Below are 57,671 nucleotides of genomic sequence, written 5' to 3'. Positions count from 1 at the left end.
GCTGCGGCGCACGTCGAGGTTGCGCGACACCACCAGCACCACGCGCCGATTGCGCGCACGGCCTTCGGCGGTGGCATTGTTGGCCACGGGCTGGAACTCACCATAGCCCACCGACGCCAGGCGACCGGGGTTCACGCCCTGCATGGCGAGCATGCGCACGATGCTCGCCGAGCGGGCCGAGGACAGTTCCCAGTTGGTCGGGTACTGCGCGGTACGGATCGGCTGGTCGTCCGTGAAGCCTTCAACGTGGATCGGGTTGTCGAACGGCTTCAGGACCGCCGCCACTTTATCGATGATGTTGAACGCCATGTCGCTGGGCATTGCGTCGCCGCTGCCGAACAACAGGCTGGAATTGAGCTCGATCTCGACCCACAACTCATTGCCGCGCACGGTCATCTGGTTGGAGCTGATCAGGTCGCCGAACGCCGCGCTGATGTCGTCGGCAATGCTTTTCAACGGATCGCTGCCGCCAGCGATACCGGCATCGACCTGCTCGGAATCCTTGACCAACGGCTTGGCCGGGGTCGTGGTCTGGGGGCGTTCATCGCCAATGGGGATGGGCTTGAGGGCGCGATCCGAGTCGGTAAAGACCCCGATCAACGCCTCGGAAATGACTTTGTACTTGCCCTCGTTGACCGACGAGATCGAATACATGACCACGAAAAAGGCGAACAGCAGCGTGATGAAGTCGGCATAGGAGACGAGCCAGCGTTCGTGGTTGACGTGTTCTTCACGATGCCTGCGACGTGCCATGATCTCTGCCCCCTAGTCCATGAAGCCCTGAAGCTTCAACTCAATGGAACGCGGATTTTCACCTTCGGCGATCGACAGGATCCCTTCCAGCAACATTTCGCGATAACGCGACTGACGCAACGCGATGGACTTGAGCTTGGCGGAGATCGGCAGAAGCACCAGGTTGGCACTCGCTACGCCATAAATAGTGGCGACAAAGGCCACGGCGATACCGCTGCCCAGTTGCGACGGATCGGCCAGGTTGCCCATGACATGGATCAGGCCCATCACCGCACCGATGATGCCGATGGTCGGCGCATAGCCGCCCATGCTTTCGAAAACCTTGGCTGCTTCAACGTCGCGGCTTTCCTGGGTGTAGAAATCCACTTCCAGGATGCTGCGAATGGCTTCCGGCTCAGCGCCGTCCACCAGCAATTGCAGGCCCTTGCGCGAGTAGCTGTCGGGTTCGGCATCGGCCACCCCTTCCAGCCCCAGCAGACCTTCCTTGCGAGCGGTCAGGCTCCAGCTCACCACGCGATCAATACCGCCGGCCAGGTCGACCCGAGGCGGGAACAGAATCCAGATCAGCACCTGCATGGCACGCTTGAAGGCGCTCATGGGCGACTGCAACAGCGCAGCGCCGATGGTGCCACCCAGCACGATCAACGCGGCCGGGCCGTTGGCCAATGCCCCCAGGTGACCGCCTTCCAGGTAATTGCCGCCAATGATGGCGACAAATGCCATGACGATGCCGATCAGGCTGAGTACATCCATTACAGGCACGCCTCGACCAGGTGTCTACCGATGTCGTCCAACCCGTACACCGCGTCGGCGAGGTCCGCCTTCACGATGGCCATCGGCATGCCGTAGATCACGCAACTGGCTTCGTCCTGGGCCCAGATCGCACTGCCGCCCTGCTTGAGCAGACGTGCGCCTTCGCGACCGTCGGCGCCCATGCCAGTGAGTACCACCGCCAGAACTTTGTCGCCGTAGGACTTGGCCGCAGAACCGAACGTGATGTCCACGCAAGGTTTGTAGTTCAAACGCTCATCGCCCGGCAGGATTTTCACCGCGCCACGGCCATCGATCATCATTTGCTTGCCACCCGGCGCCAACAGCGCAAGGCCCGGACGCAGGATGTCGCCATCCTCGGCTTCCTTGACGCTGATGTTGCACAGCTTGTCCAAGCGCTCGGCGAAGGCCTTGGTGAAGGCCGCGGGCATATGCTGGATCAGCACGATGGGAGCAGGGAAATTGGCCGGCAACTGGGTCAGGACCCGTTGCAGCGCCACCGGACCACCCGTGGACGTACCAATGGCCACCAGCTTGTAGGCTTTGCGCTTGGGTGCCGGCGACGACGCACTGACTGGCGCCGGGCGAGCTGGAGCACTGCGCACCGGTGCCGGATTGAAGCTGCTCGACGATGAAGCCGGTGCTGGCGTGGGGCTTGGCGCGGCAACAGGTGCCGGCGCGCTGTAGGCACCGACACGCCGGTTGCTGCGGGAAATACTGTGGACCTTCTCGCACAGCAACTGCCGAACCTTGTCGGGGTTGCGCGAGATGTCTTCGAAGTTTTTCGGCAGGAAATCCACCGCCCCGGCGTCCAGCGCATCGAGGGTAACCCGGGCGCCTTCATGGGTCAGGGACGAGAACATCAAAACGGGGGTCGGGCAGCGCTGCATGATATGCCGCACGGCCGTGATGCCATCCATCATTGGCATCTCATAGTCCATGGTGATCACGTCTGGCTTGAGTGCCAGCGCCTGATCGATTGCCTCTTTGCCGTTGGTCGCCGTACCGACGACTTGAATACTCGAGTCCGCCGAAAGAATTTCCGAGACGCGGCGGCGGAAAAACCCCGAATCGTCCACCACCAGGACTTTAACTACCATAAACACTCCGTTAGACGAGGCGCGGCTCCGGGCCACGCCCCTCCAGAATCAAATACGCCGTGCGGCGTAACGCTTGAGCATGCTTGGCACATCGAGAATCAGCGCGATGCGGCCGTCGCCGGTGATGGTGGCGCCGGACATACCCGGGGTGCCCTGGAGCATCTTGCCCAGCGGCTTGATGACCACTTCTTCCTGGCCCACAAGCTGGTCGACGACGAAGCCGATCCGCTGGGTGCCCACCGAAAGGATCACCACATGGCCTTCGCCCTGCTCCACATGAGCCGCAGAGCTGACCAGCCAGCGCTTGAGGTAGAACAGCGGCAGTGCCTTGTCCCGTACGATCACCACTTCCTGGCCGTCCACCACGTTGGTGCGCGACAGGTCGAGGTGGAAGATCTCGTTGACGTTGACCAGCGGGAAGGCGAACGCCTGGTTGCCCAGCATCACCATCAGGGTCGGCATGATCGCCAGGGTCAACGGGACCTTGATGACGATCTTCGAGCCCTGGCCCTTGGTCGAGTAAATGTTGATCGAACCGTTGAGCTGGGAAATCTTGGTTTTCACCACGTCCATGCCGACGCCACGGCCCGACACGTCGGAAATCTCGGTCTTGGTCGAGAAGCCCGGGGCGAAGATCAGGTTGTAGCACTCGGTGTCGCTCAGGCGGTCGGCGGCATCCTTGTCCATCACACCGCGTTTCACCGCGATGGAACGCAGCACATTCGGGTCCATGCCTTTGCCGTCATCGGAGATCGACAGCAGGATGTGGTCGCCCTCCTGCTCGGCGGCCAGCACGACCTTACCGCTACGGACCTTGCCCGATTCTTCACGTTCTTGCGGCGACTCGATACCGTGGTCGACCGCGTTGCGCACCAAGTGGACCAGCGGGTCGGCCAGAGCCTCGACAAGGTTCTTGTCCAGGTCGGTCTCTTCGCCCATCAGTTCCAGGTTGATTTCTTTCTTGAGCTGGCGAGCCAGGTCACGAACCAGACGCGGGAAGCGCCCGAAGACTTTCTTGATCGGCTGCATGCGGGTCTTCATGACCGCCGTCTGCAGATCGGCCGTAACCACGTCGAGGTTCGACACGGCCTTGGACATGGCTTCGTCCTGGCTGTTGAGGCCCAAGCGCACCAGACGGTTACGCACCAGCACCAGTTCGCCGACCATGTTCATGATCTCGTCCAGGCGTGCGGTGTCGACTCGAACGGTGGTCTCGGCTTCGCTGGCCGGTTTTTCGGCGGGCGCGGCAGCCGGTGCACGGGCTGGCGCCGGGGCAGCCGCTGCGGCAGGCTTGGGTGTCTCGGCTTTCGGTTCCGGTGCCTTGGCAGCGGGTTTAGGCGCAGCTTTGGCCGCCGGCGCAGCGGCCGTTGCGGCAGCAGGAACAGCAGAAGCTGTACCGACTTCGCTGAACTTGCCCTTGCCGTGCAGTTCGTCGAGCAGCGATTCGAATTCGTGGTCGCTGATCAGGTCGCCGCCAGCCGCAGCAGCTGCTGCTGCAGGCTTGGCCGGAGCCGCTGCGGAAACCGTGGCCGGTTCCAGCGCGTCAACGGCAAAGGTGCCCTTGCCGTGCAACTGATCGAGCAAGGCTTCGAATTCATCGTCGGTGATGTCAGAGCTGTCGCCCGCCGCTTTCGCGGCAACCGGGGTCGCCTCAGGGACGACGGCATCAGGAGCGAACTGGCCCTTGCCGTGGAGTTGATCAAGCAGCGACTCAAACTCGTCGTCGGTGATTTCATCGCTGGCAGCGGCATTGCCCGCCGGTGCGGCCGGTGCAGCGGTCGCCGCCGGAGCCTGGGCTTGGGCCTTGACGGCGTTCAGCGAGTCCAGCAATTGTTCAAATTCGTTATCGGTAATGTCGCCCGCTTCCTCGGCGACCGGCTCCTCGACTACATGTTCGGCAACGGGCGCAACCTCGTCGGCCGATTGCGGCTCGGCCAGGCGCGCCAGTGCGGCGAGCAGCTCAGGCGTAGCCGCCGTGACCGGCGAGCGCTCGCGCACTTCGCTGAACATGCTGTTGACCGCATCGAGCGCTTCGAGCACTACGTCCATCAATTCCGAGTCAACGCGACGCTCACCCTTGCGCAGGATGTCGAACACGTTTTCGGCAATGTGGCAGCACTCCACCAGCTCGTTGAGCTGGAGGAAGCCGGCGCCTCCTTTTACAGTGTGGAAACCGCGAAAAATTGCATTGAGCAGATCCGCATCATCAGGTCGGCTTTCCAGCTCGACCAGTTGCTCGGACAGTTGCTCTAGAATCTCGCCGGCCTCAACCAGGAAATCCTGAAGGATCTCTTCATCGGCGCCGAAGCTCATTAATGGCTGCTCCTAAAACAGGGCTAAAACTCAGAATCCAAGGCTGGACAGCAAATCGTCCACATCGTCCTGACCGGACATAACGTCTTCTCTTTTATCGGCATGAATTTGCGGACCTTCACCCTGAGAGAGATGTTTTTGTGGATCTTTTTCAGCAAGCATCGCTTCACGGTCGTGTTCGATGCCTGCAAAGCGGTCAACCTGGCTGGCCATCAACACCAGTTTGAGCAGATTGCTTTCTACTTCGGTGACCAATTGGGTCACGCGCTTGATCACCTGGCCGGTCAGGTCTTGATAGTCCTGAGCCAGCAGAATGTCGTTGAGGTTGCTTGCCACCGCGCGGTTTTCAGTGCTGCTGCGCGTCAGGAAACCGTCGACCCGACGGGCCAGCTCCCGAAACTCTTCAGCGCCGACTTCGCGCCGCATGAACCGGCCCCAGTCGGTGCTCAAGGCCTGGGCTTCGTCACTCAGGCCATTGACCAGAGGCGTGGCGCTTTCCACCAGGTCCATGGTGCGGTTGGCCGCAGCCTCGGTCAGCTTGACCACATAGCCCAGACGCTCAGTGGCGTCGGTGATCTGTGAGACTTCCTCAGCCTGCGGCATATGCGGGTCGATCTGGAAATTGACAATCGCGCTGTGCAATTCACGCGTGAGCTTGCCCACTTCCTGATACAGACCGCGGTCACGGGTCTGGTTGAGCTCATGGATCATTTGAACCGCATCGCCAAAGCGGCCTTTTTCAAGGCTGTCGACCAGTTCGCGGGCATGTTTTTTCAGGGTCGATTCAAAATCACCCATTGAAGATTCGTTATCCATAGCTCCCCCGTGGCGCCGTTAACCGATGCGTTCGAAGATTTTTTCGATCTTCTCTTTCAACGCCTGGGCCGTGAAGGGTTTGACCACATAGCCGTTCACACCGGCTTGAGCCGCTTCGATGATCTGCTCGCGCTTGGCTTCAGCAGTCACCATCAGCACCGGAAGGTGCTTGAGTTTTTCGTCGGCGCGCACATGGCGCAGCAAGTCGATACCGGTCATGCCAGGCATGTTCCAGTCTGTCACCAGAAAGTCGATGCTCCCGCTGTTGAGAACCGGAATGGCAGTGGTGCCATCGTCGGCCTCAACCGTGTTGGTGAACCCAAGGTCACGCAACAGGTTTTTTATGATCCGCCTCATCGTTGAGAAGTCATCAACGATGAGGATTTTCATGTTCTTGTCCAATTCGACCTCCAAACAGTCTTAAACGCGCCCAGCACCTGAACACGCCATTTCAATCAATCCGGCACAACACTCGACAACGGCCTGGAGCACCCGGATGGAGACTGGCGCAGTGCATGCCAGGCCAATCTCGTTCGCAGTGTCCCCACACTGCCTGTCAGCGCGCTCGCCACTCCCCCAAACGCCCCCGCAAACGGGCCGCGCACTGGCTGTGTAACTGACTGACCCGCGATTCGCTGACCCCCAGGACCTCACCGATTTCCTTGAGGTTCAGCTCTTCGTCGTAGTACAGCGCCAAGACCAGTCGCTCACGCTCCGGCAAATTGGCAATCGCCTCCGCCAGCGCGCTTTGGAAACGTTCATCTTCCAAGTCGCGCGACGGCTCCATGTAAGCACTCGCGCCGTCCTCATGCAGCCCTTCGTGTTCGCCGTCCTGCAGCAGGTCGTCGAAACTGAACAGGCGACTGCCCAAGGTATCGTTCAAAATCCCGTAATAATCATCGAGACTCAATTGGAGTTCGGCCGCAACCTCGTGATCTTTAGCGTCACGCCCGGTTTTAGCTTCAATAGAGCGGATTGCATCACTGACCATCCGGGTATTGCGGTGCACCGAACGCGGCGCCCAATCGCCCTTGCGGACCTCATCGAGCATCGCCCCGCGAATGCGAATACCGGCATACGTTTCGAAACTGGCACCCTTGCTCGCGTCGTATTTGTTCGACACTTCGAGCAAACCGATCATGCCCGCCTGGATCAAGTCCTCGACCTGGACACTGGCCGGCAACCGCGCCAGCAAGTGATAGGCAATACGCTTGACCAGCGGTGCGTAACGCTCGATCAGTTCGTATTGAGCGTCCCGTGCTGATTTTTTATAGAGATGGTTGTAACCGCTGGCTGTCATAGCACGGGCCCTGCTGTTTGTTGCACAAGACGCTCGACGAAAAACTCCAGATGCCCGCGCGGGTTGGCCGGCAGTGGCCAGGTATCGACCTTCTGGGCGATTGCCTTGAACGCCAGCGCGCATTTGGAACGAGGAAAGGCTTCATAAACGGCACGTTGCTTCTGGACTGCCTTGCGTACGCTTTCGTCGTAGGGCACTGCGCCGACGTATTGTAGGGCGACGTCCAGGAAGCGATCCGTGACCTTCGTCAACTTGGCGAACAGGTTGCGTCCTTCCTGCGGGCTCTGGGCCATGTTGGCCAGGACGCGGAAGCGGTTCATGCCGTAGTCGCGGTTCAGTAATTTTATCAGGGCATAGGCGTCGGTGATGGACGTCGGTTCGTCGCAGACCACCAGCAGCACTTCCTGGGCTGCGCGGACGAAACTGACCACCGAGTCGCCGATACCGGCAGCGGTATCGATCACCAGCACATCGAGGTTGTCACCGATGTCGCTGAATGCCTGAATCAGGCCCGCGTGCTGGGCCGGGGTCAGATGAACCATGCTCTGGGTGCCGGAGGCAGCCGGCACGATGCGAATCCCGCCGGGCCCCTGCAGCAGCACGTCGCGTAGTTCGCAGCGGCCTTCGATCACGTCCGCCAGCGTGCGTTTGGGTGTGAGCCCCAGTAACACGTCGACGTTCGCCAGGCCCAGGTCGGCGTCCAGAAGCATGACCCGTCGGCCAAGCTCTGCCAGAGCCAGGGACAAGTTCACTGACACGTTAGTCTTCCCGACGCCACCTTTGCCGCCGGTCACCGCGATCACCTGTACGGGATGCATGCTGCCCATGTTCGTTTTTTACCTTGTCTTACTTAGACGGAGGCCACATTACTGGCTGCGCGTTCACATACGGAACAATGCATGGCAGACCATCGATGTAGGTACAAAAAATATTCATGATTACCTCAGCCGACCTGCTTGGTCGGACTGTGGTAGATATCAGCGAACATATCAGCCATGGCTTCTTCGCTGGGTTCTTCCTGCATTTGCACACTTACGGCACGACTGACCAATTGATGACGGCGCGGCAGATGTAAATCATCCGGGATCCGCGGCCCGTCAGTCAGGTAGGCGATCGGCAGTTCATGACCGATCGCCAGGCTCAACACCTCGCCCAGGCTTGCCGTTTCGTCCAGCTTAGTCAGGATACAACCGGCCAGCCCGCAGCGTTTGTAGCTGTGGTAGGCGGCGGTTAGAACCTGTTTCTGGCTGGTGGTTGCCAACACGAGATAATTTTTTGACCGGATACCGCGCCCGGCCAGGCTTTCGAGCTGCAGACGCAAGGCCGGATCGCTGGCTTGCAGGCCGGCGGTATCGATCAGCACGACGCGCTTGCGCAGCAATGGCTCCAGCGCCTGGGCCAGGGACTGGCCCGGATCCACGTGGGTCACCGACACATTGAGGATCCGACCCAGGGTCTTGAGTTGCTCCTGGGCGCCGATGCGGTAACTGTCCATGCTCACCAGCGCAATGCTCTGGGCGCCATACTTGAGTACATAACGGGCAGCGAGCTTGGCCAGGGTGGTGGTCTTGCCCATGCCGGCAGGGCCGACCATGGCAATCACCCCGCCCTCTTCCAGCGGCTCGACTTCCGGTGTAGCGATCATTCGCGCCAGGTGCGCCAGCAACATGCGCCAGGCCTGACGAGGCTCTTCGATACCGTTGATCAGCGCCAACAGGTCCCGGGACAACGGGCCGGACAGACCGATGCGTTGCAGGCGACGCCACAGATTGGCCTGGGCCGGACGGCTGCCTTGCAGCTGGTTCCAGGCCAGGGAGCCGAGCTGAACTTCCATCAGTTCACGCAGGCTATTGAGTTCGAAGCGCATCGAGTCCAGGGCACGCGAGTCGACACCCTTGGCTGGCGCTGCCTGCGCCGGTGCCGGACGACGCGGCTCGGCCTGGGCCTGCTCGATCAGCGGTTCGGCAGCGGTCAAGGGCAGGCCGGCGGTCAGTGGCTGACCGGCGAACAATTGACGATTGCTGCCCGCGACAGCCTCGCCTTCGGTGCTGCGCAGGCTCAATTCGGCCTGGGCGCTGGCGATGCGGGACTGGGTCTTGCGCAGCTCATCCTCGAGCTCCATGTTGGGAACCCGCGGGGCCAGCGCCGATAATTTGTAATCCAGAGCCGCCGTCAGCTCGACACCGCCGGCGATCCGACGGTTACCGATAATGGCGGCTTCAGCGCCCAGCTCGTCACGAACCAGCTTCATGGCCTGACGCATATCGGCGGCGAAAAAACGCTTCACTTGCATAAACCACTACCTCAGCCGTTGGGCCCTACTGTCGCAACGATGGTCACTTGCTTGTTGTCCGGTATTTCCTGGTACGCCAGCACATGCAGCCCCGGGACCGCGAGGCGTCCGAATCGCGAGAGCATCGCGCGAACCGGACCGGCCACCAGCAGGATCACCGGTTGGCCTTGCATCTCTTGCCGCTGGGCTGCTTCGATCAACGAACGCTGCAGCTTCTCGGCCATGCTTGGCTCCAGCAGAACACCCTCTTCCGAGCCTTGTCCTGCCTTCTGCAGACTATTGAGCAATATCTGTTCCAACCTGGGCTCCAGAGTGATCACAGGCAGCTCAGCCTCAGTGCCTACAATGCTTTGGACGATTGCGCGGGATACGCCGACCCGCACCGCGGCCACCAGGGCGGCGGTATCTTGACTCTTGGAAGCGTTGTTGGCTATGGCCTCGGCAATACTGCGAATATCGCGCACCGGCACTTGTTCAGCCAACAGCGCCTGCAACACCTTGAGCAACTGCGACAGCGAAACCACACCTGGCACCAACTCTTCGGCCAGCTTCGGCGAGCCTTTGGCCAGTACTTGCAGGAGTTGCTGGACTTCTTCGTGGCCAATCAGCTCGCTGGAGTGCTTGTACAGAATCTGGTTCAAGTGGGTCGCCACCACGGTACTGGCGTCCACCACGGTGTAGCCGAGGGACTGGGCCTGGGCCCGCTGGCTGATTTCGATCCACACCGCTTCCAGGCCGAAAGCCGGATCCTTGGCGGTGATGCCGTTGAGCGAGCCATAGACCTGCCCCGGGTTGATCGCCAGCTCGCGGTCCGGGTAGATCTCGGCTTCAGCCAGGATCACGCCCATCAGCGTCAGGCGATAGGCGCTGGGCGCCAGGTCGAGGTTGTCACGAATATGCACGGTGGGCATCAGGAAACCCAGGTCCTGGGACAGCTTCTTGCGCACGCCTTTAATTCGCGCCAGCAACTGGCCACCCTGGTTGCGGTCGACCAATGGAATCAGGCGATAACCGACTTCCAGGCCAATCATGTCGATGGGCGTCACGTCGTCCCAACCCAGTTCCTTGGTTTCCATGGCCCGGGCCGGCGATGGCAGCATTTCCTGCTGACGCTTGACCTCTTGCAGCGCCTGGACTTGCTGCACGCTCTGCTTCTTCCAGAACAGGTAGGCACCACCCGCCGCCAGGGCCGCCATGCTCAGGAACGAGAAGTGTGGCATCCCGGGCACCAGGCCCATCACCGCCATCAGGCCGGCGGCCACGGCCAGAGCCTTGGGCGAGGCGAACATTTGCCGGCCGATCTGCTTGCCCATGTCTTCGGAGCCCGAAGCGCGGGTCACCATGATCGCGGCGGCTGTGGATAACAACAGTGATGGCAATTGCGCCACCAAACCGTCACCGATGGTCAACAGGGCGTAAACCTTGCCGGCGTCGCCGAAGGACATGCCGTGCTGGAAGATACCGACGGCCATGCCGCCGATCAGGTTGATGAACAGAATCAGCAGGCCGGCGACGGCGTCACCGCGCACAAACTTACTGGCACCGTCCATGGAACCGTAGAACTCGGCTTCCTGGGCCACTTCCAGACGACGCAGCTTGGCCTGGCTCTGGTCGATCAGACCGGCGTTGAGGTCGGCGTCGATCGCCATTTGCTTGCCGGGCATCGCATCGAGGGTGAAACGCGCGCTCACCTCGGAAATCCGCCCGGCACCCTTGGTCACCACGACGAAGTTGATGATCATCAAAATGGCGAAGACCACGATACCGACCACGTAGTTACCGCCGATCACCACTTCACCGAAGGCCTGGATCACCTTACCGGCGGCCGCGTGTCCATCCTGGCCGTGGAGCATCACCACGCGGGTCGACGCCACGTTCAGCGCCAGGCGCATCAGCGTCGCCACCAGCAGAATGGTCGGGAAGACGGCGAAATCCAGCGGCCGCAGGGCATACACACACACCAGCAGCACCACGATGGACAACGCGATGTTGAACGTGAAGAACACGTCCAGCAGGAACGGCGGCACCGGCAGCATCATCATGGCGAGCATGACCAGCAGCAACAGCGGCACGCCCAGATTACCCCGGCTGAGGTCTACGACATTGCTGCGCGCGGTGCTGAATAACTGAGAGCGATCCACCAATAATCCCCGTTCCTGTGAAGCAAACTTTTGACGCCCGGAACGGGCGCAAACGGGGTATTGCAAGAAGCCTTCCAACTTTTGTCAGCGGCTGAAATAGAAGGTTTCTGTGGGGCGGGCTTGCTTGCACAGGATAGGTGATCTTCGTGGCGAGGGAGCTTGCTCCCGCTCGGTTGCGCAGCAACCGCCAAAGAGCAGGGGCCGCTACGCGGCCCAGCGGGAGCAAGCTCCCTCGCCACAGAGGTTTGGATTGGCCTGCACTGCCAATGCAACCATCAGGAATCGCGCCGCAAATCCGGCGGAATCGGCAGATCCTTGAGAGGCTCGGGGCGCTTGCCCTTGCCAGTGCGGTGCTGTCGGATCTGGTAGACATAGGCCAGCACCTGGGCCACGGCCAAGTACAGGCCACCGGGGATTTCGTGGTCGAGTTCAGTGGAGTAGTAAATCGACCGCGCCAGGGCCGGAGACTCGAGCAGCATCACTTCATTGGCCACGGCGATCTCACGGATCTTCAACGCCAGGAAATCGCTGCCCTTGGCCAGCAACACCGGCGCGTTGCCTTTTTCAGGATCGTACTTGAGCGCCACGGCGTAGTGGGTCGGGTTGGTGATGACCACGTCGGCGTCGGGGATCGCCGCCATCATTCGCCGCTGAGACACCTCGTGTTGCAACTGGCGAATCCGTTGCTTGACCTCCGGCTTGCCCTCCGAATCCTTGTGCTCGTCGCGCACTTCCTGCTTGGTCATCATCAGCTTCTGCTTGCTCTGATACAGCTGGATCGGCACGTCGATGACGGCGATCAGAATCAGGCCGCAGGCCATCCACAACGCACTCCAGCCCACCAGCTGCACGCTGTGGATAATAGCCTGCTCCAGCGGCTCGTGGGCAATGCGCAGCAGATCGTCGATGTCGGACTGCAGCACCGCCAACGCTACTGACAGGATCATCAGGAATTTTCCAAAGGCCTTGAGCAGCTCCATCAGCGCCGAGGTAGAAAACATGCGCTTGAGGCCAGAGGCCGGATTCATCCGACTGAATTTGGGGGCCAGGCTCCCACCAGCGAACAGCCAGCCACCCAGGGAAATCGGACCGACAAAAGCGGCAAACAGCAAGAACATCAGAATCGGCTGTACCGCCACAATCGCGATCTTGCCCGAGTGCAGCAGGTACTGCGTCATGGAGCCCGGCGTGAGCAGCACTTCGCGGGGCAGGGAAAAATTCAGACGCATGATTTCCAGCAGGTCCAAGGCGAGCCCACCGCCGTAAATCAGCAGACCGCCCGCCCCGGCCAGCATCACCGCCAGGGTGTTGAGCTCCTTGGAGCGCGCGATCTCACCCTTCTCCCGGGACTCACGCCTGCGCTTGTCCGTGGGGTCTTCTGTCTTGTCTTGACCACTCTCGCTTTCGGCCATGGTTCAGCGTGCCTGTGCCATGTCGCGCAGCAACTGCAAGGCCTGGGTGGCCAGCGGCTGATACTGGTTGAGAATATCCCCCAGGCTGACCCAGAAAATCACCATGCCCAGCACAAGGGTCAGCGGGAAACCGATGGAGAAAATGTTCAGCTGCGGCGCCGCCCGGGTCATCACGCCAAACGCGATGTTGACGATAAGCAGCGCGGTGATCGCGGGTAATACCAGCACCATCGCCGCCCCCAGCACCCAACCGAGCTTGCCGGCGATCTCCCAGAAATGATTGATCAGCATGGCACTGCCCACCGGCAACGTGGTAAAGCTTTCAGTCAACACTTCAAATACCACCAGATGCCCGTTCATGCCCAGAAACAGCAAGGTCACGAGCATCGTCAGGAACTGCCCGATCACCGCCGTCGTCACGCCGTTGGTAGGGTCGACCATGGACGCGAAGGCCATGCCCATCTGGATCGAGATGATTTGCCCGGCGACCACGAACGCCTGGAAAAACAGCTGCAGCGAGAAGCCCATCAAGGTGCCAATAAGGATCTGCTCGGCCACCAGCATCAACGCGCTGAGGTCCAGCGCGTGGATTGGCGGCATCGGCGGCAGCCCTGGCGCGATGACCACCGTGATCGCCAGGGCGAAATACATACGCACGCGGCGCGGCACCAGGGTCGTGCCGAAGACCGGCATGCTCATCAACACCGCGGTGACGCGAAACAGTGGCAGGACGAACGATGCCACCCAGGAACTGATCTGGGTGTCCGTCAGCGCGAGCAAGGACATCAGGTCAGCCGATCAACTGCGGAATACTGCCGTACAAATGCAGGATGTATTCCATGAAGGTTTGTACCATCCAGGGACCGGCGACGATCAGCGTCACCAGCATTACCAGAAGGCGCGGCAGGAAGCTCAGGGTCTGTTCGTTGATCTGGGTCGCGGCCTGGAACATCGCCACCAGCAGCCCCACCAACAGACTGGGAATCACCAGCACCGCGACCATCATGGTCGTCAGCCAGAGCGCTTCGCGGAACAGGTCTACCGCCACTTCAGGAGTCATATCGCCCTACCTGCAAAAGGTCTAAACACCGCCGAAACTGCTCGCCAGGGTGCCGATAATCAACGCCCAGCCATCCACCAGCACGAACAACATGATTTTGAACGGCAGGGAAATGATCAGCGGCGACAGCATCATCATACCCATGGCCATCAGCACGCTGGCGACCACCAGGTCGATGATCAGGAACGGGATGAAAATCATGAAACCGATCTGGAACGCGGTTTTCAGCTCGGACGTCACGAACGCTGGCACCAGGATGGTCAAGGGTGCCTGATCAGGACTGGCGATGTCGGTGCGCTTGGACAGGCGCATGAACAGCTCCAGGTCGCTGCTGCGGGTCTGGGCCAGCATGAAATCCTTGATCGGCACTTCGGCCTTGGCCACGGCATCCTGAGCGCTGAGTTTTTCCGCCAGGTAAGGTTGCAGCGCATCCTGGTTCACCCGATCGAACACCGGAGCCATGATAAACATGGTCAAGAACAGCGCCATACCGGTGAGAATCTGGTTCGACGGCGTCTGTTGCAGGCCCAGGGCTTGGCGCAGGATCGAAAAGACGATGATGATCCGGGTAAAACTGGTCATCAGCATGACGAACGCCGGGATGAAGCTCAGCGCCGTCATGATCAGCAGAATCTGCAGGCTGACCGAGTACTCCTGAACCCCTTGGGCATTGGTACCCAGCGTGATGGCTGGGATCGACAGCGGGTCGGCGGCGAACGCCAACGGCGCGGCCAGCAGCAGGGCCAGCGCCAACAGAATGCGCAACGGCATTACTTTTTATCCTTCTGATCTTTACCCAGCAACTCCATGAGCCGCTGAGCAAATTCGGGGGCGGCCTGCTCGGTGGGAGACACCTGCACCGGCTCCTTGAGCACATGCAGCGCAGTAATGGAGCCTGGGCTCAGGCCCAGCAAAATCTGCTCGTTGCCGACCTGCACCAGCACCAGCCGGTCCCGCGGGCCGAGCGCACGGGACCCGACGATGTCGATCACCTGCCCCTTGCCGACCGGCCCCGCCTGCTGCACACGCCGCAACAGCCAGGCGAGGAAGAAGATCAACCCCAGCACCAGCAGCAGGCCGAGCACCAGTTGCGCCAATTGCCCGGCCACGCCACTGCCAACCGCCGGCGCGACGGTCGCAGTGGCCACCGGTTCGGCCGCCAGTACGCTGAACGGCAGCATCAAGGCTGCTGCGAAGAGACCTTTCACTCAGCGCAGCTTCTTGATGCGTTCGCTCGGGCTGATCACGTCCGTCAGGCGAATGCCGAACTTCTCGTTGACCACCACCACTTCGCCATGGGCGATCAGTGTGCCGTTGACCAGCACGTCCAGCGGCTCGCCAGCCAGGCGGTCCAGCTCGATCACCGAGCCCTGGTTGAGCTGCAGCAGGTTGCGGATGTTGATGTCGGTGCTGCCCACTTCCATGGAAATCGACACCGGGATGTCGAGGATCACGTCGAGGTTCGGTCCGTCCAACGTCACTTGTTCGTTACTTCTGGGCACGCTGCCAAACTCTTCCATCGGCAGGCGGTTGGAAGCGTGAGCGCCGGTATCGGCCGCCAGCAAGGCGTCGATGTCGGCCTGCCCGGCGTCGCCGGTTTCTTCCAGGGCCGCAGCCCATTCGTCGGCCAGCGCCTGGTCATCCTGGGTATTCATATCGTCAGCCATCATTTGTCCTCGGCGGGCAAAAATCAGTTAAAAACGTAAGGGTTCGACACCGCTCAGCGGCGTCCGATTGGCTCGATCACCTGCAACGCCAGGTTGCCCTTGTGAGAGCCCATCTTGACCTTGAAGGCCGGTACGCCATTAGCGCGCATGATCATGCTTTCAGGCATTTCGACGGGGATGATGTCCCCCGGCTGCATGTGCAGGATGTCCCGCAGGCGCAGTTGACGCCGGGCGACCGTTGCGCCGATCGGCACATCGACATCCAGTACGTCCTGGCGCAGAGCGCCGATCCAGCGCTCGTCCTGGTCGTCGAGGTCCGACTGGAAACCGGCGTCGAGCATTTCGCGCACCGGCTCGATCATCGAGTACGGCATGGTCACGTGCAGGTCGCCGCCGCCGCCGTCGAGTTCGATGTGGAAGGTCGAGACCACAATGGCTTCGCTCGGGCCGACGATGTTGGCCATGGCCGGGTTCACTTCCGAGTTGATGTACTCGAAGTTCACTTCCATGATCGCCTGCCAGGCCTCCTTCAGATCGATGAAGGCCTGCTCCAGCACCATGCGCACCACCCGCAGCTCGGTCGGGGTGAACTCACGCCCTTCGATCTTGGCGTGACGGCCGTCGCCGCCGAAGAAATTATCCACCAGCTTGAACACCAGTTTGGCGTCGAGGATGAACAACGCCGTGCCGCGCAACGGTTTGATCTTCACCAGGTTGAGGCTGGTGGGCACGTACAGAGAGTGCACGTATTCACCGAATTTCATCACCTGCACACCACCGACCGCCACGTCGGCCGAACGACGCAGCATGTTGAACATGCTGATGCGGGTGTATCGGGCGAAACGCTCGTTGATCATCTCCAGGGTCGGCATCCGTCCGCGAACGATGCGATCCTGGCTGGTCAGGTCGTAGCTTTTGACGCTGCCCGGTTCAGCAGCGTTTTCGGTTTGCACCAGGCCGTCGTCGACACCATGCAACAGCGCGTCGATTTCGTCCTGGGACAACAGGTCCTGCACGGCCATGTCGTGTTCCTACTGCAATACGAAGTTAGTGAAGAGCAACTGTTCGATCACCACTTTGCCGAGCTCTTTCTGAGCGACTTCCTGCACGCTGGCCGTGGCTTTCTGACGCAGCATTTCCTGGCCGACGGGTGTGGCCAGCGTGTCGAAATTCTGTCCGGAAAACAGCATCACCAGGTTATTGCGGATCAGCGGCATGTGCATTCGCAGCGCTTCCAGGTCGGCCTGGTTGCGCCCCACCAAGGTAATGCTGACCTGCATGTAGCGTTGACGACCGTTTTGGGTGTAGTTAGCCACGAAGGCTGGCGCCATGGGCTCGAAAATCGCCGGCTGCTTGCCCACCGGCGCGACTTCGGCCGCCACCGCAGGCTTGCTTTGAGCACTGTGCATGAAATACCAGGTCGCCCCCACGGACACACCGATCGCCAGGAGCACACCCACCACGATCATGATGATCAGCTTGAGCTTGCCTTTGGTTGCAGGGTCTTTTACAGGGTCTTTTACAGCTGCCTCTTCACTCTTCGCCATGCCAATAATCCGTCACTAATCGGGGTTTTCACTGTTGCATGACAAGGCAGGAGCAAGTGTTATGCCAGAAGTGGCGGGAGGGAGGGCGATGGTGAGTGATCGGGCGAACGCCAATCAATGTGGGAGCGGGCTTGCTCGCGAATGCGGTGTGACAGCCAACATAAGTGTTTAATGTTACATCGCATTCGCGAGCAAGCCCGCTCCCACAAGGTTTGTGCTGTGTCTGATCAGGCGTAGTAGTCGACCGCGCTCGAGCCGATCACACTGACGGTATTGGCCGCCACTTCAGCGATGCTGGCCGGCAGGTTTTCATCTGCCGAATCCACACGCCCACCACCGGACGTCATACGGCCGGCCTGGGCCTGCTGCTGCGCTTGCTGATTCTGGTCCTGCGAGCCGCGAGACTGATCGGACACGCTGACGTCGACCTGGCCCATGCCCTGCTGGGTAAAACCGTCCCGCAGACGCTGCATCTGGCCTTCGAGGGCTTCGCGAACGCCGGAATGGGCGCTCATGAACGTGATCTGAGTCTGCTGATCAGGAACCATGCTCACTCGAATATCCAGGCGCCCGAGCTCGGCGGGTTGCAACTGGATGTCGGCCGCCTTGAGATTGGCGCTGGACAGGTACATCACCCGGTTGACCACCTCTTCGGTCCAACCACTCTGATTCATCGCGATAGGCTGGTTGACCGGCATCGCGTTGGCGGTTTTTGGCGTGGCGGCCTGGGTGAGCGCTGCCAGACGGTTGGCGAAATCATCCACGCGGGTATCGCTGGTAGCGGCGGTCAGATCCTTGAGACCTTCACTGATCAAGCCGCTGAACGCCTTGTCACCGCCCTGGCTGCCAGAGTCGGTACTGTTCTGATCGGCTTGAACGGTGAGCATGCTCGCCATGCCCGCAGCGAAGGTCTGAGCCGAAGTCGGCTCACCGTCGAGCGATGCCGCAGCGGCGGTTTTGGACTGCGCCTGGCTGGAAGCGGAAACATGACCGCCCTGCTCCATCGCCAGCCGCAAGGCCGGCAATGCATCGAGTGGATCGGCCTGCGGGTCAAATTCCGGATCGACCGCGGGGACCGCAGCCTGGGCCGGCGTGGTCAGCGGGACAACCGGAGCCAACACCGCAGCGGTGACTGGCGCCTCAGTCGTGACGACGACAGGCGCAGGTTCAGGCTCCGCGGTAACGACCGGCACAACCATGCCAGGCAGCACTGTCGGATCAACAGGGGCAGCCTCCGCTACCGGGGTTTGAGCCGTGTCGGCGCTGTCGTCACTGGCTGTCTTGTCGTCGGCAGTGTCCGGCTTGTCGGCGGGCAAGGGTTTGCCGCTATCGGCAACCGTCGGTTCCCGGGCGGCAGCGGTGTCGTCGCTGACGTCCTTTTTGACGGTGTTGTCAGAAGTCTTGTCGCGTACCGATTTCACCGCTGGCTCAGGAGCCGCCGACGACTTGAGGGGCGCCTGCCGGGCAAAGACCTGCGCGAAGTTGGAGGCTTTATCCCCGCGTTCCGGGGCCGCTGCCGGTGAATTGACGGCGGCTTGGGGCTTGGCCTGAGGCTTTGCCTGGGCAGCGGCCTGAAGCAGTGTATTGGAGGTAACGGGCATATTAAAGTCTCCGCTGCACTGGAATCATAGGTGCAGTCGAGACAAGCAATGCAAGGGGCGAGCCAACGTCTGCACGACGGTCAAACTTCAGCAGTGGAAGCCTTCGCGCTCTTCCCTGCAAAGATTTCGAACATGGGCAAATTCGTTGTCGATTTCGCTGACCAGCTTCTCGATGCCGCCCAACGACGGTTGTTTGGCACGCTGCTCCAGCTCACCACACAGCTCGGCCAGGCGGATGGCGCCCATATTGCTGCTGCTGCCTTTGAAGCTGTGGGCCGTGGCGCTCAGTTTTTCAGCGTCCCGGGCCTCATGCAATACACGCAGGCGTGCTTCGGAATCGTTGAGAAATGTATCCAGCAACTCCAGATACCCTTCCTCCATGACTTCTTTCAATGTGCTAAGCACATCGCGGTCCAGATGAATTTCACTCACTTGTTCGCTCCCTGATCAAGAATGGCGCCGATTATGCCAGAGCCTCCCAAAAAAACTCCACGCGGACACTACGACCATCGTCGGACCAGTTGGCCTGATGGCTCAACTGACGAACCAGACTCACGCCGCGCCCCGACAGCCGATCACTCTCCAGCGGCTGTGACAGTACCCGAGCGACATCGAAGCCCTGGCCGCTGTCTTCGACTTCGATGACCAGGCGACCACCGTCGCCGTGGGGCGTGACGTGCAAATGCACCCGCACGTGACCGGCACTCAGTTCATCCAGGCGTGCGCTGCGCTGCGTGTAGTACCGGGCAAAACCCGACGCATCGCGCTTGATGCTCGAATCGAGCCCCAGCACCCCGTGCTCCAGGGCATTGGAGTAGAGCTCCGAGAGCACGCTGTAAAGCGCGCCACTCTGAGCTCTGAGCCCATGAACCTCAAGCAGCAACTGCATCAGGTACGGCATCGGGTTGAACCGCTTGAGGGTCTGCGCCCGAAACTCGAAGCTCACCGACCAGTCCAGCGGGCTGGACTGGCCGCTATCGGAATAGACCGGCGGTGGCGGGTTGAGTTGCGTCGGCGCGACCAACCGCACCTCGACCATGCTGAAGTCGTCCCGAGCCTCGCCGCGAAAGTCCCGCAGGGCCTGCTGAATGTCCTCGAAAAGAAGGTCGGGTTCACGGTTTGCCGCGAACACCTGTTGCAACCGCGCCACGCCGAACAGTTGTTCATTGTCGTCACTGGTGTCGATCACGCCATCGGACAACAGGAACACCCGGTCGCCCAGCGCCATGGGGTGCACTTCGGTGCGGTCATCGAATAACTGAGGCGTAAGCACGCCCAACGGCAGGTGCCGCGCCGGCAATGGCGTGCGCACGCCGCTGAGGCTGTCATGCAGGTAACCATCGGGCATGCCACCGTTCCAGACCTCCACCGTGCAGCGCTGGAAGCTCAGGCATAACAGGGTCGCGCAACAGAACATGTCTACCGGCAGGATGCGTTTGAGCTTGGCATTCATCTCCCGCAGGATCTGCGCCAGGCCGTAGCCTTTGGCGGTCATCCCGTAGAACACTTCCGCCAGCGGCATCGCGCCGACCGCCGCCGGCAAACCATGCCCGGTGAAATCCCCCAGCAGGACATGCATGTCGCCGGCCGGGTTGAACGCAGCCAGCAGCAGATCACCATTGAACAAGGCATAAGGCGATTGCAGGTAACGGATGTTCGGCGCACTCAGGCAGCCGGAATGGGCGATCTTGTCGAACACGGCCTTGGCGACCCGCTGCTCGTTAAGCAGGTAGTGATGGTGCCGGGCGATCTGGTCGCGCTGCTCCACGACCGTGGCTTGCAACCGACGCAAGCGGTCCATGGCCTTGATCTTGGCGGCCAGGATCACCTGGTTATAGGGCTTGGCCAGAAAGTCGTCACCACCGGCTTCCAGGCAACGGGCCAGCGCTTCGCTTTCGGTCAACGAGGTGAGAAAAATGATCGGGACCAGCTGGTCCCCAGCCAATTGCTTGATCTTTTGCGCCGCCTCGAAGCCATCCATCACCGGCATCATCGCGTCCATCAACACCAGATGCGGACGCTGTTCCAGATAGACCTCGACCGCCTCGGCACCATCGGCCGCGGTGAGCACATGATGACCCTGACGGCGAACGATGGTCGACAACAGCAGTCGGTCAGCGGCACTGTCTTCGGCAATCAGGACCGTCAGCGGCTCCGATGACGATTGCATGGCGATCAACTGATATCGAACAGTTTGTCGAAGTTGGAGATCGCGAGGATTTTCTTGACGTCACTGTTGCTGTTGACGACACGGATATCCGACTCGTCGCCACCGGCATGATCGCGTAACAGCAAGAGCATGCCCAAGGCAGAACTGTCGAGATAAGTAGCGTCTTTGAGATCCACCACAATGGACTCGGGCTTCGTGTTGAGCCTTTCATAAGACTCACGAAACTCCTGATGCCGCCCGAAATCGAATCGACCCTTGATCGAAATCGTCAGCTTTTGCCCATCGGGGGATACTTCTGTTTCAACTGACATGTTCGGCTTCCTTGTCATGGACATACGTGTACAAGGTGTAGCATCTGGTAGAGGTCTGAGCAAGGTTCGAGATCATTCATCCGACAAAACTCCGGGTTTCATAATTAATATGGATCCTGACGCGGCAGACGCTGGGACAGTTCATCCAGCAGTTTTTGCTCGCGCTTGTCCTCCAATCGCCGTGCCTCGTCGATATAACGCTGCACCAGTTTGCGCAGCCCTTCGACCCGGGCGAAGGCTTCCTGCCAACTCTGGCGGGCCTTCTCCAGATTGTTCTGGTGCCAGATCAAGCTCTGGCGCTGCTGGTCGATAGCGGTGCCCAACTGCGCCAGAAACCCTTGGTAACCCAGCAGCCACTGTCCGGAAACACCATGGCTGCCACGGGCGATCCACTGTTCCTGATATTCGAGGCGAAAGTTTTCCAGGTCCGCCAGTTTACTTTCGGCGACGACCACCTGGCCCCGAAAATACGTCAGCCGCTGGATGGCGGCTTTCTCGGCTTTTTCCGCCATGTCCACCACCGGCGCCAGGCGCGCCGCACGACTCGTGGCCATGACCGGTTACCCGCCGGCAATCGGGGTAAAGATGCTCTGCAGGTGCGCCTCGCTGGCGCCCATGCCGATGTTGTCGTTCAGGCTCTGGCGCAGATAAACGGCCATTGCCGGATAAAGGTTGATGGCGGTATCGGTCTCGCGGTCACCGCCGGGCACGTAGGCGCCGACGCTGATCAGGTCACGGCTTTGCTGATAGCGCGACCAGTATTGCTTGAACTGTTGAGCACGTTTCATGTGCTCGGCACTGACAACCGACGGCATGACCCGGCTGATGGACGCCTCGATGTCGATGGCCGGGTAATGACCTTCTTCAGCCAGGCGCCGAGACAGCACGATGTGACCGTCGAGCACGCCCCGTGCCGAGTCGGCGATGGGGTCTTGCTGGTCGTCACCTTCGGACAGCACGGTATAGAACGCGGTGATCGAACCTCCGCCCTTTTCCGCATTACCGGCGCGCTCCACCAGTTTGGGCAGTTTGGCAAACACCGAGGGCGGATAACCCTTGGTGGCCGGCGGCTCGCCAATGGCCAGGGCGATTTCCCGCTGGGCCTGGGCGAAACGGGTCAGTGAATCCATCAGCAACAGGACGTTCTTGCCCTTGTCACGGAAATACTCGGCAATGCGCGTGCAATACATGGCAGCCCGCAGGCGCATCAGCGGTGCGTCGTCCGCCGGCGAAGCCACTACAACCGAACGCTTGAGCCCTTCTTCGCCGAGGATGTGCTCGATGAATTCCTTCACCTCGCGGCCCCGCTCGCCGATCAGCCCTACCACGATGATGTCGGCCTCGGTGAAGCGGGTCATCATGCCCAGCAGCACACTCTTGCCCACCCCGGTACCGGCGAACAGGCCAAGACGCTGCCCGCGCCCAACCGTCAATAAACCGTTGATGCAGCGAATGCCCACGTCCAGCGGTACGCTGATGGGGTCGCGGTTAAGAGGGTTGATCGTCGGGCCGTCCATCGGCACCCAATCTTCGGCCTTCATGCCGCCCTTGCCGTCCAGGGCACGCCCGGCGCCGTCAAGCACTCGCCCGAGCATCGCCATGCCCATGGGCAGCCGACCGGTGTCGGCCAGGGGCACTACCCGTGCGCCAGGCGCGATGCCGGCCACGCTGCCCACCGGCATCAAAAATACTTTGCTGCCGGAAAAGCCCATCACTTCAGCTTCGACCTGCACCGGGTGATAGCTGTCGTCGTTGATCACCATGCAGCGACTGCCCATGGCGGCACGCAGGCCTTCGGCTTCAAGGGTCAGGCCGACCATGCGCAGCAGACGCCCCTCCAGGACCGGCTGGCCGGCCAGTTCGGTAACCTCGGCGTAGCTGCCCAGGCGCTTGCCGAAGCTGGTTCGCTCAAGGCGCATCGCGGCCGTCCAATTTAGACGTATTCAATGGCGAGAGATCCGGCTCCGCGCCGTCCGGATCAATACTGGCCGCAACCTTGGGCTCGTCCGGCAATTCCAGGCTCAAATCAGCGGCTGTCGGGTGCATGGCGTGATCGTGCAGTTGGTCGAACAGCTTGGCCATGATCTGGCTGATGCGGGTTTCGACTGTTGCATCGATGCGGCTGTGCTCGGTTTCCACACGGCAACCGCCCGGCAGCAACGATTCATCTTCCACGATGCGCCAGGTTTCCTCATGGCGCTCGCGCAGGGCTTTGACCAGTTCGAAATCCTGGGGATTGATGTACAGCCGCACGTTGCCGACACCCAGCGGCAATAGCTTGAGGGCTTCGCGCATGACGTGTTCGATCTGGCTCGAATCGATGGCCAGTTCACGCTGGATCACTTGCCGGGCGACGTGTTGCACCAACCCGACCAGGGACTTTTCGATCTGGGTATCCTGCTCGGCGATGGGATCGAACAGGTTGAGCATCAGCGACTCCAACGCCCGCAGCTTGGCCGTCAGCGCCACGTCGGCTTCCTGACGGACCTTGAGCGTAGTGCTGTGGAAGCCTTCCTTCTCGCCAATGGCGAAGCCTTCGTTGTAGGCCTCCTGGCGAATGCTCTCGACTTCTTCGAGGGTCAGCGGCTGGACTTCCTCCAGCGGCACTTCCTCCATTTCCGGCAGCGCTTCAACAGCCGCAGGCTCAGGCACCGGCACGTGGGGGTCGAAGCTGGGCAGCGACCAGATGTCGAAACCGCCGACATCCCGGGCGCGGATCAGGTCGCTGGGCGAATCATCACTCTTGGCAGACATAACGACCTTAGATCATCTCTTCGCCGCCCTTGCCACCGAGAACGATCTCTCCGGCTTCGGCCATACGGCGGGCGATGGTGAGGATTTCCTTCTGTGCGGTTTCCACATCGCTGACGCGCACCGGGCCCTTGGCCTCGAGGTCGTCGCGCAACAGTTCGGCCGCCCGTTTGGACATGTTCTTGAAGATCTTCTCCTTGACGCCTTCGTCCGAACCCTTGAGGGCCAACACCAGCACATCGGAGGACACTTCGCGCAACAGCGCCTGAATACCGCGGTCGTCGACATCGGACAGGTTGTTGAACACGAACATGAGGTCTTCGATCTGACCGGACAGGTCTTCGTCGAACTCGCGAATCGAGTCCATCAACTGACCTTCGATCGAACTGTCGAGGAAGTTCATGATGTCGGCCGCACGCTTGATACCACCCAGGGTGGTGCGCGAGGCATTGGAGTTGCCCGAGAACTGCTTCTCGAGAATCTGGTTCAATTCTTTCAGGGCCGCTGGCTGCACGGTGTTCAGTGAAGACACCCGCAGAATGATGTCCAGCCGCACCTTATGGTCGAAGTTGCCCAGCACTTCACCGGCCTGGTCCGGGTCGAGGTAAGCCACCACGATCGCCTGGATCTGCGGGTGCTCGTAACGGATCACGTCGGCAACCGCGCGCGGCTCCATCCACTTGAGGCTGTCCAGGCCGCTGGTATTGCCACCCAGCAGAATCCGGTCGATGAGGCCGTTGGCCTTATCCTCGCCCAGGGCCTGGGTGAGCATTTTGCGCACGTAGTCGTCGGAACCGACGCCCAGGCTGGTCTGATCGCCGACGATGTCGACGAACTCACTCATCACCTGCTCGACCTGCTCACGGTGCACGTTGCCCATCTGCGCCATGGCCACGCCCACACGTTGCACCTCCTTGGGCCCCATGTGGCGCAGTACTTGAGCGGCATCGGTCGACCCCAGGGACAGCAGCAAAATCGCGGCTTTGTCGACCCGGGATAATTTGGCAACAGCGGCTCGATTATCACTCATCTGCGTTAATCCACTCTTTCACGACCTGGGCCACACGACCCGGGTCTTCTGCCACCAGACTCTTGATGGCGTTCAACTGAGCGTCATAGCCTTCGCTCGGGCTTGGCAGCAGAATGCTCTGCGGCCCGCCGAGGCTGACGCGATCGTTGGCCAATTCGCCATCCAGGCCGCCCATGCCTCCCAGCTCTACATCACCCAAACCTGCCAACTGCTTGCTCTTGCCGCCACCGGTGATGTTGTTGAGCACCGGACGCAGCACGCCAAACACCAGTATCAGGATGAACAGCACACCCAATACTTGCTTGACCACATCCCAAAACCAGGGTTGCGAATAAAACGGAATATCGGCGACCACTTCAGCACGCTCAGTGGAGAACGGCACGTTGATCACGCTGACGCTGTCGCCACGACTGGCGTCGAAACCGACGGCGTCCTGTACCAGGCGAGTGAAGCGCGCCAATTCGTCGGTGCTCCACGGCGCCCGGCTGGTTTCGCCGTTGGCCGCGTTGACCTTGACCTGATCGTCCACCACCACGGCTACCGACAGGCGAGTCAAACGGCCCTGCTGTTGCTTGGTGTGGCTGATGGAACGGTCGAGCTCGAAGTTCTTGGTCGACTGCTGACGCTTGTCAGCCGGGTACGGCGCCAACATCGGCTGGCCGGTGGCCGGATCCATGATTTGCTGGCCATTGGCATCGATCAGCGGTTGGCCTGGCTGCACCATGCCGGCGGCTGCGGAGGCACCACCGGTGGTTTGTGGCGCGCTGGCGGCCGACGGCGGCTGGTTGCTCAGGGCACCGGGTACGCCTTGCGGGCCATTGCTGGCGGTGCGCTGCTCGTTCACCGACTGTTCGCTGCGCAGCGCCGGTTGATCCGGGTTGAACTGCTCGGACGTCGACTCGACGGCACTGAAATCCAGATCGGCCGACACTTCGGCCTTGTAGCGATCGTTCCCCAGGATCGGTTGCAGGATGTTGTGCACCCGTTGGGTCAGCATGCCTTCCATGCGACGGCTGTAATCGAATTGCTTGCCGGCCATGGTCAGTTCGGAGTTTTCCGCCTGATCGGACAACAGGTTGCCTTTCTGGTCGACCACAGTGATCTGCGATTTGCTCAACTCAGGCACGCTGGTCGCCACCAGATTGATGATGGCAAGGACTTGGCCTGGCTCCAGGGAGCGGCCCGAATACAGCTCTACCAGAATCGAAGCACTCGGCTTGCGTTCGTCGCGCACAAACACCGAGCTTTTCGGAATCGCCAGGTGCACACGGGCACCCTTGACGTTGTTCAGGCTGGAAATGGTGCGCGCCAACTCACCTTCCAGGCCGCGACGATAACGGGTCGCTTCCATGAACTGACTGGTGCCCAAGCCCTGATCCTTGTCGAGGATCTCAAAACCAATGTTGCCATCGGTTGGGGTCACGCCGGCGGCGGCGAGCTTGAGGCGTGCACGAGCCACGTCGTCGGCCTTGACCAGCAGGGCACCGGAATTGGGTTCGACGGTATAAGGAATGTCGGCGGAAGCCAGGGTTTCCATGACTTGCTTGGCGTCCATGCCCGCCAGGCTACCGTACAACGGACGGTAGTCTGGCTGCTGGGACCACAGCACCACGGCGAAACCAATCGCCACGCTGGCAGCCAGGCCGACCAACAGGCCGACCTGACGCAACATGGTCATCTCGGAGAGATTTTCCAGGAAGGACAGACCGAACAGCGGCGGCTTGCCGTCTGGCGGAGTACCCTTGGCCGGAACGTTATCTACGGCTGCTTCTGCCATGACTCAATAGTTTCCTTAGACCGGCATCTGCATGATGTCTTGGTAGGCTTGAACCAGTTTGTTGCGAACCTGGGTCAACGCCTGAAACGAGACAGTGGCTTTCTGCGAAGAGATCATTACGTCCGTCAGGTCGACACCACTTTTGCCAATCTCGAAAGCACTGGCCAACTGGTTTGATGCCTGCTGGGTATCATTCACTTTATTGACAGCCTGACCGAGCATGTCGGAAAAGCTGCTGCCGCCCACTTCAGGGACCGCGACCGATTTGGGCTGCGCCATGGCGTCCATTTGCATGGCCCGCATGTCCAGCATCAACCGATTAAATTCAATACCTTGGCTCATGGTCTACTCTCTCTGGCGGCCCGCATTTTTTTGACACTTACTCAGCGGGTATCTAGGTGTTAGCAACAAGGGTGCCAGCTCCATGGCCACGAGAAACAAATGCGCGCGCGGGCGCATCCGACGCCACGCGGTGTAGCTACTACGTTGGCGATAGCTTCGCGCTCAAGCGCGAACCAGCTCCCTCGCCACAAGGTTCAACTGGCGAACAGATAGGCCTCGACGTCCATTCCGGCGTCACGCATTTGCGCCAGCTTGTAACGCAGGGTGCGAGGGCTGATCCCCAGGCGTTCGGCCGCCTCCTTGCGACGACCGCGCTCGGCCCGCAGGGTGTCGATGATCATCTGGAATTCGCGCCGACGCAGGTCGTCTCCCAACGCGCCGGCCGACTCGCCCTCCACTTCCACCGGGGGCGCGAACGCCGGTGCCGGTGACGGCACAGGCAATGGCGCACAGGCCACCGGGCCAGTCAGGCAGAAATCCTCTGGCTGGATCACACCGCCCTGCTGCAGGATCAACGCTCGTTGAATCGCGTTATCCAGCTCCCGTACATTGCCGGGCCAGGGGTAGGCAATCAGAAAGGCCTGGGCCTGCGGCGACAACTTGGCCGCCGCATGCTTCATTTTATTGACGTGCTTGGTCAGCAGACGCTCGGCCAGCGGCAGGATATCGGCGGTGCGCTCGCGCAACGGACGCCAGGCCAGCGGGAACACCGACAAACGGTAGTAAAGGTCTTCACGGAAGCGCCCCGCCGCCACTTCGCCGGCCAGGTCGCGGTTGGTGGTCGCCACCACGCGAATGTCCAGGCTGATGGGCTTGCGCGCACCGACCCGCTCCACTTCTCGCTCCTGCAACACACGCAATAGCTTGGCCTGCAGGCCCAGGGGCATTTCGGAAATTTCATCGAGCAAAATGGTGCCGCCGTCGGCTTGTTCGAACTTGCCGGCCTGGGCCGCGATGGCGCCGGTGAACGACCCCTTTTCATGACCGAACAGCGTGGCCTCGAGCATGTTGTCGGGAATCGCCGCACAGTTAATGGCAATGAACGGTTCACTGGCGCGCCGGGATTGCTGGTGAATGTAGCGCGCCAGCACTTCCTTGCCGGTGCCGGACTCGCCGGAAATCAACACCGTGGAATCGCTGCGAGCGACCCGCGCAGCCAATTCCAGCAACTGCGCGCTGGCCGGCTCGAGCGCCACCGGCCCCTCCCCTTCAACGGCTGGGCTGCCCAGGGCATGGCGAGCCACCAAGTCCAACAGCGCCTTGGGCTCGAACGGCTTGACCAGATAATCCGCCGCCCCTTGGCGCATGGCGTCCACCGCCCGCTCGACGGCGCCATGGGCCGTCATCAGCAATACCGGCAGTTGTGGCTGGCGCATGCGCAACAGCGCGAGCAATTGATGACCGTCCATGCCTGGCATGTTGACGTCACTGACGACCAGGCCGAACGCTTCCCGCCCCACCGCCAGCAATGCATCTTCTGCCGAACCAACGGCGACGTAATCGTGCCCGGCCAGCACCAGCGTATCGGCCAGCGCTTCGCGCAGGGCCCGGTCATCCTCAACCAGTAACACCTTGATCGCCATTGCCTTTACTCCACACTCGGCGCATTGGAAAACAGCGGCAAGAGCATCAACGCACAGGTCCCACGCCCCAGCCGCGAGCGCAATTGCAATTCTCCCTGGTGAGCGCGGGCCACGGCCTTGACCACGGTCAGGCCAAGGCCGGTTCCGTTGGTCTTGGTGGTAAAAAATGGCTCGCCCAGACGCGCCAACACGGCCGGCCCGATGCCGTCGCCACTGTCACTGACACACAAGCGCAGAGCGTTGTCGCGCGTGTATAAGTGCACCTTCAACCGGACATCGCGACCGCCGGCCTGGATCGCGTTTTCAATGAGGTTCAACACCGCGCCCACCAGGGTGTCGCGGTTACACAGCACTTCACCGGCATGGCTGTCGCACTGCCAGCGGATCGGCAAATCGCGCACATGGGTCAACGCAGCGGCCTGTAACGACTGCAGCAAAGCCTTGGGGGTTATGCGGTCCGTCAATGGCAACTCGCCACGGGCGAATACCAGCATGTCGCGCACCTGATGTTCCAACTCGTGCAGGCGTTCTTTCAGGCGTGTGGCGAATCGCTGCTGGGTTTCCACCGGCAGTTGCTGTTCGGCCAGATGACTGGCGTACAACAGGGCGGCAGACAATGGCGTGCGAATCTGGTGAGCCAGCGACGCCACCATGCGCCCCAGGGAAGACAGCCGTTCATGGCGGGCCAGCTGGTCTTGCAGGTGACGGGTTTCAGTCAGATCGTTGAGCAGCACCAATTGACCAGGCTCGGCATCCAGCGAGCGCGTCGAGATGGACAGGCGCCGACCATCCTTGAGGGACACTTCATGGCCGTCGTCTTCGCGGGGGGCGAAGCAGCGGGCGATGACAAGCCGCCACAGCTCACCTTCAAGCGGCAAGCCCAGCAGCTCGCAGGCCGCCGGGTTGGCTTCGCGCACGCGACCGTGCGCGTCGATGACAATGACGCCGCCAGGCAACAGGTCGAGGAGATTCTGCAGCCGATTGGCCAGGCGCTCCTTTTCCGCCAGCTCCTGCATGCGCTGGGCACTGACCACGGCCAACTCACCCTTGAGCTCGGTGACCCGGGCTTCGAGCAGGCTGTAGGAATCAGTCAGTTGGCTGGACATCTGGTTAAACAGCGAAAATGCCTGCTCAAGTCCAAGCCGGCTTGCCTGCTCGGCGGACGGCATGTGCTCCGATTCGGGGACAGGAGACATCTGGGCGACTTGGGTCATCGTGCTCTCTCGCTTGGCTGACCGTCAGTTAAACGGAACGTTGCGAGGGCTATAGCAATACCCGTGCCGAAAAAAAACCGCCTGAAAATCAGGCGGTTGCAAAACAGGCGTCAATCATCCGCCTGTTCATCTCCTTCGCGACGGCTCATGCCGTACTTGCGCATCTTCTCCACCAGGGTGGTACGACGGATGCGCAGGCGTTCCGCTGCACGGGCCACGATACCGTTGGCATCGTCCAGGGCCTGCTGGATAAGCCCCTGTTCCAGGCCTCCCAGGTAATCCTTGAGGTCCAGGCCTTCCGGTGGCAGCAAGGCATTGGCGGCGAAATCCGGCGTGTGGCCGTTGATGGCCACCCGCTCTTCCAGATCGCTGCGCAGGCTGTCGACCATTTGCTCGTCTTCGTCATCGACGTAGCGGAATTTCTTCGGCAACTCGACCACGCCAATCACCCCATAGGGGTGCATGATCGCCATGCGCTCCACCAGGTTGGCCAGCTCACGGACGTTGCCCGGCCAGCCATGACGGCACAGCGACATGATCGCCGCCGAATTGAAACGAATCGAGCCGCGTTTTTCGTGCTCCATGCGCGAAATCAACTCGTTCATCAGCAGCGGGATGTCTTCGACCCGCTCACGCAGCGGCGCCATTTCAATCGGGAATACGTTGAGGCGGTAATAAAGGTCTTCGCGGAAGCTGCCGACCTCGATCATGGTCTCGAGGTTCTTGTGGGTCGCGGCAATGATTCGCACATCGACGCTTTGGGTCTTGTTGCTGCCCACGCGTTCGAAGGTGCGCTCTTGCAAGACCCGCAGCAGCTTGACCTGCATCGGCAGTGGCATGTCGCCGATTTCATCGAGAAACAGCGTGCCGCCGTTGGCCAGTTCGAAACGCCCGGCCCGGCTGGTGATCGCGCCAGTGAAGGCGCCCTTCTCGTGGCCAAACAGTTCGCTCTCCAGCAACTCGGCCGGAATCGCGCCACAGTTGACTGGCACGAACGGCGCTTCGCGGCGCTTGGAGTGGTAATGCAGATTGCGCGCAACCACTTCCTTGCCGGTACCCGACTCACCCAGGATCAGTACGCTGGCGTCGGTGTCGGCCACCTGCTGCATCATCTGGCGCACATGCTGGATCGCCCGGCTGGTGCCGACAAGGCTACGGAAAAGATTGGGTTCGCGATGCCTGCCACGTTCACGGGCCTGGTCGTACATCTCGCGATAAACCTGGGCGCGATGCAACGAATCGAGCAATTTGCTGTAGCTGGGCGGCATTTCGAGGGTCGAAAGTACCCGGCGGCGCTGGTCTTCAGGCAGGTCAATGGAAGAATTTTCGCCCATTAACAAAACCGGAAGGAACTCATCCCAAGTGGAGAGTGTCTTTAGCAAGCCCAAGAGAGTTATGGGAGCATTTACGGTCCCGATCAGGACACAAATGACTTCACGACTGGACGACAAAGAGCCGACGGCCTGCTGCCAGTCATGACTTGCGCAAGGTAAATTTTCTTCGCCAAGAAAATTTAAGATCACCGCCAGGTCGCGGCGGCGGACGCTATCGTCATCGATCAAGAGAATTTTGGTTTCACGCCACATGCAATAGCAACTTCCCTAGTCAACTCAATGCCCGGAATCAGGGGGCAAGCTGGACGCTTGCAGACTTGTCATGCCTGTAGACGCCTTCAATCTGGATACAGCTACTAGTTAAGTCAAAAAACCGTGCACAGTCAAATTTATGGCGCACTTGGTTCGGATTAACTCAGCATTAACCGAACAGATGGTAAACCTTTGCCGCGTTCTGTGCTTGGTGGATCTGCGACATCTCATCGACGATCGCCTGGCGCTCTCCCGTCGCCGCCTCCAGCAATAGCCGGTACACCCCTAGCAACTCCTCAAGATTGCTACGCAACGCCGCCGCGTCCACCTCGGACTCGCTCAGGGCATCTTCCATGCAGGAACGACACGTCATGTCCAATTGACCGATGGCTTCCCAGTTACGCTCGGCCAGAGCACCGACCAGGGCATCACGGGTTTGTTCGATTCGCTGCAAAACAAGACTCATGAGCGTACTCCTTAGAATTGCAAGCCAGGCACGGCGATGGCATCCCAGCCTTCCTTGACCGTGCAAAGCAGATCGGCGACTTCGTCGAGGATCTTCGGATCGGTCTTGACGTTGGCCTCGGTCAGACGCTTCATCATGTAGGTGTAGAGGTTATCCAGCTCCGTCACCGACTCGGCCTGATTTTCCAGATCCAGGCCTTCACGCAAGCCGCCGATGATGCCAATGGCCTTGCTGATCAATATGCCTTTGTTGGCAATGTCCTTGCGCTCCATCGCGCCCTTGGCCTGAGCAATGCGATCGAGCCCGCCCTCCATGAGCATCTGCACCAGACGATGGGGACTTGCTTCGGAGGTTTGCGCCTGGGCACCAATTTTCTGGTATTGGCGAAGGGCTAACATCGGATTCATGTTCTACCTCATCAAAAAAATTTCAGTTCGTATAAACAACGTATCGACGTCGTGTCAAAAAACTTTAGATCGAAAAAAACAAAAGCCCGGAGCGTCTTAAAACGCCTCCGGGCTTTTTTGCATCGATTGGAAATCAGCTGTTTTTTTGTTGCGCCGTCATCGCTTCGAACATCGACGTGATGTTGCTGGCAGTGGCTTTCAGCTTGCCGACCAGGCTGTCCATGTCGTTGTACTTCTTGGTCAGTACGGAGGTCAGGGTCTCGACCCGACGATCCAGCGCCTCCTGATCTTTCGTCAGCCGGCTCTGGGTCTTGTTCAGCGAAGTGGTCCGCTGGTCAAGGATCCCACCCGTCTTCGTGTAAGGGTCGATAGCCTTGCCCATGCGCTCCAAGAGACCGTTGTCTCCCGTGAACAAGGTCTGGACCTCACCGCTGAGCTTCTTGTCGTTCATCGCCGCGGTGAACTTGGTGGTATCGAAGTCCAGGCCACCGGTTTTCTGGTTGGTGGTGATCCCCAACTGCGCCAGTACGGTGAGCTTGTCGCCGGAACCGCTTTCCGACAATGGACCACGAATCGATGCCAGGATCGAACGTGGCAATGCGTCACCGGTCAATTTCGCCGCAACGGTCGGGTTGCCATCATCGTCGAGCGACGCCTTGGTCAGCGAGGTAACGCCGTTGGCGATTGCATTATAGGCATCGACAAATTTCTGGATCGACGTTTTCAGGCCGTCATTGTTCGACGCGACGGTCACGGTTGAAGTCGCCCCCCCACCGGAGACCAGGTTCAATTTCAACCCGGAAATTGCCGAGTCGACAGTATTGCTTTTGCTGGTCAGCGCCATGCCATCGATAGAGAACTTGGCATCCGACGCGACGGCGCCGATGGCACCGGCCGAGCTGGCCGTCAACGCAGCGCCGCCGGCACCCACAACGTTAGTCCCATCGATCTCAAGCCCTGCAATACCGCTGACCGAGATGTCGGAACCGGCGCCGGTGGTGCTCGAACCCAGCACCAGACGCGAGCCGAACGAGTCAGTCACGATGTTGGCACTGAAACCCGCCGCCTTGAGCGAAGCGTCAGCATTGATCGAGTCGCGCACCGATTGCAGGGTCGAATCGGCCGGCACATCAAGGTTGTAGTCGACACCGTTCTGATTGATGGTCAGCGTACCGGTGGGAATGGCACTGGTGGTACCACCGGAAAAAGCTGCAGTGGTGACCTTGGACGACGTGGCGATGTTATCGACTTTGATTGCATAAGTGCCGGCGACTGCCGAGTTGCCAGCTGTGGCCGTGACGACACCGACGGAGGAAGAGGTTGCAGCAAAACCCGAGAATTGCGGGTTGGTTTTGCTGGACAGGTCCGTCATGGTGGTCTTGAAGGCGGCCAGCAGGGACTTCAGGGATCCGATCCCGGAAATACTGTTGGTGGTGGTGGTCGTCGCACGAGTGATCTGACTTTGCTTGGCCGATTTGTCAGCGTCCACCAAAGCTTTGACAATAGCTACTGTGTCCAGACCGGAGCCTAGCCCCGTGGTAGTTTGAATTGGACTTGCCATGTGAAAACTCCCTTCAGTGTGTCGCCGGCCTTTTGACCATTACAACGCCCAAAAGAACATAGCAACAAAATTCGTGCCAGTTGTCAGGCTTCCGCGCTGAACAGCAGGCTATTTGCATCAGTCAAACTGTTGGCCAGCTTTAGAACTTCTTCGTTCGGGATCTGGCGAATCACTTCACCGGAGTCACTGGCAATGACCTTCACTACTACTTTGCCTGAAGGCTCGTCAATAGAAAACTCCAGATTACGCTGGACCGACTGAACGAACTTCTCGATGTCCTGAACGGCTTTCTTGAGCTTGTCCTGCTCGGTAGTATTGTCTTTAGGGGTTTCTTTGACCGGCGCTGCGGTAGCAGCAACGGCTCGAGGCTTCTCCACTGGCTTGTCGACCACCGTGGGTGCCGGCTTCGCCGCTGGATAAGACAAGTTCAGCTTCACGCTCATATCCATGTCCATCACCTCTGGAACGGAAAAAGCGAGAGAGTACGCAAGCGCACTCCCCCGCTAAAACTCATCCAGCTATTACTGAAGCAGCTTCAGTACAGCGGATGGCAATTGGTTGGCCTGAGCCAGCACCGAGGTAGACGCTTGCTGCAGAGTCTGCTGCTTGGTCAGTTGTGCAGTTTCAGAAGCGAAGTCGGTATCTTGTACGCGACCCAGTGCAGCACTGGCGTTTTCGTTAATGTTCTGCAGGTTAGAGATGGTGCTGGTGAAACGGTTTTGTGCAGCACCGAGGTCAGCACGCGAGGTGTTGATGGTCTGCAGTGCAGCGTCGATTGCAACGATAGCAGCCGAGAAGTTGGTTTCAGCAATGGCACTGGTGGAACCAGCGATAGTGATTGCAGAACCTACACCCATGGTGTCAGCGTCGAAGCTGGCGCTCAGGGTCAGGGTGATCTGGTTGGAAGTACCAGTGTTGGAGCCGACCTGGAAGGTCATGGTGCTGGCGCTACCGTCGAGCAGGTTCTTGCCGTTCAGGTTGGTGCTGTTGGCGATACGAGTCAGCTCGTCACTCATCTGAGTGAATTCTTTGTTCAGAGCGTCACGATCTGTTGAGCTGTTGCTATCGTTACGGGACTGAACAGCCAGTTCACGCATACGTTGCAGGATGTTGGTTTGTTCCTGCATCGCGCCTTCAGCGGTCTGCGCCATGGAGATACCGTCGTTGGCGTTTTTGATTGCCATGGTCTGACCGCGGATTTGCGAGGTCATACGGGTGGCGATCTGCAGGCCAGCGGCGTCGTCTTTGGCGCTGTTGATTTTCAGGCCGGAAGACAGACGGGTCATCGAAGTGGACAGAGCGTCGGAAGCCTTGTTCAGGTTCTTCTGAACGTTCAACGATGTGACGTTAGTGTTTACTGTTAAAGCCATGACGAATTCCTCGTTGGTTGGGTACTGCGGCTTCCGGCCCTGGCAACCGCCGGGTGTGGCCTAGAGAACCTTCGTAATAGTTATCGTCGGATTAGGAACTTGCTTGAGGGCTTTTTTCAAAAAATTTGCTAGCAGACTGCCACCCTCATGGAAAACAAGAGGTTAGCCTTTGAGGAAGGCTTGAAAAATGGCGTCAAGAACCCGCAGGCAAAGGGCTCGGGCAAAAAAATAGCGCTGCAGGCTGAGCCCGGAGCGCTATATATAGAAGTGCCTGGATCAGTTTCGGTAAAGAATCGCCGAACCCCACGACAAGCCGACACCAAAACCGCTGATTGCCACGCGCTTCCAGTCGGCATCCAGAACGTGCTTTTCCAGCAGCAGTGGAATGCTCGACGACACGGTATTCCCGGTCTCGACCATGTCCTTGATGAACTTCTCCGGTTCGCCCTCGAAACGGCGCGCCACGGCATCGACAATCGCCGCACTGCCCTGGTGAATGCAGAACGCATCGATATCGCTGGCTTGCAATGACGATTCGTCCAGCAGTTCGTGCAAATGTGCTGGCACTTTCAGCAAGGCGAAGTTGAACACCTGGCGTCCGTTCATGAAAAACACACCGTCGCTGACCTTGAGGTGCGGCGCGCCGGAACCATCGGTCCCGAACTTGGCCTTGCCCAATTGCCAGGTGGCATCATCGGCCATCCAGGTCGCAGTGGCGGCGTCGCCAAACAGCATGGTGGTGTTGCGATCTTCAGGGTCGACGATTTTCGAATAAGGATCGGCCGTCACCAACAGGCCGTTCTTCAGACCCGCGGCCTCCATGAAGCCTTTCATGGCGTAGATGCCGTACACGTAGCCCGAGCAGCCCAAGGAGATGTCAAAAGCCGCGACATGAGTCGGCAAACCCAGTTTGTCCTGCACGATGGCCGCGGTATGGGGCAAGCCCTCTTCGTCGCCGTTTTGAGTGACGACGATCAGCGCATCGATTGATTCACGCGTAAGTTCAGGGTTATTGGCGAACAAGGCGTTCACCGCTTCGACACACAGGTCCGAAGTTTCCTGGTCAGCGTTTTTGCGCGGCAGAAACGCCGAACCGATCTTTCCAAGGATGAATTCTTCATCCTTCTCGAATTTGGCACCCTGAGCGTAGTTATCCACACCAGCGGTCGGCACGTAACTCGCTATGCTTTTTATGCCAATCATCATGGCTTCCCGATCATAAATAGCTACTGAATATGTACCCCAAAAACGCGGTGGGGGTGCTTCACAACGATTGAACCGCAGACATGAACACGACGTTCGATGAACTGAACGCGCCTTCGGTCCGGAGAACACAATACATTGAAGATGCACTTTATGACCTATGCGTCACGCCGTTTTCTACTGGAAAACAATTTATCCTTGCGCGGCCATGCAACAACGTCACAGTTTTCATATTCAATCGGGCAGCCATATATCGCGCGCAGCCAACAACGCTGGGCCTGTCAGCGTCCAGTTACGGCCCACACGTTCGCGCAGGGCATCCCCCACCTGAGCCGCCGCATCAAGATCACTCAGAAAAGCCCGAATGCCCTCCATCCACGCTTCATAGCTGTTGTTCACACGCATGATCGGCAAATCGATTCGATAAGCCTCAAGGTCGCTGCAAATGACCGGATAGCCACACGCCCCATATTCCAATAGTCGCAGAGGGGTCTTGAAGCGGTTGGATGGGTTGTCACCCAGCGGCGCCAATGCCAGATCAAGGTTCAGCGATGCCAGCTTCTTCGGATAGGAAGACATGTCGACATTGCCATGACATTCATGCACGAAGGGGCGCAGATGATCTGGGCACGGGCCAAAAACCACCCATTGGACCTCGGCAGCAAGGTCCTTCACCACGTTGGCAAGCATATCAAACTCACTGGCATCGCCCATGCCACCAGCCCAACCGATTCGCGGCCGATCTGCGCAACGGCGCTTACTGTCCAAGCTGCCCCAGTCTCCCAGGGACAGGTGGGGACCAAAGACCCGGATATCGGGATGGACCCCTTTGAATGCCTGCGCCATTGCCTCGCTGTTCACCACCAGCCGATCCATATAAGACAGGCCCTGACGTAACATCGCGAGCGCCGGCTCGGACAATGATGGGTATTCACCCATGTCGTAGACTTTAAATGCCCGGGAAAAAGCCCCCATGTGCTGCATCGCTTCAAGGTTGCTATCGCTGACCGGCTGTGCAAGCACAATTACATCTGCGGCGTAGCGCTCCAATTCCACCACCGAAAGCAAGGTGGGTGAAAGACGGCCGTCGATCAATCCTGCCTCATGCAGCGCGTTGAAGGATTGGATAATTCGACGCCCGCCAATATCACCTGGCGTACGGGGGTGAGCTAAAACAGTTGGCAGAGCCTTACAGGCTGCCAGGGGACGCCAGGACATTTTCGAGTCCGCAAGGGTGAACGCCGCACCGCCAGCAAGCGAAAAATTGGGGTTGTATGCCGGATCTCGAGCCAACTGAGGCAACCATCGCTCATATAAGCGGTGGCGCTGTTGCGGCGTGGCCTCGAGAGTTTCCGACTCGCTCACCAGCAACTGCACGCGCGGCGTCCACACGTTCAAATAACCGGCTTGTTGGGCCTTTAGACAAAGATCCACATCCGCCCAAGGCGCGAGCTCTTCATCAAAGCCCCCCAACCCCAGGAACAGCTCCTGACGCAGCATCAGGCACTGGCCACTCACAGCGCTATAGTTCTGATCCACTTGTCCACGGAGCATATAACCTGCCGTGTCGGCGCTCTGACCTGCCAATGGCCTGCCCAGGGTACCGCCCAGGCCCATCACCAGCCCGGCATGACGCAGCTTACCCTGCGCATCAATCAACTTCGCCCCGACACACCCCACTTCCGGGCGCATGGCATGGTTAAGCAATTGCTGCAGCCAGCCCTGCTCGATGACACCGATGGCGCAGTCGAGGAACAAAAGGACGTCGCCCCTTGCTTCACTGGCGGCCTGGTTGCGAATGGCCTCAGCCGATGCATGGGACGAGAAACGCAGCACCCGGATATGCTCGGCACCCAATTGCTCAATACCCGACAACCAGTCGCATACAGTCGATTCTTCATTGCCACGATCCAGCAACAATAATTCGTAGCGACTGTATTGGGTCTGTCCCAACAGGCTATCGACGCATCGTTGCGCGTGAGGTAACTGGCCATCGATCACAATCAGAATACTGACCGCCGGCGTATCGGCATGGTTGTAGTTCAGCTCATAACAGCCCGCCAGTTGCGAATCAACCTGCGCCGCCAGGAAGCCCCGTGCATGCAGATGCTGCTCGATAAGTGCCCGCTCTTGCGGGTTATCCTGCAACGTCAAAAGATCGCTGATCACCAAGGGCTCGCTGATATGCCCCAACCCTTCGAGCCCGGCTGTTTCGATCAGGCGAAGAATGAATTCCAGTTCGAAGGCATCCGGACAGTCGGTCACGAAACCGCCCATCCCCTGCCAGACATCACGACGGTACAACCAGTGCCCAACCAGGGTGGCAGGCAGGCTGAGTAACAAATCAAGATTGAAATCCGGACGCAGCATCAAGTCCAGATTGCCGTTGGCATTGCGCATGACTTCATCGGCATAAACCGCCCGCAGCGCGGGCGCATCGATCAGGTCCAGAGCGGCTGTCAAGAAACCGCTGGCAGTCAATTCATCCCCGGCCCTGAGTACCATGAACCATGTGGCACTCGACTCGAAAAGCCGCTGATTGATGAGTTCCATACTTTGCGATCCTGCCGCAACCTGGAACGCTTCGAGATTGGCTTGGGGAGCGATTCTGGCCACATCGGGCGCCAGCACGGTCACGCGAATCGAGGCGTAGTCCTCATCAAGCGCCCTGATGCTGTCGAGCGTGCAAGTCAACTTATCCGGCTCGCCCTTGCCGTCAAGCACCAACAACTCGAATGCCGGCACGGTTTTGTCGCTCAAACATGCCTTGAGCACGTTTTTTTGCACATCGCTCAGCACTCGCGAAGCCAGCCACCGGCCGCCTTCGCCGCCCTTGCTCTGCGCTTGCCAGGCACGCCCTGCTTGCTGGGTCACGTCGATAAAATGGTCCAGCGCAGACCAGAATTTCGCCTGATGCTCAAGCTGAGTCTGGCGCAACAATGGCAGAGTCTGTCGGGCACGCTCAATGGTCTCGGGGGTGTTTCCCCAAGCCGTTCCGTAATTTTTATTCTCGAACTCAGACAACTGAGCCTGCGCATACTGTCCTGGCAAGACAATACTGATACACCCACAAAGCGCCGCTTCGGCTGCCAGCCCCGAGCGCTCGGCAAGGTAAAAATACTCACACTGCTGAAACAGATCTGCCAGCCCTTCCCAGGAATCTGGAAACTCAGGGGTGATCTCCGTCGCGTCGGGCGGCAGCAATTGAGGATCGATTTTCGCCTGTGCTGCCCTCCCCTGGTAGTAACAGACTTTGCCCGGTATCCGTTTGGCTGGATTGACTGGCGGGCAAAAGATACTCAGGTCAATAGGTGGCAGATGGAGAATATTTTCCTCCGGCATGCCAGGCTGCAGCAGCCCCCGCGAATAGGCAAACAGCACGTCATCCTGGTCAAAGATACCGCTGCCCCCCAGATACCCTGGCTGGTTCAGGAGGTAACGTACTACGACTCCCGCCCCGAGTGGATTGCCGTCGACGATTTCCGGATAGACCACAATAGGCTCCAGGCCCTGGGACCTGTGCAACGCTTTGACCTCACCGCTCAAATAGGGTGTCATCAGATTCGGATCAAACACCCGGGCGGCGATATAGGCTTCATAGCCCGAACGGTTAAGTGCGTCACACAGCATGTGCAGGACCCGAATGCCGGCGGAACTGCGGCGATAGTTCGGCGCATAGATGTAGTAAGGCTGTGGCCGCTTGGAAAACAATTTGCGCATCAAGACTAATTTCCCGTCGAATGGGGTGTGGTATCAAGCCCGGTCAGCGGGCGCCGAATGTCGATCCGTTATCCAGGCCCCGGGCCCAGTCCGCCATGCTGTCTATTGAGGCATCCAGGGACGTCCAGACATCCAGCCCAAGCCCTCTGGCCCGAGTGATGTCGGGGACGTAGAACGAGCGCCCCGCGTCGTCGGAGCGCCCCAGTACCGTCACCGGCTTTTGCGGTGCTATGCGCGCAACCACTCGCCTGGCGAGGTCTGCAATGCTGATCGCGTCGTCCGAGCCCACGTTGTAGGCAACACCGGGCTCACCACGCACAAGCAAGGTCATCAGCCAAGCTGCAAGGTCGGCCCCGTAAAGATAGCTGCGTAGGGCCTGACCGCTGGAGTTGAGTACAATTTCGTCGCCAAACAGGGCGTCGCGAACGAAGTTGCCGATGGCAAAATGTCCATCCAGCGGCAGCCCAGGCCCCGCAAAAGCGAAGCAGCGAGCCATCACCACCTTGATCCCGTAGCGTTGCGCATACAGCGCACCCAGCGTCTCCTGGGCCCGTTTGCCTTCGGCATAGGCACTGGCAACTGCATTACTTGCACAAGCTCCGCTATACGACTCACAGACGCCGGCAGCAAAAGGCAGGCTTCCATACTGGGCACCCGAACCGGTTAGCAGCACTCGCGAAGAAGGGTTACGTGCGGCAAGTTCAAAAACCCGTCGAGCACCGTCGACGAGGGTATTGAACAACTCCAGCGGATGCGCATTCGCCGCTGCCGAGGTATCCGCGGCGGCGTGCAAAATGAAATCGGGCACACGCCCAGGCAGATCAACGAGATCGCGGATATCACCCGTGAACCAGTCGATCCAGCCACACTCGCGATATTCGGGATTGGCCGTCAGAAAACGCGACGGGTTGCGCGAAGTGATCGTCACCGTGATTGCCGCGCCCCGGTCATTGAGGTCGCACAACAATGCCAATAGCCAGCGGCCAAAGAACCCCGTCCCACCCGTCAACAGAAGGTGAGCCCCGGCCAATTCATTCTGCAGGTTCAATCCGGCCAGAATTGAAGGCAGACCGTCAGGCATTCTGAATGCCGCAGAAGGAAGGGAAGCATGCATGTTCTTCAGAAAACCGACCTCGAAGTCTCTCGGTAACCTGACTCCTGCATCGGATAGTCAGCCAGGGTGACATCCTGTTTCGGTGCCTGCCAATTGCCGTAAACGTACGTCAGATAAGCGGGAACATCATGTGGAGTGAAAAACTGCCTGCTCAGGAAGCGGGTTGTATCGGCCGAACGGAAATGAACCTGCGGGGCGATAAACTCTGGACCGGATGACTTGGTCACCGACTTCCCATCTTCAAAAATGCGACGCATGAAACCCAGTTCAAACGGGACGATCACGTCGTAATCAGCCGCGTTCTCGAAGGTAACCGATACACCCGTGACGAAATCATCCGACTTGAGAATGATGATCTCGATGCAAACGCCCTCTCGATGCGGAAGAAGGGCCTTGAGGTCTGACAGACGCTCCAGTAGCAGGGGGAATTCGTCGTCATTGATAGAGAAGTCGACATCGTCATCCCACGGGATCAGGTCACCATCGCGGGTCGCCCCCAGAAGCGTGCCGAAATCCAGCAGAATGGGGATGTTGAACGTCTCTGCAAAATCACCGACCCGTTGAATGGCATCCACGGCCAGCGCTTTGGTGAAATCATGCGAAAACGGTTTGGCGCCACTGTTGACCGCCAGCATACTTTTCGGAGGCAGTACGACCTTTTCTGCCGGAACCCCCAGTTCCTGCAGTTGAGCGGTAATACTTTCCCACCAACCGGTGCTGATAACGACCAGATCGTAATCCAGGGAATGCAAGGTCGACGGCAGAACGACCGGCACTCGGCCGACGTAGGTTCCCTCCTTAAGCGGATCGTTGTCAGCGAACGCAACCACGTTCAACTCGGGAAACCGCGCAAACATCAGCCGTGCCACTCGCCCGGCACCAAACAGCACCAAACGTTTTTCTTTTAATTGTTCAGGCAGCATGTTCACCCCTTGACCGCAACGCAGCGTCCGACCAGAGCATCTTCATCGCGGTATTTTGCAAAGCCACGACCCTGTATCTGGTAGGCAATTGAAAATCCCGCCCCCTGCAATGTATCGATCAATGCGTCATGATCAATGTAGCGGCGGTAGTGTTGACCAAACCTTTTCGCCCCACTTTCATCTTCTTTGGTTCTGTATTCCAGGAAAACCAAACTGCCCGATGGAAGCGCATTTTCCAGCATGTCAAAGAACGTCTTTTCTACCTCGGCGTCGATCGCATGCAAAAAGAAGCGGGCGTACACCGCCACACGATGTTTGCCTTGCAGAAATTCCTGAAGATGTTCCGCACTGCCTTCGGCATTACTTAACAGGTACTGAACCTGTACGCTTTTTGTGCGCTGCCGGCATAAGGCAATGGCTTCTGAAGAGGCATCGAAGGCCAACACCTGGAAGCCATTGAGCGCAAAAAACTCACTGTCTCGCCCATTACCGCAGCCAAACTCAACGACCGCATCCACGCCAATGAACTCACCTGCCGAGAACACTGAAAACTGAGAAGGCAATTGCGGTACCGAGGTGTCTTGGCGACTATAAAAGCCGTTCCAGTACTCCAAGCGATCAGCAAGGGTGGGATTAAAACTCATAGACATACATCCCTTAAAATTCTCTTTAATCAACCGTGAAGTCTCCCTCACGCGCCGGAGTATCAATAAAAATACAGCGTGGTGTCGTCGACAATGTCCGAATAATGGCGAACACCCACTTTATAATCGCCTCGAATGGAAAGAACGGTATCGATCAACTTCCACAAATCATCACTGCGATGATAAGCACACACGCACAGTTTCGGACGCGCACGTTGTATGACCTGACGGGCGCCACGAAGAGCGCCCTGTTCCGCACCTTCGATATCGAGTTTGATAAGGGTCACGTCCCCAGACATGATCTCATCCAGAGGGATACCGGGCACATGCGCAGGCGCCGTCGGCGACTGTTCGCAAGACAATGCGCCGAGCACATCACAACTATTGGATTCGGGAGCCGACAGTTGGCAGGCCACTTCGGTCATGGCGGCCTGAAGCACCACCACTTCGGGGCGCCCACTGAACGTTCTCTGACACTCCAGGAATGCCAGTTGCTCCGGCTCAAAAAGACAAGCGCTTTGCACTGGGCCGAAACGTGATTCGATTTTGCTCAAGGTATCGCCGTTGTAGGCACCGGCATCGACATAATGTCGAAGGTCCTGGGCGCTGACGAATGCCGGCTCAAGGTATTCGTCCATGAAATCCGAACGGATCTTCGCATCAGCATGGCCGAGATCAAGGCGCTGGGTCATCAAACCATCGAAGACCTCTCGCGAGCGTTCATCGTCCAGGCACAAGAACGCCGATATAAACGCCCGGCGCTCATCGACAACTTTAGACCTGTAGTGGCGGAAACTTGTCTCGGTGATATATGGGGCATCCATCGCAGCAAGGAACTGCTGCATGGTCATGAAGTTGTTCCAACCCTGGGCTTGCAGGTCACGCTGGATAACCGCGCTGTAGCGACCGCTACCCAGAACAATAAGTGCATTGCCAGGAAGGCTGGAGGGGTCAAACGCCTGTACTTTAATTCCGTCGAGCGTTGTAGTGTGCTTGTTTACATCGTTGTCGAAGAACGCCTGAACACGACCGCCCGTGTTGGCAAACAAACGCGCCAACAGCACACCCACCTGATGGGCGCCGAAGATATAGACGGGCGCGTCGAGCTGCCTTTCCAGCGCCTCATAAGAAAAGTCGGACGAGTCCATGGAAAGCAACCTGGCCATACCCGGATAGGTGCCAAGTCGTCTCAGAACATTCAACTGATGGCGTGATCGCAGCACCACTTCCTGTTCGGGAACAATGCGCGCCTGCGGATCGAAGCGAAACTTCAAGACCGAGGGTTCCCCACCCAGAGAAATAGCGCACTGATAGGTGTGCCCCTCCGTCAGCTCGTCACCTTGTAGCAAATCAGCATTCTCATGGTTACGCATGCGTCGCTACCCCGTTGCAGCGTTCATTGGGCGCGACCGCGTAAAGCACCGTGTCAAACGAGCTATAGGCGTGGCAGCGCAGAAAAAATCGATAACCCAGACCGTACCCGTCTATCTGCTCAAAAATGCTCCACAGATGTTCGGCGCGGTGGTAAATACTGATGGCCAGGCTGGGGCGGTATTGATGCAAGAGTTGAAGAGCCCCCGCCAACGCCGCGGGCTCTTCACCTTCAATATCCATTTTGATCAAGGTCGGAGCGAACTCAGGAAGGGCGTCATCCAATCGAACGCAGGTCACCGTCTCGCCACCCGATTCAACAAGATGGCCACCAGCGCCCAAAGCACCGTCGAAGCCGACCCGTCGATTACCATCGGAAACGCCACACGGAAAATTCACAGCGTTGAGATCGCTCAGGCTCTTGACGAGCAAGGCGTAGTTTTCAAGGTTGGGCTCGAAGGTAGCCACCGCCTCGAAGGTCAGTCCGGCAGCACGCATCTCTTCAACGGTGTCGCCGGTGTAGGCACCACAGTCAATGAAGCGCAACGGTTGCGGCCAGGTTGGTAGATCCTCAGGAAAATACTGCCTAGGCGTCGGCGCAGGCAGCCGCAGATAGTCACCGGTCATTCTGAAATCAACGATGCGATCCAACAGTTCGCGACTGGCCTCGTCCGCCAGTTGCTCTCGCATGTGGGCGATACGATCGGCATGCGCCTCGTAATAGCTCGGTTCAACCAACCAGTAGCGGAAGGGCTGCCCCTTGGGATAATGACGAACGAACTCGACAAGACTGACAACGCGCCCATAGCCCAGTTGCTGCAATTGGGTCACAACTTCGGCGACATCCACATAGTTGTTGAACAGGCCAATGATGACGCAAGCACTTGCCGGGTCATGCTTTGCTGCCCAATCCGATGCGGTGGCAACGCAGATCCCGTCGACCTCTTTGAGCGAAGTGTCGCGATCCAGAAACGCACTGACCTCAACCCCCTCACCGGCCAGATAGTTGCGAACCCGCTGGCCGGCCAACCGTGCACCGTAGACCAGCACATGCTTGAAGTTCTGTCCGTTAAACATGGCTGGCTCCCGAAGCAACCCGTACCAGTACCGCATGACCGTTGAGATTGTGAAGAAAGCGGAAGTCCTGGTTGGCGGCGGTGAACTCGTTTACCAGCCGGGTCACGCCTTCGCAGCCGAAGAATCCATAGTCGTCGAAAACCACGACGGCACCGGTAACCAGACGTGGCATTGCCCACTCCAACACACTGCGCGCGGACTCATACACATCCACATCAATGTGCAGAAAGGCCAGCCGTGGACCGACGTGTTCGGCGTTACGTTCTGGAAACATGCCCTCAAGCAGATGAACACGATCGGTCACGCCACAACGCGCAGCGAGTGCCTCCACCAGTTGAATGTCCGTGTCGCTGTGTTCACCGCCCTCGTAACGGGTATCAAGGCTGCCAGCCTTGACCACGCCGGTGAACGTATCGGCGAGGAACACCTTGCGTCCGGGCCGCTGACTGGCCAACGCCAACAGGCAACCCGAACCGCCACGCCATACGCCCACTTCAAGGAAGTCGCCGTCGACCCCGTCCAATTGCCGGGCCAGCGACCACAGCTCATACAACCGGTATTTATCCACCAGCGTATTGCGCTCGACCAACGCCAGCGCTTGCTCAAAAGGCCGGTCCCCACACCACGGCGCATAGCTGGAGTATGGCAACAGCCGCTCATGGCGAATCTCGGGGGATTTGGCGTGCGCCCATGAAACCGTACCGCGCAAATAGCGGTAGCTCAGGCCGGTCAGTTTTCGCTTCAGCCAGGCCATTTCAGTGGTGCTCCGAAATCGCCATCTGCGCGTTGAATTCATCGCGCGGCAGGAACGGATACAGGTCTTCCAACGCGCCGGTTTCCGGCTTGCCCTGTTCATTGATACGGGTCATGACCCGTGGCACGCGTGCCTCTTCGACCTGAACCAACACTTCGCAGATCACCGGGCCACTGCGCCCGAGCACCTCGGTCAGTGCCGCATCCAGCCCCTTGTGAGCATCGATACGGGCGTAACCGACGCCATAGGCAGCGGACAATTGCTGCAGATCAGGCAATTTCAGGCCGCTGGTGTCATCGGCGCCGACCAGCAATTTGAAGTGCATGTTCTGCGAGGTACGGATCGAGGCATAGCCCTGGTTGTTGATCACAAAGCACTTGATCGGCAGATTCTGCGCCGCCAGGGTAGCCAGCTCCTGAATATTGAGCTGCACGCCGCCATCGCCCTCCACACAAATCGTCTGCTTGCGACCAGAGGCAAGGCAGGCACCGATGGCCGACGGCACACCGAAGCCCATCGAGCCGGTGCCGCGGTTGTGGAAGCAGCGCTGGTCTTTCTTCAAGCGCAGATTGAGCAGGAACAGTTCGGAGGCGAACCCGGAACTGCCGGGAGCAATCACATCACCTTCACTCAACAGGTCCGACAGGCGATCGGTGAAGTGATACATGCTCACGCCGTCACTGTCATCGGCGTGCTCAGGCTGCAGCAGCGGATAACGTTGGCGCCAGGCGGCGATCTGCGACAGCCAACTGTCGTACGCCGGCAAAGGTGCAGCCTTGATCCCTGCCACCAGGCCTTCGATGAACGGCTTGACGTCAGCCACCACCGCCACTTCAACCGGCATCTGCAATTTGGCGATTTCCGCCGCATCGATATCGACCACGACTTTCTTCGCATAAGGGGCGAAATGTGCATGGTTGTAAGCGGTGAGCGCCATGTCCAGGCGCGAGCCGAGCACGATCAGCAGATCGCAGTTTTGCAAGGTGAAGTTGGCCCAGCGCGGTGCAATCGAACCGGGGCGACCGCCAAACAGCGGATGCTCGTCCTCGATCACGTCCATCGCCAGCCAGGTCGGCATGATCGGGACGCCAGCACTTTCAACCAGCGCATTGAACGCGTCGATGGCGCCGGCCATGCGGATGCCGCTGCCAGCAATAATCCCTGGACGCTTGGCGGTTTTCAGCAACTCCAGGGTGCGGGCCAACGGCTCGGCAATGTCGACGGCCGCGGCCACCGGCGGCAATTTGGCACGGCGTAGCTGCGCAGGGTCGATCTGCACGGCCTGCACATCCAGAGGCACGTCGAGCCAGACAGGACCGCGACGGCCGGTCAGCGCGGCATGCTCGAGTTCGTCGAACACTTCGGCGACCGCCAATGGGTCGGTCAGGGTCACGGCGCGCTTGGTAATCGAGGAGACGATAGAAACGATGTCGGCCTCCTGCACACCCAGCATGCGCAAACCGGTGCCGGCCTTCAAATCGGCGGTCTTGACCTGACCCGAGATAAAAAACACCGGCGTGGAGTCGAGCCAGGCGCCAAGGGTCGCGGTGACCGCGTTGGTGGCGCCCGGACCACAGGTGGTCATGCAAGCACTCGGCCCACCGGTGAGTTTGCCCGCCGATTCGGCCGCGATGCCGGCGGCCTGTTCATGCAGGCACAGGATCGGCTCAAGGTCGGGATGACGGCCCAGGGCATCGTTCAAATGCATGGCGCCGCCACCTGGCAGGAAATACACCTGCTTGATGCCCAGTTCCGCCAGTCGATTCATGATGTAGTCAGCTACACGCATTTTGGTACTCATCGTTCAAAACCCCAGTTCGCCAAGCGCTCGGCTCAATTCAATTCGTTCAGAAACTCAAGCGCCGACCAGAACCCGGCACCGTGATCTTTGTGGCCCTGCCACACTTCGGGAATAAAACTCACCTGTGGATAATCCTTGAGCTGCGCCCAGGTGGCTGGCCAGTCCACGTCTCCGGTGCCCATCAGGACACCTTCACCGTTGCTGCCCTTGGCATCGGCCACGTGCAGGTGCGCCGAATGCGGCAGCAGCATGGCCAGGGCGGACTGGAAGTCCAGGTCGAAGTGGAAGCAGGCCATTTGCAGGTGCGAGAGATCCAGGCAAAGACGCATGTTCATGGCCTTGGCCTGCTCGGCCAGTTCCTGCGGCATCATGAAAATGTTTTGGTGACGCTGGCCGCCGAAGTGCCAGGGGAACGGCGCCATGTTCTGTGGAATCAGCTCGGTACGACCGAAGTCGACCTGGGCGCAAGACTCACGGAAGCGTCGGTACAGTTCGGCCCGGTGGCTGACCGGGAAGGGTTCGTCGGCCGAGAAGCCGCCGACGTTCGCCACGATCAGCAACGAATCGGCGTTGGGGAAAAACTCGGCGATCTGCAAGGTCGCATCCACCACCCGCTGCAGGTTGGCGATCGAACGCTGGCGGTACTCCAGATCGTCCGCCGCCAGGTCCAGCAGCTCGCTGTTCTCGAACAACTCGGGCGCGTGAACCACCAGGCGCGAACATTGCACCGTGCGCAGGTACGCGTGCGGCGCCACGCTCAGGTCGCGGTAGGACAAATGGAATTCGAACAGGTCGGGCTTGATCCACTGGTCGTATTGCAGAAAATCGTGATACCGGACCGGCACGCCCCAGAGAATCGGCATGGCGTATTCGCGAAGGATCTCTTGCTGGGCGACCAGGTCACTGTCGAACAGGAAGTCGCCCTGGGCAACGGCGCGCCCGGCCTGTTTGCCCAGCAGCTCGGCCAGCCGATACGGTGGCAAACCCTGACCGGGGCTGGCGACGCGCAGCATGTCCTGGGTGAACGTTTCGCCAGGTTCGATGGCCCGGGCCGCGATCACGCTTTTGCCGAGGTTTTCGCGGTTGAGCAATTCGCCCTGGCTGGCGTGGCGCCCCGGTCCGGTCCACGGCAGGGCTTTTTCGACCTGACGGATGCCGTCGACCAGTTGCCGAAACTCTTCGGGTTCCAGGCTCGCCAGGTGGTCGGGCCCTTCCATGCCGCGATCCAGGGTGATGTGGCGTTCGATCAGCTTGGCGCCGAGCGCCACCGCAGCAATGCTGATGGCCGTGCCACGCTCATGGCCCGAGTAGCCCACCAGGCCATGCAACTGGCCCAGACGCGCCAGGTAACCGAGCTGGATATCGGTTTCCGGGGCCGGGTAGGTGCTGTTGCAATGCAGCAGCGCGAACGGTACGCCCAGGCCATTGAGTTGTTCGATGGCCCGGACGATTTCGTGCTCCAGGGACATCCCGGTCGACAGAATCAACGGCTTGCCCAGGGAAGCGGCCTTGGCGATCAGGTACGGGTTGCACAGGTCGGCGGAGGCGATTTTCAGCGCCGGCACGTCGAAACCGGCCAGTACCTCGACACTCGGCTCGTCCCAGGGGGTGCAGATGTAGCTGATGCCTTTCTGCGCGCAGTAGTCGCGGATCAGTCGATGTTCATCCACGCTCAGTTCGACTTTATCCAGCAGGTCCTGAATGTATTCCACGCCCAGGTCTTCGGCCCGCGACCCATCGGCCTTGCGCCGATACAGGGCCTCGCGGTTGCGCAACTGGAACTTCACGCAGTCGGCGCCCGCGTCGATGGACGCGTCCACCAGTTGCCGGGCCAGCGCCACGGAGCCGTTGTGGTTGTTACCCACTTCGGCGATGACAAAAATGTGGTCCCCACCGACGGTGATCCCATCGATGCTGAATATCTGCTTACTCATTGAATTTTGGTCCGCCAGGAAGTGACACCGCTGGATTCAAAACGGAAATCGGTGGTTCGGCAGCCAAGCGCTCTGACCTTTTCGGTCACGGCCTGACGGTGCTGGGGTTGTACGAAAAACAGGAAAAAGCCGCCGCCGCCGGCGCCCAATAACTTGCCGCCCAGGGCCCCTGCGTCCAGGGCGCATTCATAGATCTGGTCGAGCACACCGTCGCTCACCGCCAGGGAAAATTGCTTTTTGAGCATCCAGCCGTCGTGCAGGCAGCGGCCGAAATCATGCAACTCGCCCCGAATCAAATGGTGGTGCATGCGGCGGCACAGCGACACGCTTTCTGTCAGCAGCAGGCTTTGCTCGCCCTTGCTGCTCATTTCTTCGCGCTGTTGCACATGGAGCTTGCCGGAGTCGTGGGAGATGCGGGTATCGCAGAGCACCAGGCACTCTTCCAGCTCGTTGCAGATCGAATCTTCAAGACGAATCGGGTGTACCAGGTTGCGGCCTTCCTTGAACTCGATCAGGTTGAAGCCGCCGAACGCCGACGCGTACTGATCCTGCCAGCCACCGGCGATGCCAAAGCACAGGCGCTCGGCCTGGAACGCCAGCTCGGCCACTTCATAAGTGCTCCAGCGATCGCGGCGCAATTCATTGAAGGCGGCAATGACCGCCGTGGCGACCGCCGACGAGCCCCCCAGGCCCGAACCCACCGGAAAATCGGAACGCATGTACAGGTCCAGCCCGTAGCTGGGCTGGATGACCGAAACGATGGTCGCCAGCAGGCCTTTGTCGGCGCGGTCCATCAGGTCGTCCAGGGTGGCGTAGGACTCGCGGGTGCCCAGGTCTTCGGAGAAGATCCGGATCACGCTGTCGGTACGCGGAATCAAAGTGGCGTGGGAATACAGCCCGACCGTGCAACTGAGCACCGCGGCAGGGTTTTCGACGAAGTAATACGTCAGGTCGGAACCACCGCCACTGAAGCTCATGCGCACCGGCGCCCTCGCCCGGGCCAGCACCGGCACTTCCTGATTGGCGGCCAGCCGTGCGGGCGTGACGACATCCACCAGGCAGCCGGATGCATCCACCACCGGAATCGCGTTGTAGCTCAGGTCGAAGATCTTGAGCATTTCCTCGCGCGAGGCACCGACTTTTACCGAACGGTAAGCGGTGTTCATGCACTCGGTGACCGGCACGCTGGTTTCGCCGCCCTGGAGCAGGTAACGGCGCAAGTCGCCGTTGGTCAACACACCTTCAAGATGCCACTGTTCGTTGACCACGAAGACGATTTGCAAGTCGCCCGTCTCGATGCACTCAACGGCGTCGAGAATGGTCTGGTTCATGTAGACCGTTTGTGTTCTGGCCAGTTGGTTCATGGGTGGACGGCCTCCTCGAACTGCGACTTGAACGCACTCAAGGCGTCAGGCGTTCCGATATCAATAAAAGGCCCGGTGTAGGCACAGACCTTGAGCGACTGACGCTGGATAAGCATCGGCAGAATGTCCTGTTCCATCGAGCAGACCTGAACGACGCACGCTTGCAGCGAGTCGGCGGCGAATGCATAGACGCCGGCATTGACCCTGCCCGGTCCGCAACGACCCTTTTCATTCAGCCCCAGCAATTGCAGGTTTTCGGAGCAATCCAGGCTGCCGTAACGGGACCGATCCTCGACCTCCACGCCCACCAGCACGTTGCCGGTGGCGGCCATGGCCAATCGATAGGCCCGGCGGTCAAGCCAGGTGTCGGCGTTCAGCACCAGGAAACGACCTTCGGGCGGCACTTGTTGCAAGGCGTACAAAATCGCTCCGCCGGTGCCCATGGGTTGCTCTTCGACCACCAGCTCCAGCGCCAGGCCGGTTTCGGCCATCAGCGACGGCAGCAGTTCGGCCAACTGATCGGCCCGGTAATGCGCGCACAGGACGGCACGCTCTACGCCCGCTTGCTTAAGCTCAGCCAGCACCAGCGCGAGAAACGGCCGGCCGTGAATATCCACGACTGCTTTCTGCGAGCCCTGGAGCACGGTACTCAGACGGGTACCGAAACCACCGCAAAGGACGTAGGCGCGCATCAGCGATCCAGCCCGAAAAAATGTTCCAGGCAACGTGCCGCATGCCCCAGGTGCTCTTCGCCCAGGCCTGGCCAGACGCCGATCCAGAAGGTGTCGTTCATGATTTTGTCGGTCACCGTCAGCTCGCCACTGACGCGGAAGTTGCGGCCCAGCATGTAGGGCTGACGCACCAGGTTGCCGGCGAACAGCAACCGCGTACCGACGTTCTGGCTATCCAGGTAGCGCAGCAGCTCGACACGCTGGATGCCGCATCCGTCACGCAGGGTCACGGGGAAGCCGAACCACGACGGATCGCTGTGCGCAGTGGCCTCGGGCAGGATGAGGAAATCGGCGCAACTGGCCAGGCGTTCGCTGAGCCAGCGGAAGTTGCGCTTGCGCGCGACGGTGAAATCCTCCACGCGGTCCATCTGTGCCAGGGCACAGGCTGCCTGCATGTCGGTAATTTTCAGGTTATAGCCCAGGTGCGAATAGGTGTACTTGTGGTCGTAACCTTCCGGCAATTCGCCCATCTGCTTGCAAAAGCGCTGCTTGCAGGTGTTGTCCTTGCCTGGCTCGCAATAGCAGTCGCGGCCCCAGTCGCGGAACGACTCCATGATGCGCTTGAGCAACGGACTGTCCGTGAACACAGCGCCGCCCTCGCCCATGGTGATGTGGTGCGCCGGGTAGAAACTCAACGTGCCAATGTCGCCGAAGGTGCCGACCATCTGGCCTTTGTAGGTCGAGCCCAGGGCATCGCAGCAGTCTTCGATCAGCCACAATTTGTATTTGTCGCACAGCGCCCGCACGACACTCAGGTCATAAGGGTTGCCCAAGGTGTGAGCCAGCATGATGGCCTTGGTCTTCGGCCCGATGGCTGCTTCGATCTTGGTCGGGTCGATGTTGTAGGTACCCATTTGTACATCGACGAACACCGGGACCGCACCGAACTGCAGGATCGGGTTGACGGTGGTTGGGAAGCCGGCGGCAACGCCGATCACTTCATCGCCAGGCTTGATCGCACGGTCGCCCAGGCGTGGCGAGGTCAGCGCGGAAAATGCCAGCAGGTTGGCCGACGAACCCGAGTTGGTGGTTAGCACACAGCGCCGCCCCAGGTATTTGCCCAGGCGTTTTTCGAAAGCCTCGTTGAACCGGCCAGTGGTCAGCCAGCCGTCCAGCACCGCCTCGGTCATCGATTGCAGTTCAGCAGCGCCGATTACCTTGCCCGCCGGCGGTACGCTGCTCTGGCCGGCAACGAATACCTGCGGAGCGAGCGCCGCTTGTGCGTAGCGCCCCACTAACTCGACAATTTGTTGGCGCAACTGCGTAGTACTTTCACTCATGGGTATCGCCTTGGTAATCCGCGATCTGCTTGCGGGTAAAGTTGTGCATGTCTTGGCCGTTCTGCCAGGCCAGGTGCCAGGCCAGCGTGCGTTCAAGACTGGTCGCCAGGGACCAGCGCGGCGTCCAGCCGAGTTCTTCGCGCGCCTTGCTGGAGTCGAGCGCCAGTAAACCGGCCTCGTGAGGTTGTGCTTGAGGGGCCACCGACCAGCGCACCGGCGTCGGCCATTGTTCGGCAAGCAGGCCGACGATGGTTTCGACCGTGGCGACGTTGCCGCTCTCGGGACCGAAGTTCCAGGCACCCACGTGACGCTCGCCATCCTCCACCAGTCCACGGGCCAGCATCAGGTAGCCCATCAACGGTTCGAGGGCGTGTTGCCATGGACGGGTCGCTTGTGGATAACGCAGGACCACTTCTTCATCGTTTTGCCAGGCGCGGAAAATGTCCGGCACCAGCCGTTCCGGCGACCAATCGCCACCGCCGATGACATTGCCGGCCCGGGCGGTTGCCAGTGCTACACCAGCGTCCTGCAGGAACGAATTTCGGTAAGAGGCGCAGAGCAACTCAACGCAAGCCTTGCTATTGCTGTACGGGTCGAAACCGCCGAGGGCGTCGTACTCGCGATAGGGCAAGACCCACTCGCGGTTCTCGTAGCATTTGTCGGTCGTCACCACGACCACTGCCCGCACGCTGGGACAATGGCGAACGGCTTCAAGCAGATTGACCGTGCCCATGACGTTGGTGGCATAGGTCTGGACGGGGTTGCGATAGGCCTCTCGCACCAGCGCTTGCGCAGCCAGGTGCAGGACCACGTCCGGCTCGAATGCCTGAAGCGCCGACGCCAGCACCGCGCCTTCGCAAATGTCGGCCAGGTCGCCGGGAATCAAGCGGTCCAGGCCCGCGACGGACCACAAGGCTGGCGTGGTATCGGCCGGCAAGGCAAAGCCGTGGACCTCGGCACCCAGCTGGCGCAGCCACAGCGCCAGCCAGCCACCCTTGAAGCCCGTGTGGCCGGTCAGGAAGACCTTTTTACCCGTCCAGAATGTGTTCAAGGCCAGAGTTTCCATTCAGCCTGGCCGCTGTTCCAGCGCTCTTCGAGGAAGACGCGATCACGCAACGTGTCCATCGGCTGCCAGAAGCCATGGTGCAGGTGGCTCATCAACTGCCCCTGCCGCGCCAGGTTGCGCATCGGCTCGTATTCCCAGGTCGTGGTGTCGTCTTCAATGCCATCGAGCGCAGCGGGTTCCAGCACGAAAAAGCCGCCGTTGATCCAGCCGCCATCGCCCTGGGGTTTTTCCTGGAAACCTCTGACGCAAGCACCTTCAAGCTCCATCGCGCCAAAGCGGCCCGGAGGCTGGACGCTCGTGACCGTCGCCAGTTTGCCGTGCTGGCGATGGAACTCGACCAGCTCGTTAACGTTGACGTTGGAAACGCCGTCGCCATAGGTGAGGCAGAACGTCTCGTCGCCCAAATAGTCACGCACGCGCTTGAGGCGCCCGCCGGTACCGGTGACTTCACCGGTGTCCACCAGCGTGACGCGCCACGGCTCGACCTTGCCCTGGTGGATGTGCATGCTGTTTTCAGCCATGTCGAACGTCACGTCCGACATGTGCAGGAAGTAGTTGGCGAAATACTCTTTGATGACGTAGCCCTTGTAGCCCAGGCAGACCACAAAGTCGTTGATGCCATAGTGAGAGTAGATTTTCATGATGTGCCAGATGATTGGCTTGCCACCAATTTCAATCATCGGCTTGGGCTTGAGATGCGACTCCTCACTGATACGGGTGCCCAGTCCTCCAGCCAAAATTACTGCCTTCATATGCTTCTCTCAAGATGAACCGTATCAGCGTCAAGACGCACGGACTACTCACAAGAGACGCCAATTATTCGGCGTCCCTGCCAGTAAAAACCGGCGCTAAAAGCTAGAAAGCAATTATGGTGCCACTGGCTGGAAGCCCTTATTTACGGGGCCTTGAAGAAAAAACGGCGCTTTTCCCGGGAAGGGAAAGCGCCGTTTTTTTGGGCTTCGTTTCGGGGGCTTAATATCCGCTCGTCTTTACGGACGGGATTTCAGAGTGGGTGTATGTATCCGTTTCTGCGGTAATGGCGGCTGGCGGAACCGCCAGCCGCCATTACCGCAGAAACGGATACACACCATCCCTAAAGATGCTTATGCCTCAAGCCCTACGCGCTCGCCTGGCCAATGAGTGTCAGCCAAGGCACCTGCGCCACCGGCCCGAGGGTAAAACCAGGACCGGTCGAGGCCAGGTTGGCGTTGTAGCAAGGGTCATGGGACAGGGTCGCCTGCCATTTCCCGGCCAATACCTGGCGGGCTTCAGGTGATGACGACAAGTTGCCCGGATTGACGACCTGGACGTACGGCGTCCATACCGTCAGGTAACCGGCCTGTGCGACACGCAGGCACAGGTCCACGTCACCCAGCCCCTCGGCAAACAAGACGTCGTCCACACCATCGGCGGCCTGGAACAGTTGCGTGGAAATCATCAGACAGGCGAAAGACACAGCCGAGCAATTCTGCTCGGCCACCAGCCGGTTCGTGTAGCCCCGCGCATCTGCAGATTCGCCGATGAACGCCGAGCCGACCACACCGTTGAACCCAAGCATCAGGCCGGCCTGTGTGATACGTCCCTGCCGGTCGATCAGCCTGGCACCGACCACACCGACTTCCGGACGCTGGGCGTGGTTGAGCAGAATTTCAATCCAGTTGACGTTGACCACTTCGCTGTCCACCGCCAGGGTGAGCAGGTATTCACCCTTGGCCTGCTGGCTGGCTTGGTTGATCAGCACCGCCGTGGCAAGCCCAGGCTCAACATCGATGAACCGTACGCGGCTGGCCTGGTGTCCCTGGCTGCGGAGCCACTCCTGCAATGCCGCGCCGTGGACCGGGTGTTCGGCCACCAGCAGCTCGAAGCGCTGGTAGCGGGTACGTTGCAGTACGTTGACGATGCAACGTTGCAGGGTGAGCAGGTCACCGTCGCCATGGAGGATGATCGACACCAGTGGACGTTCGATAAAGCGGTAATCGATTTTGTAGACACCCGGCACCACCGAGCTGACGTCGGCTTTGTAGCCCCGCGCAGCGAGGTGACGAAGCAAGGCTTTGCGCTCGTCGGCGTTGTCGCCGTCCGGTTGCGCCTGGCAAATCAGCAGCGGTTCGTCCAGATGCGCCAGGCCGCCCATACCGCCCTGTTCGATCAGCCGCAGGAGCAATTCGAATTCCAATGCATGCTTGAAGTCGCGCGAGTAGCCACCGGCCTGCACCAGCACCTCACGCCGAACCAGCCAGTGCCGCGCCATCAGCGACGGCACGCTTAACAGCAGATCGAGATTGAAACCGGGACGGAATACATCGGTCAGGGTTTCGTCGGGCTGGCGCTGGAACTCATCCATGGCCACCGCCCGGCATTGCGGCGCGTCGAGCAATTCCAGGCTGGCATGCAGCAGACCGGACGGCGTCAGTTCATCCCCTGCTTCGGCCAGGACCATCCAGTCGCAATCGCTCTGGCTGACGACCTGGTTGATCTTGTCGACGTAGTTGCTTTCGTTGACTTTGACGAAATGCAGGGTGTTCTGCACGGTGGTTTCGGCCGGCAAGTCGCCAGTGGTGAACACAATGATCTTGAACGCCCGGCAAGCGCCGTTGATCACGCTGTCAAAGGTGGCCTGCAAGCGGATGAAATCGGCTTCCAGATCCAGCAGCAGGATGCCGAACGTCGGCCCACCCTTATGGCGAGCCAGATACCGGGTGATGTCCTTGACTTGGTGCTCGCTCGGCTCACGCCCATCGAGCCAGCGTAGCAACTGACCGGACTGCATGGTTTCGAAAAGGCTGGCATGGTCCTGTAGCATCGCGCCCTCGATACGCTGTGCCCATTCGTTCAACCTCTGGGCCACCACCTCGGCCCCGCCTTCCTCGAGCAGGGCCGCCAACTGCTGCACCACATCGAGGTTGAAAGCGTTGAGTTCGAAGGCCTTGAGCAGCCGCTCATTGAGCGGCTCGGCACTGGTGTTGCGCTGTGGCCGCGCCAGCTCTTTTTGCTTGAGCAACACGGCTTCCAGCTCTTGCAATTGCACGCGCCCCGCAGGCACCGCGTGCATCAGGAATTCAAGTTTGGACAGGCATTCGAAAAATGGCTGGTTGTAAAACGGCAGTTCGACATATTGCGTTGGTTCAAAACGGCAAATCGGCCCTTCCAGCTGCGAATGCCAGGCTGACTCGAACAGCTTGGCCCGGGCGAAAGCGGCGCGCTGGCTCAAGTAGTTGCCGATGCCCGCCAGGCTCTCCGCCACTTGGGATGGCTCGCCCTCGCCCATCTCGAAAACCGAACCCAGCGTCGTCGCCAGGCGCTCACGGACCGCTGCGGTAGCCGCATCGCGATAACTCAGCAGCGCC

General features: G+C 59.7%; 52 protein-coding genes (2 of these 52 only partly in view). All 52 read right to left on the bottom strand.

The features are described 5' to 3' along the window. Positions 1 to 753, bottom strand: the 5' portion of a protein-coding gene (gene motD, locus ACA047_RS08945) for a flagellar motor protein MotD (RefSeq protein ID WP_497358527.1). Its footprint begins 132 nt before the window's first position; only the first 753 of its 885 coding nucleotides appear in the window; its start codon is at positions 751 to 753; its stop codon lies off the left edge, out of view. Between the two features lie 12 nt (positions 754 to 765). Then, positions 766 to 1,506, bottom strand: coding sequence for a flagellar motor protein (locus tag ACA047_RS08940; RefSeq protein WP_497358525.1), 741 nt, complete (start codon positions 1,504 to 1,506; stop codon positions 766 to 768). Then, entirely contained in the window at positions 1,506 to 2,624 is a 1,119-nt protein-coding gene (locus ACA047_RS08935) for a protein-glutamate methylesterase/protein-glutamine glutaminase (RefSeq protein ID WP_497358523.1), read from the bottom strand. The genes ACA047_RS08940 and ACA047_RS08935 overlap by 1 nt, the downstream gene beginning before the upstream one ends. 48 nt (positions 2,625 to 2,672) lie before the next feature. After that, entirely contained in the window at positions 2,673 to 4,937 is a 2,265-nt protein-coding gene (locus ACA047_RS08930) for a chemotaxis protein CheA (protein WP_497358521.1), read from the bottom strand. Positions 4,938 to 4,967: 30 nt separating this feature from the next. Next, complete coding sequence (locus ACA047_RS08925; protein WP_497358519.1) at positions 4,968 to 5,753, bottom strand: protein phosphatase CheZ; 786 nt, start codon at positions 5,751 to 5,753, stop codon at positions 4,968 to 4,970. Between the two features lie 18 nt (positions 5,754 to 5,771). Continuing rightward, entirely contained in the window at positions 5,772 to 6,143 is a 372-nt protein-coding gene (locus ACA047_RS08920; RefSeq protein ID WP_003183998.1) for a chemotaxis response regulator CheY, read from the bottom strand. Between the two features lie 166 nt (positions 6,144 to 6,309). After that, positions 6,310 to 7,053, bottom strand: coding sequence for an RNA polymerase sigma factor FliA (gene fliA, locus ACA047_RS08915; RefSeq protein ID WP_497358517.1), 744 nt, complete (start codon positions 7,051 to 7,053; stop codon positions 6,310 to 6,312). Further along, positions 7,050 to 7,880 (bottom strand): flagellar synthesis regulator FleN, encoded by an 831-nt coding sequence (gene fleN / locus ACA047_RS08910; protein WP_003184001.1) that lies wholly within the window; start codon positions 7,878 to 7,880, stop codon positions 7,050 to 7,052. Before fleN ends, fliA begins: the two co-directional genes overlap by 4 nt. A gap of 116 nt (positions 7,881 to 7,996) precedes the next feature. Next, on the bottom strand, positions 7,997 to 9,346 hold the full coding sequence (flhF, locus tag ACA047_RS08905; protein WP_497358515.1) for a flagellar biosynthesis GTPase FlhF: 1,350 nt from the start codon (positions 9,344 to 9,346) through the stop codon (positions 7,997 to 7,999). A gap of 11 nt (positions 9,347 to 9,357) precedes the next feature. Next, on the bottom strand, positions 9,358 to 11,487 hold the full coding sequence (gene flhA, locus ACA047_RS08900; RefSeq protein WP_497358513.1) for a flagellar biosynthesis protein FlhA: 2,130 nt from the start codon (positions 11,485 to 11,487) through the stop codon (positions 9,358 to 9,360). A 275-nt stretch (positions 11,488 to 11,762) separates the two neighbouring features. Then, positions 11,763 to 12,899, bottom strand: coding sequence for a flagellar biosynthesis protein FlhB (gene flhB, locus ACA047_RS08895; protein WP_497358511.1), 1,137 nt, complete (start codon positions 12,897 to 12,899; stop codon positions 11,763 to 11,765). A 3-nt stretch (positions 12,900 to 12,902) separates the two neighbouring features. Beyond that, positions 12,903 to 13,685, bottom strand: coding sequence for a flagellar biosynthetic protein FliR (gene fliR, locus ACA047_RS08890; RefSeq protein ID WP_497358509.1), 783 nt, complete (start codon positions 13,683 to 13,685; stop codon positions 12,903 to 12,905). Between the two features lie 4 nt (positions 13,686 to 13,689). Beyond that, complete coding sequence (gene fliQ / locus ACA047_RS08885; RefSeq protein WP_497358507.1) at positions 13,690 to 13,959, bottom strand: flagellar biosynthesis protein FliQ; 270 nt, start codon at positions 13,957 to 13,959, stop codon at positions 13,690 to 13,692. Positions 13,960 to 13,980: 21 nt separating this feature from the next. Then, the gene (fliP, locus tag ACA047_RS08880; protein ID WP_497358505.1) at positions 13,981 to 14,730 is read right to left on the bottom strand and encodes a flagellar type III secretion system pore protein FliP; all 750 of its coding nucleotides are present in this window, start codon (positions 14,728 to 14,730) and stop codon (positions 13,981 to 13,983) included. Next, positions 14,730 to 15,140 (bottom strand): flagellar biosynthetic protein FliO, encoded by a 411-nt coding sequence (gene fliO, locus ACA047_RS08875; RefSeq protein WP_497360271.1) that lies wholly within the window; start codon positions 15,138 to 15,140, stop codon positions 14,730 to 14,732. The genes fliP and fliO overlap by 1 nt, the downstream gene beginning before the upstream one ends. A gap of 27 nt (positions 15,141 to 15,167) precedes the next feature. Then, positions 15,168 to 15,626, bottom strand: coding sequence for a flagellar motor switch protein FliN (gene fliN, locus ACA047_RS08870; RefSeq protein ID WP_047226255.1), 459 nt, complete (start codon positions 15,624 to 15,626; stop codon positions 15,168 to 15,170). Positions 15,627 to 15,679: 53 nt separating this feature from the next. Next, positions 15,680 to 16,648: a flagellar motor switch protein FliM gene (gene fliM / locus ACA047_RS08865; protein WP_497358503.1), complete on the bottom strand. Its 969-nt coding sequence runs from the start codon at positions 16,646 to 16,648 to the stop codon at positions 15,680 to 15,682. Between the two features lie 9 nt (positions 16,649 to 16,657). Then, positions 16,658 to 17,173: a flagellar basal body-associated protein FliL gene (gene fliL, locus ACA047_RS08860; RefSeq protein WP_497358501.1), complete on the bottom strand. Its 516-nt coding sequence runs from the start codon at positions 17,171 to 17,173 to the stop codon at positions 16,658 to 16,660. A gap of 227 nt (positions 17,174 to 17,400) precedes the next feature. Continuing rightward, positions 17,401 to 18,774 carry a flagellar hook-length control protein FliK gene (locus ACA047_RS08855; protein WP_497358499.1) on the bottom strand — a complete coding sequence of 458 codons (1,374 nt, stop codon included), beginning with the start codon at positions 18,772 to 18,774 and terminating at the stop codon, positions 17,401 to 17,403. 87 nt (positions 18,775 to 18,861) lie between these two features. Further along, positions 18,862 to 19,206 carry an Hpt domain-containing protein gene (locus ACA047_RS08850; RefSeq protein WP_497358497.1) on the bottom strand — a complete coding sequence of 115 codons (345 nt, stop codon included), beginning with the start codon at positions 19,204 to 19,206 and terminating at the stop codon, positions 18,862 to 18,864. Positions 19,207 to 19,237: 31 nt separating this feature from the next. Continuing rightward, complete coding sequence (locus tag ACA047_RS08845; RefSeq protein ID WP_497358495.1) at positions 19,238 to 20,944, bottom strand: ATP-binding SpoIIE family protein phosphatase; 1,707 nt, start codon at positions 20,942 to 20,944, stop codon at positions 19,238 to 19,240. A 5-nt stretch (positions 20,945 to 20,949) separates the two neighbouring features. Further along, positions 20,950 to 21,255 (bottom strand): STAS domain-containing protein, encoded by a 306-nt coding sequence (locus tag ACA047_RS08840; RefSeq protein ID WP_497358493.1) that lies wholly within the window; start codon positions 21,253 to 21,255, stop codon positions 20,950 to 20,952. A gap of 104 nt (positions 21,256 to 21,359) precedes the next feature. Then, positions 21,360 to 21,809 carry a flagellar export protein FliJ gene (gene fliJ, locus ACA047_RS08835; protein WP_497358491.1) on the bottom strand — a complete coding sequence of 150 codons (450 nt, stop codon included), beginning with the start codon at positions 21,807 to 21,809 and terminating at the stop codon, positions 21,360 to 21,362. A gap of 6 nt (positions 21,810 to 21,815) precedes the next feature. Next, positions 21,816 to 23,174 (bottom strand): flagellar protein export ATPase FliI, encoded by a 1,359-nt coding sequence (gene fliI, locus ACA047_RS08830; protein ID WP_497358489.1) that lies wholly within the window; start codon positions 23,172 to 23,174, stop codon positions 21,816 to 21,818. Further along, complete coding sequence (gene fliH / locus ACA047_RS08825; RefSeq protein WP_497358487.1) at positions 23,164 to 24,009, bottom strand: flagellar assembly protein FliH; 846 nt, start codon at positions 24,007 to 24,009, stop codon at positions 23,164 to 23,166. Before fliH ends, fliI begins: the two co-directional genes overlap by 11 nt. Positions 24,010 to 24,016: 7 nt before the next feature. After that, positions 24,017 to 25,036, bottom strand: a complete 1,020-nt coding sequence (gene fliG / locus ACA047_RS08820) for a flagellar motor switch protein FliG (RefSeq protein ID WP_003199086.1) — start codon at positions 25,034 to 25,036, stop codon at positions 24,017 to 24,019. Beyond that, entirely contained in the window at positions 25,029 to 26,813 is a 1,785-nt protein-coding gene (gene fliF / locus ACA047_RS08815) for a flagellar basal-body MS-ring/collar protein FliF (protein ID WP_497358485.1), read from the bottom strand. The genes fliG and fliF overlap by 8 nt, the downstream gene beginning before the upstream one ends. A gap of 15 nt (positions 26,814 to 26,828) precedes the next feature. Continuing rightward, on the bottom strand, positions 26,829 to 27,155 hold the full coding sequence (gene fliE, locus ACA047_RS08810; RefSeq protein WP_497358483.1) for a flagellar hook-basal body complex protein FliE: 327 nt from the start codon (positions 27,153 to 27,155) through the stop codon (positions 26,829 to 26,831). Between the two features lie 194 nt (positions 27,156 to 27,349). After that, positions 27,350 to 28,738 carry a sigma-54-dependent response regulator transcription factor FleR gene (gene fleR / locus ACA047_RS08805; RefSeq protein ID WP_497358481.1) on the bottom strand — a complete coding sequence of 463 codons (1,389 nt, stop codon included), beginning with the start codon at positions 28,736 to 28,738 and terminating at the stop codon, positions 27,350 to 27,352. A 5-nt stretch (positions 28,739 to 28,743) separates the two neighbouring features. Then, on the bottom strand, positions 28,744 to 29,952 hold the full coding sequence (locus tag ACA047_RS08800; RefSeq protein ID WP_497358479.1) for a sensor histidine kinase: 1,209 nt from the start codon (positions 29,950 to 29,952) through the stop codon (positions 28,744 to 28,746). 110 nt (positions 29,953 to 30,062) lie between these two features. Next, on the bottom strand, positions 30,063 to 31,538 hold the full coding sequence (locus ACA047_RS08795) for a sigma-54 dependent transcriptional regulator (RefSeq protein WP_497358477.1): 1,476 nt from the start codon (positions 31,536 to 31,538) through the stop codon (positions 30,063 to 30,065). A 169-nt stretch (positions 31,539 to 31,707) separates the two neighbouring features. Then, positions 31,708 to 32,004, bottom strand: a complete 297-nt coding sequence (locus ACA047_RS08790) for a flagellar protein FliT (protein WP_497358475.1) — start codon at positions 32,002 to 32,004, stop codon at positions 31,708 to 31,710. A gap of 11 nt (positions 32,005 to 32,015) precedes the next feature. Further along, positions 32,016 to 32,411, bottom strand: coding sequence for a flagellar export chaperone FliS (gene fliS / locus ACA047_RS08785; protein WP_497358473.1), 396 nt, complete (start codon positions 32,409 to 32,411; stop codon positions 32,016 to 32,018). A 133-nt stretch (positions 32,412 to 32,544) separates the two neighbouring features. Next, positions 32,545 to 33,972, bottom strand: coding sequence for a flagellar filament capping protein FliD (gene fliD / locus ACA047_RS08780; protein WP_497358471.1), 1,428 nt, complete (start codon positions 33,970 to 33,972; stop codon positions 32,545 to 32,547). A gap of 83 nt (positions 33,973 to 34,055) precedes the next feature. Further along, positions 34,056 to 34,421: a flagellar protein FlaG gene (locus tag ACA047_RS08775; protein ID WP_497358469.1), complete on the bottom strand. Its 366-nt coding sequence runs from the start codon at positions 34,419 to 34,421 to the stop codon at positions 34,056 to 34,058. Positions 34,422 to 34,493: 72 nt separating this feature from the next. After that, positions 34,494 to 35,342, bottom strand: a complete 849-nt coding sequence (locus ACA047_RS08770) for a flagellin domain-containing protein (RefSeq protein WP_497358467.1) — start codon at positions 35,340 to 35,342, stop codon at positions 34,494 to 34,496. Between the two features lie 276 nt (positions 35,343 to 35,618). After that, positions 35,619 to 36,545, bottom strand: coding sequence for a ketoacyl-ACP synthase III (locus tag ACA047_RS08765; protein WP_497358465.1), 927 nt, complete (start codon positions 36,543 to 36,545; stop codon positions 35,619 to 35,621). A 234-nt stretch (positions 36,546 to 36,779) separates the two neighbouring features. After that, positions 36,780 to 40,265, bottom strand: coding sequence for a glycosyltransferase (locus ACA047_RS08760; protein WP_497360269.1), 3,486 nt, complete (start codon positions 40,263 to 40,265; stop codon positions 36,780 to 36,782). 43 nt (positions 40,266 to 40,308) lie between these two features. Further along, complete coding sequence (locus ACA047_RS08755) at positions 40,309 to 41,346, bottom strand: NAD-dependent epimerase/dehydratase family protein (protein WP_497358463.1); 1,038 nt, start codon at positions 41,344 to 41,346, stop codon at positions 40,309 to 40,311. A 38-nt stretch (positions 41,347 to 41,384) separates the two neighbouring features. Next, positions 41,385 to 42,302: a LicD family protein gene (locus ACA047_RS08750; protein WP_497358461.1), complete on the bottom strand. Its 918-nt coding sequence runs from the start codon at positions 42,300 to 42,302 to the stop codon at positions 41,385 to 41,387. A 2-nt stretch (positions 42,303 to 42,304) separates the two neighbouring features. After that, positions 42,305 to 42,946 (bottom strand): methyltransferase domain-containing protein, encoded by a 642-nt coding sequence (locus ACA047_RS08745; protein ID WP_497358459.1) that lies wholly within the window; start codon positions 42,944 to 42,946, stop codon positions 42,305 to 42,307. Positions 42,947 to 43,008: 62 nt separating this feature from the next. Beyond that, positions 43,009 to 44,319 (bottom strand): FkbM family methyltransferase, encoded by a 1,311-nt coding sequence (locus ACA047_RS08740; RefSeq protein WP_497358457.1) that lies wholly within the window; start codon positions 44,317 to 44,319, stop codon positions 43,009 to 43,011. After that, positions 44,312 to 45,394 (bottom strand): FkbM family methyltransferase, encoded by a 1,083-nt coding sequence (locus tag ACA047_RS08735; protein WP_497358455.1) that lies wholly within the window; start codon positions 45,392 to 45,394, stop codon positions 44,312 to 44,314. Before ACA047_RS08735 ends, ACA047_RS08740 begins: the two co-directional genes overlap by 8 nt. Continuing rightward, positions 45,387 to 46,148, bottom strand: coding sequence for a TylF/MycF/NovP-related O-methyltransferase (locus tag ACA047_RS08730; RefSeq protein ID WP_497358453.1), 762 nt, complete (start codon positions 46,146 to 46,148; stop codon positions 45,387 to 45,389). The genes ACA047_RS08735 and ACA047_RS08730 overlap by 8 nt, the downstream gene beginning before the upstream one ends. Before the next feature lies 1 nt (position 46,149). Then, positions 46,150 to 47,937: a thiamine pyrophosphate-binding protein gene (locus ACA047_RS08725; protein WP_497358451.1), complete on the bottom strand. Its 1,788-nt coding sequence runs from the start codon at positions 47,935 to 47,937 to the stop codon at positions 46,150 to 46,152. A gap of 44 nt (positions 47,938 to 47,981) precedes the next feature. Further along, positions 47,982 to 49,883, bottom strand: a complete 1,902-nt coding sequence (locus tag ACA047_RS08720; protein ID WP_497358449.1) for an N-acetylneuraminate synthase family protein — start codon at positions 49,881 to 49,883, stop codon at positions 47,982 to 47,984. Next, a complete protein-coding gene (locus ACA047_RS08715) occupies positions 49,880 to 51,247 on the bottom strand; it encodes a GHMP family kinase ATP-binding protein (RefSeq protein WP_497358447.1) in 1,368 nt (455 codons plus the stop codon). The genes ACA047_RS08720 and ACA047_RS08715 overlap by 4 nt, the downstream gene beginning before the upstream one ends. Continuing rightward, positions 51,244 to 51,939 carry a sugar phosphate nucleotidyltransferase gene (locus ACA047_RS08710; protein ID WP_497358445.1) on the bottom strand — a complete coding sequence of 232 codons (696 nt, stop codon included), beginning with the start codon at positions 51,937 to 51,939 and terminating at the stop codon, positions 51,244 to 51,246. Before ACA047_RS08710 ends, ACA047_RS08715 begins: the two co-directional genes overlap by 4 nt. Beyond that, entirely contained in the window at positions 51,939 to 53,258 is a 1,320-nt protein-coding gene (gene rfbH, locus ACA047_RS08705; RefSeq protein ID WP_497358443.1) for a lipopolysaccharide biosynthesis protein RfbH, read from the bottom strand. Before rfbH ends, ACA047_RS08710 begins: the two co-directional genes overlap by 1 nt. Continuing rightward, the gene (gene rfbG, locus ACA047_RS08700; protein ID WP_497358441.1) at positions 53,251 to 54,324 is read right to left on the bottom strand and encodes a CDP-glucose 4,6-dehydratase; all 1,074 of its coding nucleotides are present in this window, start codon (positions 54,322 to 54,324) and stop codon (positions 53,251 to 53,253) included. The genes rfbH and rfbG overlap by 8 nt, the downstream gene beginning before the upstream one ends. After that, positions 54,306 to 55,076 (bottom strand): glucose-1-phosphate cytidylyltransferase, encoded by a 771-nt coding sequence (gene rfbF, locus ACA047_RS08695; RefSeq protein ID WP_497358439.1) that lies wholly within the window; start codon positions 55,074 to 55,076, stop codon positions 54,306 to 54,308. Before rfbF ends, rfbG begins: the two co-directional genes overlap by 19 nt. A gap of 365 nt (positions 55,077 to 55,441) precedes the next feature. Beyond that, positions 55,442 to 57,671 carry the 3' portion of a glycosyltransferase family 2 protein gene (locus tag ACA047_RS08690; RefSeq protein ID WP_497358438.1) on the bottom strand. The gene runs 692 nt beyond the window's last position, so 2,230 of the gene's 2,922 nt are visible here — the last part of the coding sequence; its start codon lies off the right edge, out of view; it ends in the stop codon at positions 55,442 to 55,444.

This window comes from Pseudomonas sp. LBUM1664 (genome assembly GCF_059695895.1).
This window is presented reverse-complemented; position numbering and strand designations above follow the sequence as displayed.

Bases quoted from the DNA above. Each gene is read 5' to 3' on its own strand.
- ACA047_RS08940 (WP_497358525.1), bottom strand. From the start codon at position 1,506: ATGGATGTACTCAGCCTGATCGGCATCGTCATGGCATTTGTCGCCATC.
- ACA047_RS08935 (WP_497358523.1), bottom strand. From the start codon at position 2,624: ATGGTAGTTAAAGTCCTGGTGGTGGACGATTCGGGGTTTTTCCGCCGC.
- ACA047_RS08930 (WP_497358521.1), bottom strand. From the start codon at position 4,937: ATGAGCTTCGGCGCCGATGAAGAGATCCTTCAGGATTTCCTGGTTGAG.
- ACA047_RS08925 (WP_497358519.1), bottom strand. From the start codon at position 5,753: ATGGATAACGAATCTTCAATGGGTGATTTTGAATCGACCCTGAAAAAA.
- ACA047_RS08920 (WP_003183998.1), bottom strand. From the start codon at position 6,143: ATGAAAATCCTCATCGTTGATGACTTCTCAACGATGAGGCGGATCATA.
- fliA (WP_497358517.1), bottom strand. From the start codon at position 7,053: ATGACAGCCAGCGGTTACAACCATCTCTATAAAAAATCAGCACGGGAC.
- fleN (WP_003184001.1), bottom strand. From the start codon at position 7,880: ATGGGCAGCATGCATCCCGTACAGGTGATCGCGGTGACCGGCGGCAAA.
- flhF (WP_497358515.1), bottom strand. From the start codon at position 9,346: ATGCAAGTGAAGCGTTTTTTCGCCGCCGATATGCGTCAGGCCATGAAG.
- flhB (WP_497358511.1), bottom strand. From the start codon at position 12,899: ATGGCCGAAAGCGAGAGTGGTCAAGACAAGACAGAAGACCCCACGGAC.
- fliR (WP_497358509.1), bottom strand. From the start codon at position 13,685: ATGTCCTTGCTCGCGCTGACGGACACCCAGATCAGTTCCTGGGTGGCA.
- fliQ (WP_497358507.1), bottom strand. From the start codon at position 13,959: ATGACTCCTGAAGTGGCGGTAGACCTGTTCCGCGAAGCGCTCTGGCTG.
- fliP (WP_497358505.1), bottom strand. From the start codon at position 14,730: ATGCCGTTGCGCATTCTGTTGGCGCTGGCCCTGCTGCTGGCCGCGCCG.
- fliO (WP_497360271.1), bottom strand. From the start codon at position 15,140: ATGCTGCCGTTCAGCGTACTGGCGGCCGAACCGGTGGCCACTGCGACC.
- fliN (WP_047226255.1), bottom strand. From the start codon at position 15,626: ATGGCTGACGATATGAATACCCAGGATGACCAGGCGCTGGCCGACGAA.
- fliM (WP_497358503.1), bottom strand. From the start codon at position 16,648: ATGGCCGTGCAGGACCTGTTGTCCCAGGACGAAATCGACGCGCTGTTG.
- fliL (WP_497358501.1), bottom strand. From the start codon at position 17,173: ATGGCGAAGAGTGAAGAGGCAGCTGTAAAAGACCCTGTAAAAGACCCT.
- ACA047_RS08855 (WP_497358499.1), bottom strand. From the start codon at position 18,774: ATGCCCGTTACCTCCAATACACTGCTTCAGGCCGCTGCCCAGGCAAAG.
- ACA047_RS08845 (WP_497358495.1), bottom strand. From the start codon at position 20,944: ATGCAATCGTCATCGGAGCCGCTGACGGTCCTGATTGCCGAAGACAGT.
- ACA047_RS08840 (WP_497358493.1), bottom strand. From the start codon at position 21,255: ATGTCAGTTGAAACAGAAGTATCCCCCGATGGGCAAAAGCTGACGATT.
- fliJ (WP_497358491.1), bottom strand. From the start codon at position 21,809: ATGGCCACGAGTCGTGCGGCGCGCCTGGCGCCGGTGGTGGACATGGCG.
- fliI (WP_497358489.1), bottom strand. From the start codon at position 23,174: ATGCGCCTTGAGCGAACCAGCTTCGGCAAGCGCCTGGGCAGCTACGCC.
- fliH (WP_497358487.1), bottom strand. From the start codon at position 24,009: ATGTCTGCCAAGAGTGATGATTCGCCCAGCGACCTGATCCGCGCCCGG.
- fliG (WP_003199086.1), bottom strand. From the start codon at position 25,036: ATGAGTGATAATCGAGCCGCTGTTGCCAAATTATCCCGGGTCGACAAA.
- fliF (WP_497358485.1), bottom strand. From the start codon at position 26,813: ATGGCAGAAGCAGCCGTAGATAACGTTCCGGCCAAGGGTACTCCGCCA.
- fliE (WP_497358483.1), bottom strand. From the start codon at position 27,155: ATGAGCCAAGGTATTGAATTTAATCGGTTGATGCTGGACATGCGGGCC.
- fleR (WP_497358481.1), bottom strand. From the start codon at position 28,738: ATGGCGATCAAGGTGTTACTGGTTGAGGATGACCGGGCCCTGCGCGAA.
- ACA047_RS08800 (WP_497358479.1), bottom strand. From the start codon at position 29,952: ATGACCCAAGTCGCCCAGATGTCTCCTGTCCCCGAATCGGAGCACATG.
- ACA047_RS08795 (WP_497358477.1), bottom strand. From the start codon at position 31,538: ATGTGGCGTGAAACCAAAATTCTCTTGATCGATGACGATAGCGTCCGC.
- ACA047_RS08790 (WP_497358475.1), bottom strand. From the start codon at position 32,004: ATGAGTCTTGTTTTGCAGCGAATCGAACAAACCCGTGATGCCCTGGTC.
- fliS (WP_497358473.1), bottom strand. From the start codon at position 32,411: ATGAATCCGATGTTAGCCCTTCGCCAATACCAGAAAATTGGTGCCCAG.
- fliD (WP_497358471.1), bottom strand. From the start codon at position 33,972: ATGGCAAGTCCAATTCAAACTACCACGGGGCTAGGCTCCGGTCTGGAC.
- ACA047_RS08775 (WP_497358469.1), bottom strand. From the start codon at position 34,421: ATGGATATGAGCGTGAAGCTGAACTTGTCTTATCCAGCGGCGAAGCCG.
- ACA047_RS08770 (WP_497358467.1), bottom strand. From the start codon at position 35,342: ATGGCTTTAACAGTAAACACTAACGTCACATCGTTGAACGTTCAGAAG.
- ACA047_RS08765 (WP_497358465.1), bottom strand. From the start codon at position 36,545: ATGATTGGCATAAAAAGCATAGCGAGTTACGTGCCGACCGCTGGTGTG.
- ACA047_RS08760 (WP_497360269.1), bottom strand. From the start codon at position 40,265: ATGCGCAAATTGTTTTCCAAGCGGCCACAGCCTTACTACATCTATGCG.
- ACA047_RS08755 (WP_497358463.1), bottom strand. From the start codon at position 41,346: ATGCCTGACGGTCTGCCTTCAATTCTGGCCGGATTGAACCTGCAGAAT.
- ACA047_RS08750 (WP_497358461.1), bottom strand. From the start codon at position 42,302: ATGCTGCCTGAACAATTAAAAGAAAAACGTTTGGTGCTGTTTGGTGCC.
- ACA047_RS08745 (WP_497358459.1), bottom strand. From the start codon at position 42,946: ATGAGTTTTAATCCCACCCTTGCTGATCGCTTGGAGTACTGGAACGGC.
- ACA047_RS08740 (WP_497358457.1), bottom strand. From the start codon at position 44,319: ATGCGTAACCATGAGAATGCTGATTTGCTACAAGGTGACGAGCTGACG.
- ACA047_RS08735 (WP_497358455.1), bottom strand. From the start codon at position 45,394: ATGTTTAACGGACAGAACTTCAAGCATGTGCTGGTCTACGGTGCACGG.
- ACA047_RS08730 (WP_497358453.1), bottom strand. From the start codon at position 46,148: ATGGCCTGGCTGAAGCGAAAACTGACCGGCCTGAGCTACCGCTATTTG.
- ACA047_RS08725 (WP_497358451.1), bottom strand. From the start codon at position 47,937: ATGCGTGTAGCTGACTACATCATGAATCGACTGGCGGAACTGGGCATC.
- ACA047_RS08720 (WP_497358449.1), bottom strand. From the start codon at position 49,883: ATGAGTAAGCAGATATTCAGCATCGATGGGATCACCGTCGGTGGGGAC.
- ACA047_RS08715 (WP_497358447.1), bottom strand. From the start codon at position 51,247: ATGAACCAACTGGCCAGAACACAAACGGTCTACATGAACCAGACCATT.
- ACA047_RS08710 (WP_497358445.1), bottom strand. From the start codon at position 51,939: ATGCGCGCCTACGTCCTTTGCGGTGGTTTCGGTACCCGTCTGAGTACC.
- rfbH (WP_497358443.1), bottom strand. From the start codon at position 53,258: ATGAGTGAAAGTACTACGCAGTTGCGCCAACAAATTGTCGAGTTAGTG.
- rfbG (WP_497358441.1), bottom strand. From the start codon at position 54,324: ATGGAAACTCTGGCCTTGAACACATTCTGGACGGGTAAAAAGGTCTTC.
- rfbF (WP_497358439.1), bottom strand. From the start codon at position 55,076: ATGAAGGCAGTAATTTTGGCTGGAGGACTGGGCACCCGTATCAGTGAG.